The organism is Exiguobacterium sp. SH31 (assembly GCF_001816105.1).
Taxonomy (GTDB): domain Bacteria; phylum Bacillota; class Bacilli; order Exiguobacteriales; family Exiguobacteriaceae; genus Exiguobacterium; species Exiguobacterium aurantiacum_A.
Genome location: NZ_LYTG01000060.1, coordinates 1 through 44,068, shown reverse-complemented (window position 1 = coordinate 44,068; position 44,068 = coordinate 1). Strand labels below are relative to the sequence as shown.

The 44,068-nt window shown below is 51.5% G+C and carries 41 protein-coding genes and 1 pseudogene; 14 read left to right on the top strand and 28 right to left on the bottom strand.

Annotation, left to right across the window (positions count from 1 at the left end):
- The first annotated feature begins 136 nt into the window (after window positions 1-136).
- Both A6395_RS08825 and A6395_RS08820 read left to right on the top strand, forming a co-directional pair.
- Complete coding sequence (locus A6395_RS08825; protein WP_070328004.1) at window positions 137-571, top strand: MarR family winged helix-turn-helix transcriptional regulator; 435 nt, start codon at window positions 137-139, stop codon at window positions 569-571.
- A gap of 104 nt (window positions 572-675) precedes the next feature.
- Window positions 676-1,200 carry a CarD family transcriptional regulator gene (locus tag A6395_RS08820; RefSeq protein WP_016510581.1) on the top strand — a complete coding sequence of 175 codons (525 nt, stop codon included), beginning with the start codon at window positions 676-678 and terminating at the stop codon, window positions 1,198-1,200.
- 89 nt (window positions 1,201-1,289) lie between these two features.
- On the opposite strand, the gene mqo is transcribed toward A6395_RS08820, so the two are convergent.
- Window positions 1,290-2,789 (bottom strand): malate dehydrogenase (quinone), encoded by a 1,500-nt coding sequence (mqo, locus tag A6395_RS08815; RefSeq protein ID WP_071398715.1) that lies wholly within the window; start codon window positions 2,787-2,789, stop codon window positions 1,290-1,292.
- 192 nt (window positions 2,790-2,981) lie between these two features.
- On the opposite strand from mqo, the gene A6395_RS08810 reads away from it, so the two are divergent.
- Entirely contained in the window at window positions 2,982-3,440 is a 459-nt protein-coding gene (locus tag A6395_RS08810; protein WP_071398714.1) for a DUF2691 family protein, read from the top strand.
- Window positions 3,441-3,475: 35 nt separating this feature from the next.
- Entirely contained in the window at window positions 3,476-4,018 is a 543-nt protein-coding gene (locus A6395_RS08805) for a histidine phosphatase family protein (RefSeq protein ID WP_071398713.1), read from the top strand.
- A gap of 47 nt (window positions 4,019-4,065) precedes the next feature.
- Here A6395_RS08805 and A6395_RS08800 read toward each other — a convergent pair whose 3' ends face one another.
- On the bottom strand, window positions 4,066-4,929 hold the full coding sequence (locus A6395_RS08800; RefSeq protein WP_071398712.1) for a DegV family protein: 864 nt from the start codon (window positions 4,927-4,929) through the stop codon (window positions 4,066-4,068).
- A 259-nt stretch (window positions 4,930-5,188) separates the two neighbouring features.
- Between A6395_RS08800 and mprF the strand changes: the two genes are divergently transcribed.
- From mprF to A6395_RS15755, 3 genes and pseudogenes are all read left to right on the top strand, one after another.
- Window positions 5,189-7,687: a bifunctional lysylphosphatidylglycerol flippase/synthetase MprF gene (gene mprF, locus A6395_RS08795; RefSeq protein WP_252100530.1), complete on the top strand. Its 2,499-nt coding sequence runs from the start codon at window positions 5,189-5,191 to the stop codon at window positions 7,685-7,687.
- Window positions 7,688-7,708: 21 nt separating this feature from the next.
- The gene (locus A6395_RS08790; protein ID WP_071398710.1) at window positions 7,709-8,299 is read left to right on the top strand and encodes a DUF4304 domain-containing protein; all 591 of its coding nucleotides are present in this window, start codon (window positions 7,709-7,711) and stop codon (window positions 8,297-8,299) included.
- Window positions 8,300-8,404: 105 nt separating this feature from the next.
- Window positions 8,405-9,974, top strand: a pseudogene (locus tag A6395_RS15755) (IS3 family transposase).
- 65 nt (window positions 9,975-10,039) lie between these two features.
- Here the strand turns inward: A6395_RS15755 and A6395_RS08775 are convergent.
- The 4 genes from A6395_RS08775 to A6395_RS08760 form a co-directional block, all read right to left on the bottom strand.
- Window positions 10,040-12,430 carry a carbohydrate binding domain-containing protein gene (locus A6395_RS08775; protein ID WP_071398709.1) on the bottom strand — a complete coding sequence of 797 codons (2,391 nt, stop codon included), beginning with the start codon at window positions 12,428-12,430 and terminating at the stop codon, window positions 10,040-10,042.
- A 191-nt stretch (window positions 12,431-12,621) separates the two neighbouring features.
- The gene (locus A6395_RS08770; RefSeq protein WP_071398708.1) at window positions 12,622-13,194 is read right to left on the bottom strand and encodes a DUF1349 domain-containing protein; all 573 of its coding nucleotides are present in this window, start codon (window positions 13,192-13,194) and stop codon (window positions 12,622-12,624) included.
- Window positions 13,166-13,708, bottom strand: coding sequence for an NUDIX hydrolase (locus A6395_RS08765; RefSeq protein WP_071398707.1), 543 nt, complete (start codon window positions 13,706-13,708; stop codon window positions 13,166-13,168). The genes A6395_RS08770 and A6395_RS08765 overlap by 29 nt, the downstream gene beginning before the upstream one ends.
- 13 nt (window positions 13,709-13,721) lie before the next feature.
- Window positions 13,722-14,213 (bottom strand): LURP-one-related/scramblase family protein, encoded by a 492-nt coding sequence (locus A6395_RS08760; RefSeq protein ID WP_070327992.1) that lies wholly within the window; start codon window positions 14,211-14,213, stop codon window positions 13,722-13,724.
- 129 nt (window positions 14,214-14,342) lie between these two features.
- On the opposite strand from A6395_RS08760, the gene mntA reads away from it, so the two are divergent.
- From mntA to A6395_RS16195, 3 genes are all read left to right on the top strand, one after another.
- Window positions 14,343-14,750 (top strand): type VII toxin-antitoxin system MntA family adenylyltransferase antitoxin, encoded by a 408-nt coding sequence (gene mntA, locus A6395_RS08755; protein WP_070327991.1) that lies wholly within the window; start codon window positions 14,343-14,345, stop codon window positions 14,748-14,750.
- Complete coding sequence (hepT, locus tag A6395_RS08750) at window positions 14,743-15,150, top strand: type VII toxin-antitoxin system HepT family RNase toxin (RefSeq protein ID WP_071398706.1); 408 nt, start codon at window positions 14,743-14,745, stop codon at window positions 15,148-15,150. The genes mntA and hepT overlap by 8 nt, the downstream gene beginning before the upstream one ends.
- A gap of 215 nt (window positions 15,151-15,365) precedes the next feature.
- Window positions 15,366-15,599 (top strand): hypothetical protein, encoded by a 234-nt coding sequence (locus A6395_RS16195; protein ID WP_233589705.1) that lies wholly within the window; start codon window positions 15,366-15,368, stop codon window positions 15,597-15,599.
- A 36-nt stretch (window positions 15,600-15,635) separates the two neighbouring features.
- Here A6395_RS16195 and A6395_RS08740 read toward each other — a convergent pair whose 3' ends face one another.
- Both A6395_RS08740 and A6395_RS08735 read right to left on the bottom strand, forming a co-directional pair.
- Entirely contained in the window at window positions 15,636-18,413 is a 2,778-nt protein-coding gene (locus A6395_RS08740; protein ID WP_071398705.1) for a glycoside hydrolase family 3 C-terminal domain-containing protein, read from the bottom strand.
- Window positions 18,410-19,492 (bottom strand): alpha/beta hydrolase, encoded by a 1,083-nt coding sequence (locus A6395_RS08735; protein ID WP_071398704.1) that lies wholly within the window; start codon window positions 19,490-19,492, stop codon window positions 18,410-18,412. Before A6395_RS08735 ends, A6395_RS08740 begins: the two co-directional genes overlap by 4 nt.
- A gap of 290 nt (window positions 19,493-19,782) precedes the next feature.
- Between A6395_RS08735 and A6395_RS08730 the strand changes: the two genes are divergently transcribed.
- Complete coding sequence (locus A6395_RS08730) at window positions 19,783-21,228, top strand: DEAD/DEAH box helicase (protein WP_071398703.1); 1,446 nt, start codon at window positions 19,783-19,785, stop codon at window positions 21,226-21,228.
- A gap of 408 nt (window positions 21,229-21,636) precedes the next feature.
- Here A6395_RS08730 and A6395_RS08725 read toward each other — a convergent pair whose 3' ends face one another.
- A complete protein-coding gene (locus tag A6395_RS08725) occupies window positions 21,637-22,830 on the bottom strand; it encodes a DUF4317 domain-containing protein (protein WP_071398702.1) in 1,194 nt (397 codons plus the stop codon).
- 255 nt (window positions 22,831-23,085) lie between these two features.
- Here A6395_RS08725 and A6395_RS08720 point away from each other — a divergent pair, with 255 nt between their 5' ends.
- Window positions 23,086-23,718 carry an HNH endonuclease family protein gene (locus tag A6395_RS08720; RefSeq protein WP_071398701.1) on the top strand — a complete coding sequence of 211 codons (633 nt, stop codon included), beginning with the start codon at window positions 23,086-23,088 and terminating at the stop codon, window positions 23,716-23,718.
- An 18-nt stretch (window positions 23,719-23,736) separates the two neighbouring features.
- Window positions 23,737-23,979, top strand: a complete 243-nt coding sequence (locus tag A6395_RS08715; RefSeq protein WP_071398700.1) for a hypothetical protein — start codon at window positions 23,737-23,739, stop codon at window positions 23,977-23,979.
- Between the two features lie 33 nt (window positions 23,980-24,012).
- Here the strand turns inward: A6395_RS08715 and A6395_RS08710 are convergent, their stop codons facing one another.
- The gene (locus A6395_RS08710; protein ID WP_071398718.1) at window positions 24,013-24,483 is read right to left on the bottom strand and encodes a peptide-methionine (S)-S-oxide reductase; all 471 of its coding nucleotides are present in this window, start codon (window positions 24,481-24,483) and stop codon (window positions 24,013-24,015) included.
- A gap of 56 nt (window positions 24,484-24,539) precedes the next feature.
- Between A6395_RS08710 and A6395_RS08705 the strand changes: the two genes are divergently transcribed.
- Entirely contained in the window at window positions 24,540-24,830 is a 291-nt protein-coding gene (locus tag A6395_RS08705; protein WP_071398699.1) for a hypothetical protein, read from the top strand.
- Window positions 24,831-24,955: 125 nt separating this feature from the next.
- Here A6395_RS08705 and A6395_RS08700 read toward each other — a convergent pair whose 3' ends face one another.
- From A6395_RS08700 to A6395_RS08620, 18 genes are all read right to left on the bottom strand, one after another.
- The gene (locus A6395_RS08700; protein ID WP_252100529.1) at window positions 24,956-25,846 is read right to left on the bottom strand and encodes a hypothetical protein; all 891 of its coding nucleotides are present in this window, start codon (window positions 25,844-25,846) and stop codon (window positions 24,956-24,958) included.
- Window positions 25,847-25,876: 30 nt separating this feature from the next.
- Window positions 25,877-27,328, bottom strand: a complete 1,452-nt coding sequence (locus A6395_RS08695; RefSeq protein ID WP_071398698.1) for an MBOAT family O-acyltransferase — start codon at window positions 27,326-27,328, stop codon at window positions 25,877-25,879.
- A gap of 68 nt (window positions 27,329-27,396) precedes the next feature.
- Window positions 27,397-28,803 carry an AMP-binding protein gene (locus A6395_RS08690; RefSeq protein ID WP_084813014.1) on the bottom strand — a complete coding sequence of 469 codons (1,407 nt, stop codon included), beginning with the start codon at window positions 28,801-28,803 and terminating at the stop codon, window positions 27,397-27,399.
- Window positions 28,800-29,045, bottom strand: a complete 246-nt coding sequence (locus A6395_RS08685) for an acyl carrier protein (RefSeq protein WP_071398697.1) — start codon at window positions 29,043-29,045, stop codon at window positions 28,800-28,802. Before A6395_RS08685 ends, A6395_RS08690 begins: the two co-directional genes overlap by 4 nt.
- 197 nt (window positions 29,046-29,242) lie before the next feature.
- Window positions 29,243-30,196: a hypothetical protein gene (locus A6395_RS08680; RefSeq protein ID WP_071398696.1), complete on the bottom strand. Its 954-nt coding sequence runs from the start codon at window positions 30,194-30,196 to the stop codon at window positions 29,243-29,245.
- Between the two features lie 238 nt (window positions 30,197-30,434).
- Window positions 30,435-30,773, bottom strand: coding sequence for a hypothetical protein (locus A6395_RS15890; protein ID WP_131441345.1), 339 nt, complete (start codon window positions 30,771-30,773; stop codon window positions 30,435-30,437).
- A gap of 167 nt (window positions 30,774-30,940) precedes the next feature.
- Window positions 30,941-31,420, bottom strand: a complete 480-nt coding sequence (rlmH, locus tag A6395_RS08675) for a 23S rRNA (pseudouridine(1915)-N(3))-methyltransferase RlmH (RefSeq protein ID WP_016509065.1) — start codon at window positions 31,418-31,420, stop codon at window positions 30,941-30,943.
- 83 nt (window positions 31,421-31,503) lie between these two features.
- Window positions 31,504-31,665 (bottom strand): CxxH/CxxC protein, encoded by a 162-nt coding sequence (locus A6395_RS08670; RefSeq protein ID WP_071398695.1) that lies wholly within the window; start codon window positions 31,663-31,665, stop codon window positions 31,504-31,506.
- A 37-nt stretch (window positions 31,666-31,702) separates the two neighbouring features.
- A complete protein-coding gene (locus A6395_RS08665) occupies window positions 31,703-32,971 on the bottom strand; it encodes a S1C family serine protease (protein WP_071398694.1) in 1,269 nt (422 codons plus the stop codon).
- Window positions 32,972-33,020: 49 nt separating this feature from the next.
- The gene (locus tag A6395_RS08660; protein WP_071398693.1) at window positions 33,021-33,812 is read right to left on the bottom strand and encodes an MBL fold metallo-hydrolase; all 792 of its coding nucleotides are present in this window, start codon (window positions 33,810-33,812) and stop codon (window positions 33,021-33,023) included.
- A gap of 13 nt (window positions 33,813-33,825) precedes the next feature.
- Window positions 33,826-34,650 (bottom strand): two-component system regulatory protein YycI, encoded by an 825-nt coding sequence (locus A6395_RS08655; RefSeq protein WP_071398692.1) that lies wholly within the window; start codon window positions 34,648-34,650, stop codon window positions 33,826-33,828.
- Complete coding sequence (gene yycH / locus A6395_RS08650) at window positions 34,637-36,022, bottom strand: two-component system activity regulator YycH (protein WP_071398691.1); 1,386 nt, start codon at window positions 36,020-36,022, stop codon at window positions 34,637-34,639. The genes A6395_RS08655 and yycH overlap by 14 nt, the downstream gene beginning before the upstream one ends.
- A complete protein-coding gene (gene walK / locus A6395_RS08645) occupies window positions 36,022-37,863 on the bottom strand; it encodes a cell wall metabolism sensor histidine kinase WalK (protein WP_071398690.1) in 1,842 nt (613 codons plus the stop codon). Before walK ends, yycH begins: the two co-directional genes overlap by 1 nt.
- Window positions 37,864-37,866: 3 nt before the next feature.
- The gene (gene yycF, locus A6395_RS08640; RefSeq protein ID WP_070329347.1) at window positions 37,867-38,577 is read right to left on the bottom strand and encodes a response regulator YycF; all 711 of its coding nucleotides are present in this window, start codon (window positions 38,575-38,577) and stop codon (window positions 37,867-37,869) included.
- 118 nt (window positions 38,578-38,695) lie between these two features.
- Window positions 38,696-39,985: an adenylosuccinate synthase gene (locus tag A6395_RS08635; protein WP_071398689.1), complete on the bottom strand. Its 1,290-nt coding sequence runs from the start codon at window positions 39,983-39,985 to the stop codon at window positions 38,696-38,698.
- 173 nt (window positions 39,986-40,158) lie between these two features.
- Entirely contained in the window at window positions 40,159-41,511 is a 1,353-nt protein-coding gene (gene dnaB / locus A6395_RS08630) for a replicative DNA helicase (RefSeq protein ID WP_070329345.1), read from the bottom strand.
- Between the two features lie 17 nt (window positions 41,512-41,528).
- Complete coding sequence (gene rplI, locus A6395_RS08625; protein WP_070329344.1) at window positions 41,529-41,972, bottom strand: 50S ribosomal protein L9; 444 nt, start codon at window positions 41,970-41,972, stop codon at window positions 41,529-41,531.
- Entirely contained in the window at window positions 41,969-43,960 is a 1,992-nt protein-coding gene (locus A6395_RS08620; RefSeq protein WP_071398688.1) for a DHH family phosphoesterase, read from the bottom strand. Before A6395_RS08620 ends, rplI begins: the two co-directional genes overlap by 4 nt.
- Window positions 43,961-44,068: the final 108 nt, after the last annotated feature.

Sequence of the window (44,068 nt, the reverse complement as noted above, 5' to 3'; positions counted from 1 at the left end):
TTTTTTACTGGCGTCTAAACCGGGTCATCGTATGACATGATCATCTGTTCAGTTGAAATTGAGATACTAGCGCATTGACGCGCCCTATCCGCTTTTGTATAGTTAGGAACGACAAAACAGAATAGGAGTGACCAATTTGACTCCATACGAACAACTTACGCCAACGCACCTTTTGGATTTGCTCGGTGAGCGCCACGATCAAATCCGGCGCATTAGCGAACGGGCATGGAACGAACAACATGATATTTACATCTCCAACTCGGAATGGTACATCCTCGCCCGCATCTACCGAAAGAATCCGACCATCTCCGAAGTGACACGGAACGTCCATGTGTCACGCCAGGCGATCCATAAACTGATCAAGAACTTGAAGACAAAAGAGCTTGTCACGGTGACCGACCACCCGACGAGCCGAAAAGACAAATGCATTCAGCTGACCGACCTCGGTATCCGCTGTTATGAACAAAACGAGGCGCTAAAAGCCGATCTCGAACAAAAAATTGCCACGACACTCGGCGACGATGCGTTTAATCAGTTGCAGACGTTGCTCCAAACCGACTGGAAACTGTGATCTCTTCTCATAATAAGAAGGGGTTTTTTCCGTCTGTGCGGCCTTCAATGTCAACCGGGTTGACAATTTACATCAATTACCTCTATAATGGATATTAGGAAGAGGTGATCGATTTGTTCAAAATTGATGATTTAATCATCTATTCGACCCACGGAGTTTGTCGCATTGACGAAATTTCCGATATGACGGTCGCAGGTGAGACGAAGTCGTACTATACGCTCCATCCAATCAACAACGCGCAGAAGCTACAGATCAGTATTCCGGTCGATAGTGACAAAGTCATGATGTTGACACTCTTGGAAGCTAAAGAAGCAAAAGAGATCCTCGAATCGTTCCGCTCTCCTGGTGTCGAATGGAATCCCCATCCGAATAACCGGAACCGCGAATTCTTGCATGTCGTTCATTCGGGCAACCGTCACGATATCGCTCAAGTCATCAACACGCTTGCTCGGAGACAAACCGAAGCAGTCTCGTTGAACAAAAAGTTATATGAACAGGATCGTAAGATTTTAGAAAATGCTAAAACGATTCTTGTGAAAGAACTTTCACTCGCGCTTCATTTGTCGGAAGAAGTCATCGATCAACAGATTGCCGCTTATTTGAGCGCTGAACCTGTTGCCGCCACTTGATTGGACCCTTCTATATGAAGCGGTCTTTTTTTTATGTCAAAATTTAAAAGAAAAAGCGAGAATATTTTCGCATTCTCGCTTCAACCGATTCAATTGTGCACGACACCCTTTTCTTTCAAGCCGAGCGCCATTGCCGTCGATTCGTGGATCGTCTTGAACAGCTCAGGATGGTCTGAGAGAGAGACGCCGTACGATGGCACCATCGCCTTGATCTTCGGCTCCCATTCCGGCAACTGCTCAGGGAAGCACTGCTCGAGCACTTTCAACATGACGTGGACCGCTGTCGACGCACCGGGTGACGCACCGAGGAGAGCCGCGACCGAACCGTCTTCCGCACTGACGACTTCTGTCCCGAATTGGAGCGTGCCTTTGCCTGCTGGCGTGTCTTTGATGACTTGCACCCGCTGACCGGCGACGACGATTTCCCAATCCTCGTTTTTCGCGGTCGGGATGAACTCACGGAGCTCGTCCATCCGCTTGTCGTGCGACAAGAGCACTTGCTCGATCAAATATTTCGTGAGCGGCATCTCTTTCGCCCCGGCCGCAAGCATCGTCACGACGTTGTACGGTTTGACCGATTGGATGAGGTCGAGGTTCGAGCCTGTCTTCAAGAACTTCGGCGTAAAGCCGGCGAACGGTCCGAACAAGAGCTCTTTCTGTCCATCGATGTAACGTGTATCAAGATGCGGCACCGACATCGGCGGCGCGCCGACTTTCGCCTTACCGTATACTTTGGCGTGGTGCTGCTCGATGACGTCACGGTTTTTACAGACGAGGAACAACCCGCTCACCGGGAATCCGCCGATATGCTTCGACTCCGGGATACCCGTCTTTTGCAACAGCGGCAAGCTGCCGCCACCGCCGCCGATAAAGAGGAACGGCGCCGTATGCGTCTCGATCGTATTCGCCTCGATGTCCTTCACTTTCACTTCCCATAGCCCGTCTGACAACCGTGTCACGTCCTCGACGCTATGCTTGTAGTTGACCTCGACATCATGATTCGTCAAATGGTCAAACAGCACCCGCGTCAGCGCGCCAAAGTTGACGTCCGTCCCTGAGTCAATTTTCGTCGCGGCAATCGGCTCATCGATCGTGCGACCTTCCATGACGATCGGCATCCATTCGCGCAACTGCTCCGGATCGTCCGATAAGACCATACCATCGAACAACGGATTATTTGTTAGCGCTTCCAAACGTTTTTTCAAGAAGCGGATATCTTTCTCCCCTTGGACCATGCTCATATGTGGGATCGAGCGGATAAAGTCTTCCGGTTGTTGGATCAATCCTTTGTTCACCAAATGCGCCCAAAACTGGCGCGAGATTTGGAACTGCTCGTTGACGTTAATCGCTTTTGAGATGTCGAGCGTACCGTCCGGCTTCTCAGTCGTATAGTTCAACTCGCAGAGGGCGGCATGCCCGGTCCCAGCATTATTCCATTCGTTCGAGCTTTCTTCCCCTGCGCTTGCGAGCTTCTCGAACACTTTGACTTCCCACTCCGGTACGAGCTCTTTAAAGAGCGACCCGAGCGTCGCGCTCATAATTCCCGCACCAATCAAAATGACGTCTGTTCTCTTCTGGACACTGCTCATTAAAACCCCATCCTTCTCCCCTGGATTTGTGTATGAAACGATTCAGTAAATCCCCATTCGCCGATCGTTTCTTTGTAATCGTTATACTGATTATAACGCTTTTGTGATGAAAGATAAGGGTTAAGTAGTGAAAATAGAGATGAAACTTTTAAGAAGAATTCGGCTCATTAATCGTGAAGGGAGAAAATTACCATGAGGCGAGGCGTCAGTTTTAAAATACCGAACAACTACGGGACTTATTTATTAGAAATACTGAAACCAATCGAATTGAGCCGTTACAGGTGGTTCATTGGCGGTGAAGAATCTTACACGGTAAGGGATGACGAGTTAAGTGAGCTGTTATTCCATGAACCGACTGTGATGGATGGAGAAGCGTTTGGCGATTTAATCAGCCAAGACCAACACTATCTCATCTTTTTGAATCTAAAAGCTTTTCCAGCCGGACCGGTGACGGATGTCGAAACGTATGAGGCATTCCTCGACAGCCCTTGCGAATTTGCCCTATTGATTGTCGACAGCACGTTCGTCGACATCTATTGTAAAAATCAACGAATCATTGAATCATTTTATGACCATGCGCTCTCATGTGAATTCAAAGAAGTCGCCTACCTGACCGACGCCAACGATATGAGAACAAGTTTGACCGTCTAGTAAGCACCCATCCCTATAACAAAGGAGAATCCATTATGCCAACCATCTACCTCGTCCGTCACTGTTCGGCCACCGGTCAAGAACCTGAGGCTCCGCTCACGGAAGCCGGTCAAATCCAGGCGATCGCCTTGCGCGATTTTTTCGAAGACGTCCCGATCGAGCGCATCATCTCGAGCGATTACACTCGGGCCGTCGCTTCAATCACACCTGTCGCTAACGAGCGGAACTTAACGATCAAACAGGAACCGAAGCTTCGTGAGCGCATCCTCTCGCTCGAACCGCGGGCTGATTGGTTCGACCTACTCCGCCACTCGTTCGACGACCCTTCGTTCAAGTTACCCGAAGCTGAATCGGGCCTAGACGCAACTGCTCGGATTTTGGACGTCGTCACTCAAATAAACGGTTCGACGATTCTCGTGACGCACGGCAATCTGCTCGCGCTTCTGTTACAACATGTGGATAACCGGTTTGATTTCGGGACGTGGCGGAATCTTAGTAATCCGGACGTCTATCAGTTAGAATTTGTGGATAACTTTTTTTCAGTCAAACGCGTCTGGTCGGATCCTGCCTGTGGATAACGTTATCCACAGAAAAAGCCGTCTCATCACGAGACGGCTTCACTGTTTCACTTTTCCACAAAGAACATCGAGATCGCACCTAGGCCGACGTGCGTGCCGACCGAGACACCCATCTGCATCAGATAGATCTCACCTTCGAAGTCCGATTCGGCTTGGATTTTCACTTTCAAGTTCTCAGCGATTTTCTGGTCCGATGTATAACCGATGATGATAAAGTTCGTGATGTCCTTATCGTAGCGTTTAATGAACTCGTCCGTGTAGTGCTTGAGCACTTTCCGAGTTCCGCGTTCTTTGGCGACGATGGCACCTTTCCCGTTCTTCATGCTCATGATCGGCTTGACCATCAACAGCTTGCCGATGATCGCGCTCGCGTTCGAGATACGGCCACTCTTGATCAAATGATCCAAGTCGTCGACCGACAAGAAGTGTTTCACTTTCATCTTATACGCCTCATTGAAGTCGACGAGTTCCTCGAACGTCGCACCCGCTTCACGCATCTGTGCGCTCTTCATAAGTAACCAACCGCTGCCGTGGCTCATCGAACGGGAATCGACGATATGAATCTTCACCGTCGAATCCGGATGCGCCTCTTCAAAATATTCTTTGCCGAGCACGGCCGATTGATACGAACCACTCGTCCCACTCGACATGCAGATACATAAAATTTCGTGATGGCCGGCCGTGACGGCATCTTCCATCAGCTTCAAAAACGTCGCCGGGCTCGGCATCGCCGTCGTCGGAAATTCCGGTAGCGCTTCCAACATTCCGTAAAACTCATCGGGCTGAATATCGACGCGGTCTTCATACGACTTATTGTTCATCGTGATGATGAGCGGAGCTACACCGATATCATATTTTGCTAAAATGTCGTCTGATAAATCGCAAGTTGAGTCGGCTAGTAATTTAATCATAGTATCCTCCAAATTGTCTCCTAAGGTGACGGGAATCGTCCTAGTTCACTACGCCGATTAAGACGTCAAGACAGGACACCTTTAGTGTACCAAATATAGAGGGTTTGATGTTTTTTTACTAGGCTCAATGTGCGACTTATTCATGTTTTTGAATCGATGTGCGAATTCGGGTCGTATACACTACAGGATTCACTATTCCTCACATGCAAAACAGCATATAATGCTAACACTAAGCTTGTAGCCGTAAGGAGAAGACATGATGCAAAAACGACTTTCTTGGAAGCAGCTGAAATGGTTGGTTCCATTCCTATTGATTGGCCTGATTCTTTATCAGAGCGGGCAAGAACTACAAAACTTATCGCTCGCAGCCGCCTTCTCGGCGTTAGAAAAACTGACAGGATTCGAACAATCCAGCTTGATCCTTCTTGGCTTGCTCGCTGTCCTGACGATGACCGGATACGACTACTTTTTACTCCGCTCATTGAACGTTCATATCCCGTTCCACAAGTTGCTTCGTGCGGCTTGGATCACCAACTCGATGAACGGCATGCTCGGGTTCGGCGGCGTCATCGGCATCGCACTCAGGACCTCGCTGTATCGTCCGTACACGGATACATTGCGACTGCTCCGGGCTATCGGTTGGATGACACCGACGCTGATCAGCGGACTGTCTCTACTGTCGATCGGGGTCCTCTCCGGCCTATTTCCGGCCACAACGCTGATATCGACGAAGCAGTGGATTTGGCCCATATTGCTGGCAACGCTAGCCGTCTTGCCACTTTACATCTATATGACCCGCAAACGATCGAACTTGAGCTGGTCGACGTTACTCGGCTACATCGCCACATCATTCGCGGAATGGGTGACAGCAGGACTCGTCGCCTTGTACGCCTTGTATCTCCTCGGCGGGGACGCCCCGGTTGCTAGTATGCTGGGCGTATTCATCGTCGCCACAATCGTCGGGGTCGTTTCACTCGTCCCAGGCGGAGCCGGCTCGTTTGATCTATTGTATTTGGTCGGGATGACGCAGCTCGGCATCGATCAAGAGATTGTCTTGTCATCCTTGATCGTCTATCGGTTCGTCTACTTCATCGTCCCGTTCATGGTTGGTTTGTTTTTAGCAGCGATCGCCTTCGGGGACCAGGTCGTCAAACAAATCGAATACAAACCGATAATCGGCTCATCGTATGAAATCGGGACGGTCGTCTGGCGCACCGTTTTGCGGACACTCGCCAAGACCGGTCGGCTCGCCGGCAGTCTGATCGCTTTGATGACGAGTCTCGTCCTCTGGTTTCAAACGCTGCTCCCGAGTGTGGCCCCGCTTTATGTGACAGCTCCTTGGATGCAATGGGTCGGGACGCTTTGTCTGTTCGTTGCCGGACTCCTGACGTTAGTGAGCACCTACGGCATGTATATCCGCACGAAACGGGTGCTGTGGATCACGGCTGTGTCGTTCTTCTTCGCGACGCTTGGTATATTCGCACGCGGGTTCAATTTGTTCGAAGCGTTGGTCGTGGTCGGATTTGCCTTGTTCGTTTGGCTGACCCGAAACCAGCACACGCGGTATCGCTCGATCCTGACCATCAGCCGCTTCTTCCGAAACGTGTTGTATGTCAGTCTATATGTCGGGACACATGCGATTTTGCTCCAGTCATTCAGTCAAAGCGACACGATTTTCTTTGAACCGGATCAAGCCGCCCTGTTAAGCGTGAGCGCTGTCATGATATCAGGCCTGCTATTGAGTGTCCTGTTTGTCTTGTTTAACCGTCTGAAACGTCCCCGTCTTGGTGAGGCGTTCGAACCGGTGCGCTTTGAACGGTTCCAGACGACGCATGCGACATCACACACGTTTGATTTGGCTTACATGAATGACAAGCGCGTCTATTATGGCCCTGATGACAACGCCTGCCTGCTGTTCGCGTTATCTGGTAATCACGCAATCGTTTTAGGAGACATACAAGGTGAGACGAGTGCCGCCTCCGAGCTGTTGATTCAGTTCATTGAGGCGACCGACCATCTCGGCTATGTCCCGTTGTTCTATCAAGCCACACCGAACTGGATGCCGCGCCTGCATGACGCTGGCTTCACGTTTTTCAAGCTTGGCGAAGAGGCGACGATCAATGTCGATACGTTCTCACTGACAGGTAAAAAGCGCGCGAACATGCGCTCCCTAAACAACCAGTTCATAAAAAAAGGCTTTACCGTGGACGTGATCACGCGACCGAACGAGGCGATCATCACCTCGCTGAAAGATATTTCCGAAGAATGGATCGGCAATCGCAGTGAGAAAGGCTTCTCGCTCGGATTTTTCAACGAGCAGTCCCTATCACATTATCCGACGGCGCTGCTGAAGGACGTCGATGGGCAAATCGTCGCCTTCATCACGCTGCTGCGCGGGCATGGTACCGTATCGATTGACTTGATGCGCTCGTGTTGTAACGCCCCGCCCGGCTCAATCGAAGTACTGATTCTTCACGTAATCGAGTGGGCGCGGGAGAATGAATATGCCGATGTCGGGCTCGGAGTCGCCCCACTCGCATCGGTCGGTGAGCATACGTTCGCTTACTGGCCCGAGCGGATCGCGGCGGACATCTTCGAAAACATCAGCTACATTTATCCGTTCAGTGGGTTAAGGCAATTTAAGAACAAGTTCAAACCGACGTGGGAAGGCCGCTACTTGGCGTTCCGGCAACGACGGACGCTCCTGCCTTCCTTGTTGCGCACGGCCCGGCTGATCAGTCGAAAAAAGATACAATGACAAAAGAAAGGAGCGCTACTGATGTCTCATGAAACTCCACGTATCGGTTCTGCGGAAATCAATAAAGTGATTCGTGAACACTTGTCTCCGGCGTTGCGAGAGCAGGGTTTTCAAAAGGTGAATACACGGCACAATTGGAAATTTAATGAGCACAACATTTGGGTGATTGATGTGACAGCGGTCGGGTCATATTTCTCCGATGTAACCGGTTGGCCGTCAATGTCTGTCTTTGTCGAATGCGGAATTTACTATCCATTTTTAAATACTGGCGACTTTGATGTGAAAATAGGAAAAAAAGGAGAATCGCTACCGAGAGTCCACCATTGTTACTTGCGCCTATCCCTCGACAGTACACTGGACCAATCGGCTTACACACAAACGTTAAAGAATCAAGCTGAGCGAAGTCGAAAAGACCTTTGGTGGATTGAGCCCGATGGTTCAAATGTTGACGATGTAGTCATGAACATACGTGATGTGGTTCTCAATCAAGCCATCCCTTGGTTCGAGAAGTATGTGGACTGGTCACTCGTAATGGAACAGTTCAAAAACAATCACAGCCCTTCATTCTTTCAAGAACTAAAAGGGAAGATCGATCACTATCGACATACTTGAACATCTTTTAATACATGAAAACGCCCCGACATGATGATGATATGCTCCCCAATAGGTAGACAGATGAAATAACAAATCTGTTTATCTATTGGGGAGTGTTTTTTTATGGCGAGAAGTCGGCATTCGATTGAACAAAAACTGAGTGCACTACGTATGCTGGAAGAAGGAACATGCACCTGGAAGGAAATCGAGGAGGCTCATGACGTCTCTATGGATACCCTTCAGTTGTGGAAAGTGAAATTCGATACCGGTGGGATCGATGCGTTGAAGGAGTCGAAGACATGGAAACATTACACCAAGGAACAGAAGATCGCGGCCGTACGTGACTATCTCGATGGGTTCACCAAAATGGAGGTTCTCTCCAAACATCATATTAGTAGTTGGTCGGTTCTATATCGGTGGATCAAGAAGTATACTGGTCATAGCGAGTTAACAGATTCGAGAAAAGGGATGGATCGAGCTATGGCCAAAGGGAGAAAGACAACATTCGAGGAACGCATGGAGATCGTCAGGTATTGCCTGGACAACGGACGGAACTATCAACGGACGGCCGAGATATTCGCCGTGTCGTACCAGCAGGTCTATGGCTGGACGAAAAATATGACGCCGACGGCGTGCACGGGCTCGAGGACCGGCGCGGACGGACAAAGCAAGAAGAGGAACTGACCAACGAGGAGAAGCTTGAACGTCGCATCCAACAGATCGAGCGGGAGAACGAGCGCCTTCGGGCCGAGAACCTGTTCCTAAAAAAGTTAGAGGAGATCGAGAGGAGAGGTTGATCAGCCAGATCCGGCTACAATTGCGTTACACGGCCATCAAGGAAATGTCGATAAGCGACACGTTCCCGGTCGTGCTCTTATGCGAGATCGCGCAGGTCTCACGGGCCGCCTATTATAAATGGTTAAAACGTACCGTCTCGGTACGCGAGGAAGAGAACTTGAGTCTACTGGAGGACATCCGTCTCCTCTACGATCAGGTGAACGGGACCTACGGGTATCGACGGATCACCATGACGGTCAATCGGAGACGACGCCAGCATGGCCTGCCGGCATACAACGAGAAGCGGGTCTATCGTCTCATGCGCATCCACGAGATCCGTTCGGTCATCCGCCAGAAGCGAAAACGGTACAAAAAGTCTTCACCGCAGCATGTGGCCGAGAACCTGATGAACCGAGAATTCAGCGCGTCCCGACCGGACGAGAAATGGTGCACCGACGTCACCGAGTTCAAATATGGCGCCGGGAGGAGGGCGTATCTGAGCGCGATCATCGACCTCTATGACGGCTCGATCGTCGCCTATCGCATCGGGAAATCCAACAACAATGGGCTCGTCTTCCAGACGATGATCCCAGCGATCGCGGGGCTCCGTACAGGAGCGGGTCCGATGATCCATAGCGACCGAGGGTTTCAATATACATCGAGAGGGTTCAAACGCATGGTGGAAGACGCAAAACTGACCCACAGCATGTCTCGCGTCGGACGTTGTCTCGACAACGCCCCGATCGAGGGTTTTTGGGGTACCCTGAAAGTCGAGATGTACTACCTGCGTGAGTTCCAGGCCTATAGCGAACTCACGTCGGCCATCGAGGCCTACATATCGTTCTACAACCATGATCGTCTCCAGAAACGACTAAACGGCTTGAGCCCTGTCGAATACAGGGCTCAAGCCGCCTAGGCTGGTTTTCATTATTTACCCTGTCTACCTGACGGGGAGCAGTTCATGATGTCGAGGCGTTTTCATTATTTTACTTCTACTTCAACGTTATCAATCGTCACATCGTGCGCACCGAGCGGTGAACCGTCCGTGCGTCCGAGCAAGAATTTCAATCCTGTCATATCGGTTTGTCCCATCGTGAGCTCAAACTCATACGTTTTCGTCTCAGGTCCGACTTGAACGATTTGGCTCAAGTAACGCGTATACGCCGCGTTCTCGACCGTCACTTCCATATTGCGTGCGACTGTCGAAGAAGCATCGAAACGGACGACATACGTCTGTCCCTGGTGCAGTTCAAGACCGCCTTGCTCAAGCAAGACGCTCCAAGGTTCCTGTCCTTCTTGCCCGATCGAGATTTGAGCGGCTTCGTTCACCGCTTCAACCGCGGCTTGCGCATCGAAGTGCACGTAAGAGCCCCAATGTGTCAACCCGTCCGTGAACGATCCGTTCTTCAGCGGAGACGGGTCGATCGCGATCGGTGTCACATCGAACAGTTTGACGTCGTCAAGCTCAATTGAGCCTTTCGCCGAACCGAGTACGAACTGGAGCTGGCTCAACAGGTCCGTCGCTTGTCCCATCGTGAACGGGATCTCGATCGTTTCAAACTCGCGCGTCAACGCGACGTCTTGAAGCGGGAGATACGCGTTGCCGTCCGCTCCATTCAAACCGACTTGAAGTGCTTTGATGCGTTCCGCTCTCGCTTTAAAGCGCAACACGTAGTCATGACCTTCCGTCAGTTGAATCCCGTTTTGGACGAGCGTTGCCGGTTCGCCCTTTTTCGGGTTCGTCACGAACTTGAAGTGACGCAACTTCTCGTCAACTGTAGCCGTCCCTTTCGTTGCGCCCGGGTCGAACTGCCAGTATGTCAAGCGGTCCATCGCGCCTTGGTCAAACGTTCCGTTGTAGACCAAGTTCCCGTCGCCGAGCGCTGGTTTCGTCGCGTTCGGGTCAAGTGCTGCACGTTCGGCTTGTTCGACACGGACGTTCCCGATTTGAACGCCTGACGTGCTAAGTCCCATGTTGAACTCGAGACGCGCCGCGAGATCCGTGTCTTCCGTCATATCAAACGTCATCGAATATGTCTGTACGTCTGTCGTCAAATCGAATGAACCTTCATCCGAGTATTTCGCGTAGCCGCGGTCTGGTCCGCCGCCGACTTTCACGGCGATCGAACGGGCCGAATCGGCACTCGCGTCGAACGTCACTTTATAGTGTCCGCCTTTACCGAGTGAGACGTTTTGAATCAATTGGTGCGAATATGGCTGACTGCCGGCTTGAGTGATCGAGATGTCGGCAAAGCGTGAGCCTGCTTGTTCGATGACATCAACCGTCCCGACGCCGCCAAAGTCTGGCAAGGCCACATAGTTCCAGTACGTCGGATCGAGCGCTTGCGAACCGTTCGTCACGGTCGTGATCGGCTCCGTGTAATCTTGGTCGTAGACGAGGTTTCCGTCTTCAGACGGTTGTTTCGCTCCGTCGGGCAATACGATTTCTTCGTCCGTGTACACCGGTTCGACCGCCTTGCGGTAGTCGCGGTTCTGTAAATCGAACACACGAACGTAATCGACTTCCATCTCGGCCGGGAACGGTGTCGTCGCATCGACGTCCCCGTCAAACCAACCGCCGACGGCCAAGTTCATCACGAGGTAGAAGTTTTGGTCAAACGGCGCTGGGTAGCTGTACTTCGTCGCCTGGTTCAACCCTTTCGAGTACCAGTCGTTTTGCGTCTGATAGAGCTCTCCATCAACGTACCAGCGCAACTCGCCAGGCTCCCACTCGACGGCATATGTATGCCATTGATTGATGCCGTCACCTTCTTCAAAGTGATAGTCTTTGCCTGTATATTTGTTGTTCGGCCAGTTCTCGCCATAGTGAATCGTCCCGGCGACTTTGTCAGGCTGGCTGCCCCATGATTCCATGATGTCGATTTCGCCAGACGATGCCCAGGCACCGTAACGATCTTGTTCCGGCAACATCCAAAACGCCGGCCACAAACCTTTCCCGGTCGGTAGTTTTGCCCGCATCTCATAGCGACCGTATGTTTTACTGAACTTGCCTTTCGTCGTCAGCTTCGCCGATGTGAAGTCATACGTCCCGAGTTCGTCCGTCACTTGTTCTTTTTTCGCGCGGATGACGAGCTTGCCGTCTTTTACGAAAGCGTTTTCGTTTTTGTCCGTATAAAATTGCTTCTCATTGTTTCCCCAACCCGGTGTGACCGGAGTTCCATCTTGATCTTTCAGCCAGTTCCCTGTATCGAAATTCCACTTCGTTTGGTCAATCTTTGATTTGTTGAACTCATCTGACCAGACGAGCTTCCATTTCGTGTTGTCTTTTTTCTCCGGTTTTTCGGCAGATGCTCCTTGTGCGGCTGACAAGACAAGACCGGTCCCGAGTGCAAGTGCGACCCATTTCTTCATTACATTTCCTCCTTTGACATGAATGAAGGCAGGGACGACGCAATCGACCTTGCCTTTATTAAGTGACGCACACATTGAAAACGCTTTCCGAAAGCGCTTTCGTTAATCTTATTATAAATTTTTTCCATGCCTCGATTCAACCATTTTCTTGAAGTGAAATGAAAATGACATAAAAAAGCATCGACGATGAATCAAGTCGATGCTTCCGTAACTGTCCAATCTGAAATCGTGACTTTGAATCCAAGCGCCTCCGTATCCGGACTACAGGCGTACGGTCCGACGCGTAACGTCGACACGTCATGGAGATGGGCGATTCTTAGTTGTTCACGCCTGCCGTCCCCATATTCGAAGAACACCTCGACATCACCGTCTGTGTAGACGAGCTCGAACGTCAATGGTCCGTTCACTTCTTCGTTCGAAAAGTCCCGCGTCGACCAATCCGAGTAACCAAAGGACGTGACGACGGCCCCAAGGTGTGACGGTCCATCCGGGATATACTCGACCGACGTCTTGAGCCAATGGTCGTCATTCGCATACAACAAAATGCCGGCCTGGTCGTATGTATGGCTCGGCTTCATCTCAATCGTTGCCTGGCACGTGAAGCGCTTGGCCGATATGTCCTTCACCAAGGCGTGCGCCGTCATCCGGTTGAACCCATAATGGGTGTTCCGCCAAAAGTCGGTGTCGGCTTCTGTTTGGAAGGTGAGTCTCTCCTGTACGTCTGTTGCTCTCGGCTCATTGATCCACGTGTACTGCTGCCACATGATTGATCCCTCCCCATTGGCCTCGCATCGCGAACAGAAGTGGAATCATCGGTTCGTGATACGGAATAAATTCTCCTGACCGAATCATGTCGAGGATGGTCGTCTCGTCCGCCCACTGCACCGCCTGGACTTCTGATTCCTGGAGCGTCAAGCTATCGAGATCGACTTCCGTTTCGACGAGATAGATATCATCAAATCCTTCGTCGAAGTTGACCGTCAAATGCGGGCGCGTGTTTGATAAGTCGAGTTTCAATCCAATCTCTTCTTCGAGTTCGCGCATCGCCGCCTGTTGACTCGTATCGCCAACCGTGGCACTGCCGCCGACCGTGATGTCCCACATGTTCGACCAGCCGTCTTTGAACGGTTGGCGCTGTTGAATCAACATCTGCCCATCCTTGTTAAAGATACAGACGTGGATGACAAGATGGTAATCGCCATTCTCGAGACGATTGCCCCGCTGCCACGTCCGCCCTGTCTTTTCTCGGTCAACGTTATAGACGTCCCAAAACTCCATCGTTCAATCCCCTTTATGTGGCCGCACTCGCTGCCGCTTGATCTGATTTCACACAATCGATGGCGACGACGATCGAGATGAGCATGTGCTCCATCGTCTCATCGATCACTTGAATCTCATACGTGTCGCCCCATGACAACCATTTTTTCTGGACGCTGCCGATGACTTGCCCGTTCTGTGTCACCTCGAAGTCCATATCCCACCAGTCGCCATCGATTTCAATCCCTGCTGCATCAATCGTATAACGCGGTTTGAAGAAGGTGAACTCTTTTGAGATCGTCATCGTCTCCTCACCCTCGACGTCGACGTAAAACTTCGGTAAGAAGCTGAATGTCTTTTTCGTAATGGTCGTGATCTCCCGCCCATCCTTGTCCGAGATGGTGAACGACTTCGGCAGCTTCATAAAGCTCCCTTCGACGAAATACATATCGTTTTCATCCGCGTCCTTGATCGTGAACCGTCCGCGCAAGCTGAAGACTTTCTGTTTCATGTAAAGCGTGTTCATCGTCATCCCTCCAATTTATGTCTGTTGTCCTCTATACGAGTATATACCCGACTATGGTTCATTTTTTCTGATGGAATGAATGTTCACGCCGACACAACAGGGCGTATAATGAGATGAGGAGGTGAGAGATTGATTTCTGAAAAAGTAAAACAAGCTGTCGCTGAAACGATTCAACGTGAGACCGACGCTGATTTCATCTTGTTATTCGGGTCATTCGCCAAAGGAACAGATCGTGAGGATAGTGATGTCGATTTAGCATACTTCGGTCAGAAGCGACTCTCACCATATAATCGCTTTGCCTTGGCGAGCGAATTAGCGCTTCTATGCGGGCGAGACGTCGACTTGATCGATATCCGTGAAGTCGACACCGTCTTTGCCATGCAAATTTTCTCAGAGGGCGTTCCATTATCGATTCAAGATCAGAACGAATTTACGCGACAACAGATGAAAGCCTTTCGGATGTATGCTGAATTGAACGAACAACGAGACATCGTCTTGAAAGAAATCAAAGCTAGAGGAAGTGTATTCGATGAATGATGTTGTGTTGAACAAAGTGACGACAATCGAGCGCTGTCTTCAGCGAATCCATGACGTGTATGACGATAATCCAGATCACCTAAACGATTTCACGAAGCAAGACAGTATCATTCTCAACATCCAACGCGCCTGTGAAGCGAGTATCGATATCGCGATGTACCTAGTCAGTCAAAAAAAGTTGGGCGTTCCTAAGACGAGCCGGGACGGGTTCATCATGCTCGAGGAAGCAGGTATCATTGATAGTGCCTTAGCGAAGACGCTCATGAACATGGTCGGATTCCGTAATATCGCCGTCCACGACTACCAAGCACTCCAACTCGAAATTCTTGAAGCGATTCTCGAAAAGCACATCGATGATTTTAAAACGTTCACAAAAATCATTCTGCAACTGGATGTGTGACAGTCATGGGCGAACAAATCTCAATCGAACTAAATGTCGACTCTTTAACTTATGAAACTCAAATCGTCGGTGATATCTCCTTCATTATTGACTCTTATATATATTTCCCTGGCCAAGGCTGGTCCGATTTTGTCGTCATCGTCTTGAAATGGTGGATTGACAGTTGTCGTGCCCTTTTATCCGCGCCACTACACGAAAAGTATTCATTCTCCTTTATGGACGGACGAGACGATGTGATTGCGAGAAAAGTGAACGCGACAGAGGCCGAACTCCTATACGTAGGCAGTGATACACGTCACGTGCTCATGGGAACTGTATTGATCGAAGAGCTGAAACAGGCCCTCATCAAAACGACATACCAGCTTCTCAACGCGATCGACCGGAACGGATGGGAGAATGAAGAGGCCGAGACGTTACGTCACGCCGTAAAATCACTTGAACGCATATAAAGAACGCCGCCTCGTTTCCGAGACGGCGTTTTTCAATTATCCGTTCTTCATACTGAACGAGTCAGCAAGCGTGAACGTAATGTCTTTCACGTCGAGACCTCCGAGTGTGAAGTAAAGCTGCAAGTAGTTGTGTTGGTTCAAGAAGAACAGTTGCTTCGTCTGCGTCACCCATTCCCCGCCCGTTCCGTTAAACGTGAACGTCGGACCCGGGATGTTGTTCGCAAATAGCGTCACAGGCATTTGAGCGAGCTCTCCTGCTTCCGAACGGGCCGTGATCGTCACGTCGTACGTGCCCGTCTCATCGACCGATACGGCGAAGACGTGCGTGTTTCCCGTCGATGTGTCCGCGTCGATCAAGCTGACGCTCTCTCCGTTCGCAAGATGCTGATACGTCACATCGAAATCGATCGTTTGTCCTGCTTCTTCGTCGAGTCCGATCACTTCGACTGAACCGTCATGAAGCCCGAGCAGACGCTCCATCGCCGGAGACTGCAAGACGAAGCGGCAAATGTTCGCCGCACTCCGCAACAGTTCCGCCCGCGTCAACGTACCGGCAGCGAGTGCCGCTCCCGTATTGTCGTCGAACGAGTTCGTATCCGGACGGTCGACGACCATGTACAAGTCGTTCTGCGACTGGACCATCGCCGCCGTGTTCTGACGGTTCGCCGGCTCATCTTCATGGTGGTTCACTTTCGCCCACCAGTCGGTCATGACGATGCCTTCAAAGCCCCACTCGTCGCGAAGGACACGTGTGTTCTGATCATACAGCCCGGCCGTCCAGACGCCGTTGACGGCACCGTACGTCGTCATGATCGACGTCGCCTTGCCTTCTTTGACGGCCATCTCGAACCCTTTCAAATAAATCTCGCGCAACGCCCGTTCCGAGACGACCGAGTCGATGTCGTGGCGGTGCGCTTCTTGGTTGTTGGCGCTGAAGTGTTTGAGCGTACCGGTCACGCCGACGCGGTGCATCCCGTTCAACTGGGCGATCGCCATCTTGCCCGTCACGTGCGGATCTTCCGAGAAGTACTCGAAGTTCCGTCCGTTGAGCGGATTACGATGGATGTTCATCCCTGGTCCGAGCAACGTGTCGACGCGGTTTTTCCGCATCTCGAGTCCCGTCATCTCGAACAGGTCTTCGATCAACGCCACGTTGAAGCTTGACGCCAACAGCGTCCCGTTCGGCAACGCGAACGCCTTCGTGCCGATGTCCATCCGGATACCAGACGGACCGTCCGCGCAACAAGCGGCCGGAATGTCGAGCTCGTTCAAACGGTCCGACACGCCGCCGAACGCGGCGGCCGTCCCTGGTGTCACGCGAGGCGAATTCATGCCTTGTCCGCGGACGATACAGGCGAGGTCCTCATCCGTCAACTGGTCGAGGAACGTCTCAAGCTCGGCTTTCCCGTGATAGACGTCCGTCAGCTTCAAGCCGTTGTCGCTTGTCTGATGGCGCTGCATCGGACGTTCGGCGAGATAACGTGCCTCGACGTCAACTTGGCGCAGCGGTGTTTCTTCATAGCTGACTTCATATCCTTGACCGCTTGCGACCGGCTTGATGCGGTCAAACGGTGTGACCGGCGCCATGTTCTCGCTGAGCGTCTCGACGACTTGTAGTTCGGCGAGCTCATAGTCAAAGACCGCGACAGCTGAACGGACGTCCGTCCCAGCGTGAATCCGGTACGTCCCTGCTTCTAAGACAAAGCTCGATGCGTGTCCGGTGACGCCACGATCGTCATAGCTCGCAAAGTCCGTGACCGGGACGGAGAATTCGAGCGTTTGCCGCTCTCCTGGTGCAAGCAGACCTGTCTTATCGAACGCGACGAGGGCGCGCGCCGGGTTACCGAGGACGCCTTGCGGCTTCTCGACATACAGTTGCACGACTTCTTTCCCGTCAACTGCCCCGGTGTTCGTCACCGCGACGTTGATCGTAATCAAACCGTTCTGTTCACTCGCTTCAACGACTTCCGTGCTGAAACTTGTGTACGACAACCCGAAACCGAATGGATAGAGCACCTCGTCTTTCGCGAACGTCTCGAAATAGCGATAGCCGACATAAATATCTTCTTGATAAATTCCTTTGTCGGCGTGACCAAAGTTTTTCGTCGACGGATAGTCGTCAATCGACCGGGCGATCGTGTCTGTCAACTTGCCGGACGGACTGACTTTGCCTGTGAGTACATCGACGAGCCCGGTCCCACCTTCTAATCCCCCTTGCCATGCGTAAAGAATCGCGCTCGGCTCATAGTCCGTCGCCCACTTCATATCGATGATGTTGCCGACGTTCAAGACGACGGCCGTCTTCGTAAACGCCTTCGACACTTTCTCGATCAACTCGTTCTCGATCTCGGTCAACAAGTAGCTGCTCGGGTCGGCCGTGTTGTCACGGTCCTCACCCGCCGTACGCCCGATCATGATGAGCGCCATATCCGACTTGGCTGCCGCTTCCGCGACGAGCGCGTCCGTGACGGCCATCTCCGGCTGTGACCACGGTTCGCCGGCCCAGCCGACACCTTTGTCGAACGGGTTTTCTTCGACCCACGCCTCATACGTCTGAAGGAGCGACTCGTTCAGCTGGATACCTTCGCTCGCTTGGAGCGCCTCGAGCGGACTCGTCACGTGGGAGACGTTGACCATCCCGCCTGAGCCGGTCCCGCTCTTATAGTAATTGAATTGGCTGCGACCGAACACGGACACGGTCGTCCCCGCCTGGATCGGTAGCGTCTGTTCGTTCTTTAAGAGGACAGCCCCTTCGGCGACCGCCGTTCGCGCCAGTTGTTTATACGTATCCCAGTTCAATGTGTAATGTTTCATGTTGTCAGCTCCTTCATTTCGTTTGCGATTTCGTTTATACAGTCTTCAGCTTGCGGATAGTCCCCGATTTTATCGAGGAAGGCGTGGTCCATCCCTCGGTATTGGATCAGTCTCGTCTTCACGCCGTCGCGCGCGAGTTTCCGCGCATACGCCTCGCCTTCTAAGCGCAAATAATCGTACTCCGCCGTCACGATGAGCGCGGGCGAAAGGTTCTTCAAGTCATCTGCCAAAAGCGGCGATACGAGCGGATGCGTCACGTCAGTCGCACCTTGTAAATAAATGTTGTTGAACATCGAATCCGCGTCGCTGAGCGCTAGCACCATCCCGCGCATCAAGTCGTGATGATGTCCGATATCATATTGTGCGATGTCCCATGCGTAATCATCTGTCGGGACCGACCCTAAATTGACGACCGGATAGATGAGTGCCTGGAAGCTGATCATGCTCGTCTGTTGCGCACGATCGAGTAAACAGCAGCCGGTCGCCAAATTCCCCCCGGCGCTGTCGCCCGCGACGGCGATAGTGTCTCGCAACACCCCGAGCGCATCGGCCTGGTCGTATACCCATTTGACCGCTTGAAAGCAATCATGCAAGCCAGCCGGGAACGGATGCTCCGGCGCGAGCCGATAGTCGACCGAGACGACGACCGCGTTCGCTTTCTCAGCGAGCGCTTTGCACGGGTTCTCGACCGTATCGAGTGTCCCGCCGAAAAAACCGCCGCCGTGGAAGAACAGGACGGCCGGTAACGGCTCACCTGACTCGGGCCGATAGAGTCGGGCCGGGATGTCGCCTTCAAGGCTTGGAATCGTGATCGGTTCCGTCGTGATAGGACGTGTCGTCACGTCACGGTTCGGCCAGCCCATGCTCGCGCGGACGGCCTCAAGGTCAAACGGTGCCGGTGCCTCATCGCCTGTTACGTGTTGATTGGTGTTCGCTAACACGCGCGGGTCGAGGTCGCCTTGTTTGTTTAAGTCCGGGATCGGTTTGATCGTCGTCTCGATGCCATCAATCGTCTCTCGAATATGTACTGCACTTAACTCGTCAACTAACCGTTCGTATGAGTTACTTTGAGTCGACATGAACTGAATGCTCCTTTCTCAATCACCGCTACCTTGCTGATGACAGCTTTATCCGTTGACTTAAATCTTACTTGTTCAGACACGGCTTCAAATTCGGTCGTGTCATCGGTGAAATGTTGACGCAACTAGCGTTAGACGGTAGACGTCAGGTCGACCTCTCCCCCTTCGCACTCGCTCGATTTCACGGATGAACGACGAACCGCTCCCTTTCGTGTATAATGAGACGTAATCCAAATTGCTAATGAAAATTTCTACAACAGAAGTTTCTTACACGAAAACGAGGTAAACATATGAATCAACCAAACTTTGCGGACTACCGCTTAAGTGAAGACATCCAACGCGCACTCGGTATCATGAAGTACGTGGCACCGACAGAAGTGCAACAGAAAGTCATCCCGCTCGCACTCGAGCACCAAGATCTAGTCGTCAAAGCACAGACCGGGAGCGGCAAGACGGCCGCATTCGGCATTCCTATCACTGAAATGATCGAGTGGGAAGAAAACAAACCACAAGTGTTAATTCTCACACCGACACGCGAGCTCGCCGTCCAAGTCCGGGAAGACATGACGAACATCGGCCGCTTCAAACGAATCAAGGCGACTGCCGTTTACGGGAAAGAACCGTTCTCAAAACAACGTGAAGACTTGAAACAGAAGACGCATATCGTCGTCGGGACACCGGGACGTGTCATGGACCATATCGAACGTGAAACGCTCGTCTTGGACCAAATCAAGTACTTGATCATCGATGAGGCAGACGAGATGTTGAACCGCGGCTTCCTCGCCGACGTCGAAGCCATCATTCAAAAGCTACCGACTGATCGCGTCACGATGGTGTTCTCGGCCACGTTCCCGAATGACATCGAGCGTCTGTGCAAACAACACATGAACGAGCCGACCCGCATCTCGATCGAGTCTGCTGGCGTCACGGCCTCGACGATCGAGCACGGCTTGATCGAAGTCCGCAATGAAGACAAGTTGTCGGTGTTACAAGACATCACTGTCGTCGAAAATCCTGACAGCTGCCTCATCTTCTGCCGGACGAAAGAACATGTCGACACCGTGTACAGCGAGCTCGACAAGGCCGGCTATTCTTGCGAACGGCTCCATGGCGGACTCGAGCAAGAAGACCGGTTCGCCGTCATGGAAGGGTTCAAGACGGGCAACTTCCGTTATCTCGTCGCGACAGACGTCGCAGCACGCGGCATCGATATCGATAACGTCAATCTCGTCATCAACTATGACGTGCCGATGGAAAAAGAGAGCTACGTACACCGGACCGGACGGACAGGCCGTGCCGGTAACAAAGGGAAAGCTCTTACGCTCGCGACTCCTTATGAAGGTAAATTCGTTCGCGCCATCGAAGCGTTCATCAAGTTCGAGATCCCGATGATGGACGCCCCAACCGAAGCACAAGTCGCTCGCGGCAAAGCGGCGTTCGAAGAGAAGTTGAGCGGTCGACGCGTCGTCCGTAACAACAAGACGGCCCGCATCAACCAAGACATCCTGAAGCTTCACTTCAGCGGCGGGAAGAAGAAAAAACTTCGTGCCATCGACTTCGTCGGCACGATCGCCAAAATCCCAGGTGTGACAGTCGAAGACATCGGCATCATCACGATCACCGATCAGATGACGTACGTCGACATCTTGAACGGGAAAGGCTCACTCGTCCTTCAGGCGATGGAGTCGACACCGATCAAAGGCAAAAAGCTAAAAGTGAGTAAAGCACATAAATAACCAATCCAGGTCTCGGAGAGTTTGATCTCTCCGAGCCTTTTTTATGTTTTGACCACGTTATCGAAAGCGCTTTCGAAAAACAGTAAAAAAATAGCGGTTTCGAGAGAACGCTTTCAACAGAATCATACCGATAACACGTCTTGAATTCAACCTTCCTCACCTAATTGTCAAAAAAAGGCTCAGGCAATGTCGCCTGAACCTTCATCTCTCACTCTAAAAATTTCAATTCCGCATTGTTTCGTGCACGATATCCGGTCACTTCTACCTTGCATACAGAGCACAGCCAGCGTACGAATCACCGTTCACCATTTCCCGTGAAATACATAACATCGTAAAGAGAACAATCGCTGCGAGCACATGCTCAATCAGCTCTGTCGGGTGCAACGGATTTCGTCCAGCCGAGATGAATTAGTCGAACAGTTCTTCCGAGATCAACTTGAATCCTTCGATTTCCGTGTCCTCTTCTAATTCGATTAACAGACATCGTTTGCCTTTCACGTTCACTTGCTTCACGTATTTCAAATCTTGCGGGCTGATCGTGATATTCGCGACTTTCGTGTTGATTTTAATCGACTTCGACGTATACTTCGGGACGACGCTGCTCGCCTTCATCTCGTATTTCGTGTCATCGACGACTTGTTTGAACGCCTGCTCGACTTTCTCCGTCGTCACGTCCTCGACGCCACTCGCTTTCAAGACGACCTCGACCGCTCGTGCGTCAAGCATCGGGACCGTCTCGTCCTCGTCCTCACGCTCTTCTTCCGCGACGATCAAATAATTGATCTCTTCATAGACGGTGGCGAGCGTCGCCAAGTTGACTTCCTCCCCGATAACGGCTTTGACGACTTCTTCGAACATCGCTTTCTCTTCGACCGCCGTCACGATCTCGGTGCCATTCAACACGTTCTCGATAAAACCGAAGTCCGGTTGGTGCGCCTTCTGGGCCGCATACAAGACATGGTTGACGTCGGCCGCGTTGTCCGTGAAACACGGGAACAAGAAACCGCCGACGGGTGCGTCGAGTTTGATGATGGGATTAATGAAGACGTTCGATTTGTACTCACGTTCGATAAAGTCGAACACGAGCGACTGTTTCGGCAGTTCGGTCTGGTTGATGCTGCCGAGGATGAACCGCGACGTGTAAACCTCGTCGCGCATATCGATTTCCGTCTCTTCAGAATGACGCCGCGTCGGTTTATTGTATTGGAAGCGAATGAACGTGACGACGACATCTTTTTCGAACGGAGCGTCTTGAACCATCTTCAACGCGACTTTCTGCATCGAAGCGGCCCAGTCCTCTGTGTCATCCGTTTGCAATCCTTTGTACAATAGCGTCTGCGTATGGTCGGTCTGACCCGCTTCCGGGGTCCGGAACTTCACTTCAAACAGCTTCTCGTCGAGCTTACCGCCGAGTACTTTCTTGAAACTCGTCAAAAATAGCTCCTGATGCTCTTGCTCCAAAAACGGGAACGACCGCATCTCTTCGTGGAAGATCTCGTTGCTGTCTTGCCGGATGTAAATATTATAAATTTCAGCGATTTTGACCGCTTCCGCATTCAACTTGAAATGCTTGCGGATTGCCGCGATGTCTTTTTGATTCATCTGTTCCAACTCCTTCGTTCTTGACTACAAACCGACTTCATTATACCAATAGTTGTTGCTCACGCGTATGTCAGTAGTTCTAAAGCCGGGACGTCTGATGTCATGTCTCATGTCCCTGACCTCAACTTTTCTAATCTTTTGATTCATTTTCGTAAATTTCAATCTTTTTGCCGACTTTGCCGTGTATATTCGATGTGCATCCGGAAAATGAGGGTGCGAGTCGTACAGTCGTCATACATAATAGGAGGCACAAACATGTTGAAAAAATGCATCAGTTCTTTGTTCGCCATCGTCTTAGTCGTCACGACGCTTCACTTAACCACTCCGACCGCCTCGGCGCTCCCGCCGGGTATCCCGTCGAAGTCGAGCGCTCTCACGAAGTTGAACGCGTTGACGGTCAAGACTGAAGGTGCGATGACCGGCTATAGCCGCGACTTATTTCCCCATTGGAGCGGTCAAGGCAATGGTTGTGACACCCGTCAAATCGTCTTGAAACGCGACGCGGACTCATACGTCGGCGACTGCCCGGTCACGTCAGGGTCATGGTACAGTTACTACGATGGGCTCACATTCACGTCGCCATCTAGCCTCGACGTCGACCACGTCGTACCTTTGGCTGAAGCATGGCGTTCAGGCGCAAACAGCTGGACGACGACGAAACGCCAAAGTTTCGCCAACGATTTAACTGGCCCGCAACTGATTGCCGTCTCAGCTAGCTCGAACCGCTCAAAAGGTGACCAAGATCCATCAACATGGCAACCGACACGGACCGGGGCTCGTTGTGCTTACGCGAAGATGTGGGTCGAGACGAAGAGCCGTTGGGGACTAAGCCTCCAGTCATCGGAGAAAGCGGCCCTGCAAACTGCCATCAACGCTTGCATTTACTGATTCAGAAAGGAGTCCGCTATGCATCAACATTCCTCTACATTCAAAGCCTCACATGGCGTTATGACTGAAGAAGTCGGCGTTATTAGCGGGGAGCTCGAACTGAAGACGACGTGCCAAGAAGACGGCACGCTCGAACTCGCCATCACGTATGTCGGGGCGTCCGAGTGGTATACATTGCCCGGGAAAGACTATAAGCTACACGACGTACGTGACCATGACGTCGTGCATCAGTTGCTCGTCAACGTGCTCACACGCGATTAACGAAACAGAGCCGACACAACGCTGTGTCGGCTCTTATTTGTATTTATCGAGCAACGTTTGCGGGATATGGCAATAATCGTCCGGACAGCGTTCTAACCGGTCTTGATGCTCGTCCGCACTCCGTACATAGTTCGTGAGCGGCAACACCTCGAGTGCAATCCGGTCGACATCACGCCGTCTGTGGATAAACGCACGGGCCGCATCCACATGCCGAAGATCCTCGCTGTAGACACCGGTCCGATACTTCTCCCCGACGTCCTCGCCTTGACGATTGACGCTATACAGATCGATGATTTCAAACAAGTAATCCATCAATTCATCGATCGTAACGACTTCTGGGTCAAACGTTGTTTTGACGCATTCGGCGTATCCATCATAGTCCTCATCAAGCGTGTTCGTCGTCCCATTGGCACGTCCGGCTTCTGTTTCAATGACACCGGGTAACGTCTTGATGAACGCCTGGACGCCCCACAGGCAGCCACCTGCTAAATAAACGGTTTCGATAAGTCTCACTCCTTGTCTGTCAGGTTTAGGAATTTCTCTCTATACTATCGTTATACATGATTATATCCAAAAAGGAGCACCATTTTGAAAAAATCAGACTCGCTCTTCTTCTATCTGCAGCACTCCATTTGGTTTACGCTGTCGCCACGTTCGGAATCGGCTTCATTCGCACGCTCAATTACGAACCGGATATCATCGCCGAGACGGATAACGTCACCATGCTTCAAAACGAGGTGGCCATCGGGACGACCGGTTCGCCATTTATTTACGTCTTCACATGGATTGGCCTTGCCCTCATCCTGGCGATTGGACTGCTGACGGTTCAACGCATCCGCCAAACGCGTTAAACAGGAACGTGGATGGCCTTCTTCAAAGATTCTGAGGGCAACACGCATGCGTTGATGAGCGAGGTCCACGCTTGATACGTGACCACATAAAAAGGAAATCTACGCTGCGGTAGATTTCCTTTTTTTCATAGATAGCCGAGTCGCTTCAAGTCTCCATAGACGAGAGAGGACAAGAGCGCCCGTCCCTTCCCGTTCAAATGATCGGGGTTATGGAAGTAGTCTCGCTGATTCACGAATCGTTCATCCCTCATATAGTTCAAGAACGGGACGTCCAGCTCGAGCGATTGCAGATGCTGATAGACGAGTCGATCCATGACCGCCTCATCAAAGTACGCGTGATATGAGGCGTGCACCGGCTCCATCGCCAAGACGACGCGAAAACCTTGCGCCTCGCTATACTCGACAATCTCTTGGAGCCGCTTCATATTATGTTCGATGTCACGATTCTCCACGGCTTGCTTATACTGCGCTTCGACCATCTCGTATTTCCGTTCTGAATAGTTCTTACCGTTATTCACCCACGGTTTGTGAGACTCCCAGCGAAAGTCTCGAATTTCTCGCGACAGCGCCGTATAGACGCTCCCGCTGTTCAACGCGGGAATCGACGTATACGTATAGTAGTCGAACGTGCTGACCGGTTCGATGTCTTCCCGGTCCAATACCTGAAAATAGTTTTCTTTCCGACCGATCTCCGCGTTGCTGAACGTGATTTGCGAGAGCGAGACGATGACGACCCCACCCGGACGCAGATGCTCGTCGAACTGCTTCAACATCTTCAAATCGTATTCAATCGTTTGGCTCGGTAGCGCCAAATCGAGATGCGACAGGCCGAGCGGCTTGAACGCATAGCCGAACATCGCGTGCGACGTCCCCAAGTTGATGATATCTAAAGGGGTCGGGTCTTCTTGAAACGCCAATATGCCGCGGTTGTTATTGTATGCCCACGACTCTTTGACAAAGTTGTTGAGCGGAATCAACAACAGGGCAACGATTCCGATGATCACCGCAATTTTCATCCATATACTTCTCATAGCCATTCCTTTCACTTAGAAACCACCGTAAATGAACCCTTCACTCGAAACACCGAACACAATTACCGAGACGATTACGAACAGTTGAATTGCCACGTTCGTAAAAGCCGAACGCCCGGCCAACCAGTCCCATGCCGAACCCTTCGTCCGTTCGATGTACTGAAACACGTGGACGGTCGTAAAGAAGAAGAGGAACACGAGTAAATCGAGCAACGAGAACAGTTCAAGGGCGTTCATCAGTTCCAGCGGCGCCCATGACGACGGCGTCACATACAGCCGGGCATGGTGAAACGCTTGCGCGACCGAGTCGGATACGAAAAAAACGCGCGAGAAACAAACTAACTGGAACGTGACCGCGATCTTCAACCATTTATGAAGCTCAGGCGTCCGGTCGAGTCGAATGAAGGATGCCATCTGTTCCCGCTGATGTTTCGTCGCATCTCCGAACACGCGGTACAGACCATGAATCAGCCCCCATAAGACGAAACTCCAAGCTGCCCCATGCCAGATGCCGCTCACCAAGAACGTGATGATGATGGCGACATAAATCTGATAGCGCTTCTTTTTCCCTTTGCATAAAGGGATAAAGATATAATCGCGGAGCCATGTCGAGAGCGAGATGTGCCATCTGTTCCAAAAGTCGGCGATCGATACCGCGAAGTGAGGCTGTCGGAAGTTCTCCGTCAACTTGATGCCGAATAACCGAGCGCTGCCGATGGCGATGTCGCTGCAGGCTGAAAAATCGGCGTACAATTGAATCGAAAACAACATCGTGCCGAGCACAATCTCTGAACCGGTCGGGTCTGGCTGACTGAACACACTTGCGACCATCGGCGCCAATCGGTCGGCGATGAGCGTCTTTTTAAAGAAGCCCCAAGCGATCCGCTTCATCCCGTAACTGACATGTTCATAATCGAACCGTTGCTCCGCCTTAAATTGAGGGAGTAATTTCTTGGCCCGCTCAATCGGCCCCGCCACTAACTGCGGGAAGAAAGCGAAGTAAATTGAGAAATAGCCGTAATGGCGCTCGGCCTTCAGTTTCCCGCGATACAAATCGACGAAATAACTGATCGCTTGGAATGTATAAAACGAAATCGCGAGCGGCAAGACGACGTCTCGATACGGGATCTCATAGTTCCAACCTAGCGATATGGCCATCGTGCGCAACGATTCGTTCACGAAGTTAAAGTATTTGAACCAGCCGAGGAACAGGACCAACATCGTAACGCCCATAAGCATGAGGCGTTTCTTCTGCCGTTTCTCGTCCTGGCGTTCAATCAGGAGTCCTGTGACATACGTAAAGGCGGTGCTCACAAGCAACAGTGGGATGAACTGGATACTGAGCGTGGCGTAAAACAAGTAGCTCGCCACGAGCAACAGGACCCATCTAAACCGATGCGGTACCATATAATACATCGCCATCAAGATGGCGAGAAAGAGTAAAAACTCGATTGAAATAAACGTCATAGCTTCACCTGATTATTCTAAACTTGTGTTGCGTTCAACAAAGGATTCTCTTGCACCAGCTTGTTGGTTCAGGTGGTGATGAGTTCTCGTTTCGGTAATGCAGAATAGAGCACTTTCCCGGATGCGTTCCGGGGAATCGCATCGATTCGTAAAATCGTGACGCCTCTTGGATGCATCATGCGCTTGATGACTCGTTTCACGGCGGCAATATCGTCATGCAGCGTGTACACGTACAGTTCATCATCTGTTCCCGTACACACACACTCATATCCACGCGCTCGTAGCAGGTCTTCGACTTCATCGAGGCTGATTCGATTGCCGTGCATCTTGATCATCCGCTTGATACGACCGACGATGAAGAAATAGCCGTCTTCATCCATATACGCCAAATCTCCCGTGTGCAGGACGCCCTCGTTCTCATCTTCGGTCGCAAGGTCAGATAACGTTTCGGCATAGCCGAGCGACACGTTGGCCCCTTCATACACCAATTCGCCGACGACGTGCGGTGTGGTGATCACTTCACCCGCTTCATTTCGAAGCGTCAATTCACCGCCAGGGATGGCGATGCCGATGCTGCCAGCCTTCTCACGATTCCGGTCCGGCGGTAGATACGACATGCGCGCCGTCGCTTCCGTTTGACCGTACATCATGAAAAATTGGATGCCTTTTCGTTCGCATATATCGGTAAAGGCACTTGCGAGAGACGGATTCAACTTCCCTCCGGCTTGCGTCAGTTTCGTCAAACTCGGCAGCTCCATCGTTTCGAATTTAAGCCGGTGTAACATCTCATAGACGAACGGGACGCCGCCGAACGTCGTGACGTGCTGGTCGCGGCACAACTGCCAAAATTCCTTCTGCATGATGGATGCATCCGTTACTACGACGGTCGCGCCAGACACAAGGTGGCTGTTAAGAATCGAGAGACCATACGAATAGTTCATCGGGAGCGTCGTGATGGGACGATCGTCTTCATTGATATCAAGATACGACACGATGGATGCCGCATTGCGGAAGACGTTATCGTAACTGAGTCGCACGAGCTTCGGACTGCCCATGCTACCGGACGTCGTCAACAAGAGCCCGAGCTCGTCATGAAGTTTGTGCTCAATCACGTGGGGACACTCGAATAGCGCATAGTCTCCGTATGCGTAAACCGTATCCATCTCCTGCGCTAATAAATCGTGATCCCGATTCGCCCAGATGTGCGTTGGTCGGTAGCGATCCATTAAGTTCTGCAGCTGTTCCGATTGAATCGCTGCATCTAACAGGAGCGGCACGATGTGTCCGCGGAGAAATCCGACATAGCCGAAAATTGACTCTTTATTGTTGGCACATAAACAAAAGACAAGCGTTCGATCACCGACCTCATCCGCGATTGAATCGGCCGCCTCCATCATCTCTGCGTAGGAGTACGCCCGATTCGCATAGATGGCGGTACGCTCTCCATACTGCTCAATCGCGTCGAAGCGCTTCATTGCCCGAAGTCCACACCCAAACGTTTCAATAAATCGATGCCAGATTGATACGTGTTGAACTCCGTGATTACATCGGCATCGAGATCGACGTCAAAGGCGTCCTCGAGCTCCGCGATCAATGTCATGTGGCCGATCGAATCCCACTCTTTTGTGTCACCAAGCTTCATTTCTTCGAGTGACGCGTCTGGCTCGACATCAAGTCCGTCGATGAATGCCGTTTTATATAATTCGATGTTTTTCATTGGATGAATTCTCCCCATTTTCTATAATTGATAATGATAATCATTTGCCATGTGATTCTATCATATTGCCTTTTGGACGGCAATAAGACTTCGGAGCATTGATGTTATTCATTGAAAAAACCGGTACCTAAATTTGGTTTCCGGTCTTCAATGTAAGACTTTTAGATTAGAGTGGATTGCAATCAGCGTCGCTTTTTTTAATCTCCTTGAATCACTTCAGCTAGTCTTATGACTTGAAGTTCTGTTTTCACTTCATTGATGGATGAAATCGTCTTTTTCGAACGCTCGGCCATTTCATCAGGAAGATCTTTAAGGCGTTCTCTTGAATCCGCAAGTTCTTTTTCAATTCGATTAAATTCATCTTGATCAATTTTCTTTTCGTTTTTTTCTTCTTTCCAGAATTGAAGTGTCTCGAAGGCTTTCCCGCTCGCATTTTTGACCTTTTGGTAAATAGAGATGGTATTGTTCGTCGCCATTACGACACCAGCAGATGATTCTAGTACTTCCCTCGCTTCAATCGTTGCCGTTCGAACGTCCTCAATTTGATATACAAGTTCCGTATCCAATTCGTGCTCCATTTCTAATAGTAATGCCGGATCATTCTCGGTTTGATATTTCTCATACAATTCACTAATCTGTTTGCGCGTCTCACCCATCTCTTGTTTGACACTCGACAAGTGCTCTAACCGGAATAGAAAGGCGTCTACTTCATTCAACGTGCTGTTGGCAGAACTTAAAGAGGAACTCATTTTACCTAACACCGGACTACTCACCACACTGTTGACTCCTGAGATTACAAGCGTCGCTGAATTGATATGTTCTAATACGTTACGGACAGGGACCATATTTTGCTCTAACCAATCTGCTTGTTGGACAAGCTGAGCTAAGTCTTTATCGTATTCCTTTAAATCATGAATAATTTTTGGGACTTCTCTTTCAATAGTTGTGACAGACTCTTCTTGCATATCGTCGACGCGTGATTGCATCTCCGCTTGAGCGATAGATCCGTCCGCATTCCTATTCATATTGAATTGACTGACAAAGTACCCGACTGTGCCGGATACAACTACAGATGATGCGATTGTAATTGGGATCAAATAGGTTTGAAAAAATGATGTTCGTCTGCCAGTTCGCTCTCTTTTCGATTCCATTATGAAAAGCTCCTCTACTAATATTTTTATAAAAATTACCATTTTATGATTATTTTTATCTATATTGTAAATCCGAAACTAAATATCAACAATCCTTTTTAAGATTAGACTCACAAAAAAAGCGACTAGAACTATTCTCTCGTCGCTGTCTGCAGGAGACTTAATAAACTAACTCTGCTTGTTTGTAAGTTCCACTAATTAGACGAACCGGCTTATGATGTGGAATAATTTTTCACTTTTAAAAAGACCACCTGTGATCTTCTGGTAAACAGTCATCACACAGCAGTTTTCCTTCGAAAGTTGCTCCATTACACAACTGTAACAACGGATTATCTTTTTCTCTGTCTGTTGTCCAACGTCCACAAGTTGAGCATTGTACACAATTCATTGAAACTGGATTCAAGACAACCGTGGAGCAACTTTCCCATTCTACATTCACTTCCTTCGCTCCGATTTTGATTGTTTGGGCGTGACACAACTCGTTTGTGACTTGATCAATCATCCCAAAATCTTTATGTACTTCTGTTTCTTCTATTTCGACCAAGAAAGATACATTGATTAAAACTGTTTTTTTCAAAGTTAAGTCTCCTTTCAGATATTCAATGCCTCAGAGTTTTAATTAGAAGGTATCTTTTGCTAAAGTTTCTCTTCAACAAGATTACCATTCGGCAATGGCGAAGATTCACCTACAAAAAGCGTCAAAACCGGTGAATGGCTCTGACGCTTCAATCATTTTTTATGTGATTACTTATGATACGGTTCATTCCGGTTAATCCGGTACGCCCGATAAATTTGCTCACACAAGACGAGCTTCATCAATTGATGCGGAAACGTCATCTTCGAAAATGAGATCGTATCATCCGAACGCTTCATGACGTCATCCGATAAGCCGAGTGACCCACCAATGACGAAGGCGATTTTGCTCTTGCCGTACGTTGCCAACTTGTCGAGCTCGCGGGCGAACTCTTCACTCGTCCGTTGCTTGGCATCGATGGCGAGAGCGATAACGTGCGTGTCCGGACTGATTTTCGCCAAAATCCGCTCGCCTTCTTTTTGTTTTACTAGAAACATGTCGGCTTCACTCAAATGTTCGGGCGCTTTCTCGTCCGCAACCTCGATTTCATGCACTTTCGCGTATGCCGACAGGCGCTTCGTGTACTCCGCAATTCCTAGTTTCAAATATTTTTCTTTTAATTTGCCGACCGTGATAATTGAAATATTCATCCAATTCTTCCTTTTTCCACAGTTTTTTCGGAGTTATCCATAGGGTTATCCACAGAGTTATCCACAAATCCACATGTTGACAATCATTTTTTGCTTGACACAACATATGTTGCGTCGGCGTCACAGAACTCACATTTGACTTGTCCACTTGTGGATAGTTCTTCGAGTAACGGGTACTCCCCCGTCTCATCGACAATGATGTCTAAAGCGATTTCAACATGTTCCTTGCATACTTTTTTTTCCACAAATTTTCCTCCTTAAAAAAGAAGCGTCGCCGCTCCTTTACGTTGCTTCTGTTAATGTGGCCTCGGTCGTTTCTGCCTTGCCTCGCCGTGTATATTCGATGACGATGTTATCTCCGACCGAAGCGTCTCGGTACAAAGCGTCACGTAAATCGACGTAGCGTTTAATCTCACGGTCGCCGATCTTCGTGATGACGTCCCCGACGCGAAGCCCTGCTTGTTCGGCCGGACTACCGGGTGTGATCGCTTCGATGAACACACCGTCCTCTTTGTCAAAACTGATGCCGTATTCTTCCCGGACGTTGCCCGGGACGGCGATGACTTCTTGGATCGTGACACCGAGCTGAGCCCGTGTCACCCGTCCGTCACGCTCGAGCATGTCGATGACCGGTAGCGCCACGTTGACCGGGATCGAGAAGCCGACCCCTTCGACGCTCGCTTCGGCGATCTTCATCGAGTTGATGCCGACGAGCTCACCGCGGATGTTGATGAGTGCCCCGCCCGAGTTGCCGGGATTGATGGCGGCGTCGGTCTGGATGACTTCGGCATTATAGTCCATGAGACCGTCCGCGTTCGTATCGACCGGCACGGTCCGTTCGACACCACTGACGATACCACGCGTGACCGAGTTTGAAAAGACGCCGAGCGGGTTGCCAATCGCCATCACGGTCTCGCCGGCCTGTAGCACCGTCGAATCGCCGAGCACGATCGGATTGACGTCGATATTCTCCGGAAGTTTCACGGAGGCGACCGCCAAGTCGTTGAGCGGGTCTTCTCCTAAAATCGTGGCCGGGGCGACTTGCCCATCGGCGAAAGCGACGTTGATCTCGTCCGCTTCCTCGATGACGTGGAAGTTCGTGACGATGTACGCCGTATCCCCGTCGACTTTATACACGACGCCAGAACCCGCACCAGCCTCCCATTGCGAGTCCGAGGTGAAGGCGCGCTGGATGTTCGTGATGCTGACGACGGACGTCTTCGCGCCTGTGACGGCGGCCGTGATGTCCGATTCCGTGACGGTGACGGCTTGCTCGGTACGGACCAGCTCGTTTGTAACAAAACGAGAGGTCGGCGAATCCCAGAGCATCATCGCGAAAAAGAATAACGCCGCTCCTAAGAATCCGCCAACCCCTCCGAGTAATAACGGTTTTACATTCAGCCGTGGCTTATGGCGCACGTGTTCCTCTTGCTTCGGACGCCACTCGCTTCGGGATGGAAAAGTCGATGGTGAATCGTTCATTGATGTTGCTTCGTGCTCTAAAGGTTCGACGTCTTGAGGTTCATACTCATGGTGTCTCTCTTCGTTCACGACGCGCCCCCCCTTCAGGACAGTGTTACCTGTCTTTTCCCAAGTTCGCTTATAAAGAAACGAGCGGACATGGGATTAATGGGTCGGTGTCATGCAATTTGATGCGTCCGAGATCGACGTCACGCATGCCGAGCGTCTGTGCGACGCTCATCTGCGCGAGTTCTTTCATATTGTTGTCTTTACTGAGGTGGGCCAAAAAGATCCGTTTCGTCCGCTCACCGATGACCTCGCTCATCGCGATGGCGGCGTCTTCGTTCGAGACGTGGCCATAGTCCCCGAGGATACGCCGTTTGACGCTCCACGGGTACCGTCCCATCTGCAGCATCGAGACATCATGGTTCGACTCAAAGATGAAGTCGTCCGCGCCGCGGATGAGCCCTTTCATCCGGTCCGAGACGTACCCGGTGTCTGTGATGTGGGCCAATCGCTTGCCGTCATGGGCGAACTGATAAAACATCGGGTCGGCCGCATCGTGGCTGACGTTGAACGACTCGATCTCGATGTCACCGAACTGTTTGATGTCACCGACCTCGAAATGGAACTTCAAGGCCGGATCGATCTTCCCGATTTTATCTTCCATCGCTGCCCACGTCTTCGCATTCGCATAGATCGGCAAGTTGTACTTCCGGGCGAGAATCCCGACTCCTTTAATATGGTCGGAGTGCTCATGTGTGACGAGCAGTGCGTCGATACCCTCGAACGACTGGCCGATGTCTGTGATGCGTTGCTGCATCGCCTTACCGGTCAATCCGGCGTCGACGAGCAATTTCGCACGGTCCGTCTCAATATAGAGCGCGTTACCGGTCGAACCGCTCGCGAGCACACTGTAGCGTAAAGTCACTCGATCACTCCTTTCAGTCTTCTAAATTAAATTCAACCCGTTCGACCGTCCCATCGATGGCATTGACGAAATACACGTTGTCGTCGATGGCGATCGACCAGAGCGGCGGCATGATGATCAAACTGCCGGAACTGTCGAGCGGTAAGCTATAAAACCCGGTGTTGATGGCGCGCATCTCTTGGTTCGGCTGGAAGTACTTCCGGGCCGCGAGTTGCGAGATCGCCTCGCTCGCCGTCAAGACGAGGTCGTCTTGCGATTTCGACGACAAGTTCGTCAAATGGCGCTGCTTGTAGTCCGTCACTTCGTAGTTTTCGTTCAATTGGAGCAATAACAGGGACGGACCGATATATGTCTCTGTGTCCGCCTCGATTTCCGGGTTCGAGAAAATCTTATTGTTTTCATACGTCTGAACGAACGCGAGTTGGCGCGTCTCTTGGTCAAACCGCCAGTAGGCGTACTCAGATCCGAACGGCACGTACTCGGTGACGAACGTCGACGACGTCGTCCGCAAGTCGTTCTCGTCGAGCGGGACGGCTTGTTTGAGCTCGACTTCAAGCTGCATGTTGTCGAGCGTCGTCGCTAGTTGTACTTCACGATTTTTCGTGATCATCGACGCCGACATCTGCTCAGACGAGCCGGTCAAATAACCGATATCCCGTCCCATCCGTGGCAATTTCGATGCGTCGACGTCACGTTGGTCCAAGATTTGGGCGATTGACGTGTTGTCGCTCGTCACAACCTCGGTCGCCCACGTTTCCGTCAAGAGCTGGAACAACAGGTAGATGTTCAGCGCGAGGAAGGCGAATATTAAAATCGTTTTCGCTTTACTCCAATCCACGGTACATCATCCTCTCTGTCCAATCTTCCGGCTTGTCGTAAGGGATCCATCTCCCGGCTTCACGGACGAACCAATTCGGAGAGAACGTGACGTAACGACTCGCGTCTTCATTGTATTCAATCTCATAACCGAGACGAATCTCGGTCACGTTTTCGAACCGATCTGCGTTGACGAGCGTATCGATGACGTCTTGCCCGTCCGCAAGCTGTGTCGTCCCGACCGAGATCAACCGGTCGATTTCGAGATGGTGACGCGTGATGGACCGGACTTGCGCCCCGTCGTTTTCAACGCGCAGTGTGGATAAGTCGATCGCATCGTTGTTGATAAACGCATCACGCTGGCTAAAGACAGGGTGCCCTTTCACGTGAAACCGAAACACGGTCGTCTCAAAGCCTTTGTTCGCTGGTGTGATCGCATCGAAACGAAGGGACAGACCTTGACTCTCTGACGTCTCATCGACCCAGCCGCCATGAAAGTTGACGAAGTCGACGATCGTATCAAGCCCGATTGCCGACTCGCGCTCGGTGCTATTACGTGACAAGTTGCGATAGCGGCTCGCGTTCAACGTCGCGTCATACTCGGCGACGCTGATCCCGTTCGTGAGTGCGCCGACCGAACTCGCCGGATCGACTTCTTGAACGTTCGGGTCCCCGGGGAAGAACGTATCGCGCATCCAATCAAGGCGTGCCGAGATTTGGATTTGTGAGACGTCATACGCGAACAGCTCGTTCATCTCAGGCCCGACGACCGGGATATAGTTGACCCGCTCGTCCGTGTACGTGACCCGTTGCATCGCGCGGTTCGAATCTTTTAAGAACACACTATTGACGTCCCCTTGTCCGGCTTTAGAGAGCCGACCTTCCCACAGCGACTGATCGCTCATGATCGCCCGGACTTTCCAGACGTTGTCGTCCATGAAGATGAGCGCCCGTTGCGGTACTTTCCCTGACAGGCTGTAAGACCCGGGCAGAATGTAACTGAGCGTGTCCGCATAGTATGGTTCCGGTAAAATCAGTTCAACTGCCTCGTTGACACCTGCATACAAGCTCGGTACGTTTTTGGCGGCGAGCGGTTTAAACTCGTTCGCCTCGAACGCGTCGCGGATGACCCGAGCGATTTGCTTCGGCGTGTTCTTCGTCGCAAAGACAGCGTTGTTCTCGTGGACGACCGTCTGGGTTGGCACGATAATTTGCCTCGCCTGACGTTGCAGCGACTCGTCCACCGTCGCCACTTGGGTCTCGGATTGGACCGATTGATACTTCGGATGGTAATCCCAAAGGATGACCGTTTGGACGATGGACGTGACGATCAAGGTAAGCAAGACGAGCGATTTCACCAGCTCTGGCTTCGCCCAGAAACGTTTTCGTCCCATCAGTCATTCACCTCCACGATCGTATCGAACGGGATGGTGAAGTAAATCGTCGTCCCACGTCCAAACTCGCTCTCCGCCCAAATGTCGCCACCGTGGGCTGAAACGACTTCCTTGGCAATCGACAGACCGAGTCCGGTCCCGCCGATATTTCGCGCTCGGGCCTTGTCGACCCGATAGAACCGTTCAAAGATTTTCTTCAAGTTCGACTTCGGAATCCCGACACCTTCATCTTTGATGCCGATGACGAGACGTTTCGCCCTTAGCATCGTCCGGAACGTGATCGTCCCGCCTTCTGGCGAGAACTTGACCGCATTCGTGATGATGTTGTCAATCACTTGGGTCATCTTATCTTGATCGGCGTGCACGTAGACGCGACGCTTCATGAGCTTCCGGCGGAACTGGATCGTTTCGCCTTTCGTCATCTCATGGCGCTCGATGATATCGTTGAAGAACTGGATGAAGTCGAACTTCACTTTTTGCATCGTATACTCTTTACTGTCCATCTTCGAGAGCTGGAGTAAGTCGTTGACGAGACGAATCATCCGTTCGGTCTCGTTTTGGGTCGTCTCTAGGAACCGTGGTGCGAGTTCATCGTCTTTGTACGCGCCTTCGGCGAGCACTTCGAGATAGCTCCGCATCGTCGTGAGCGGCGTCCGCAGCTCGTGGCTGACGTTGGCGACGAACTCACGGCGGTCTTGTTCGACTTGCTCTTGCTCGGTCACGTCGTGCAAGACGACGATGAGACCAGTGATCGGACCGCTATGTTTTTGAATTGGTGAGAAGTAGGCGCGGACGAGGAACAGTTCTTCGTCCGTACTGAGATCGATCAATTTCGCCGGCATCGTCCCGTCTTCCGGGATGACGATCTCATCGTCAAACTCGAGCAGGCTCTGCAGATTCGATCCCATCGCCTCTTCTTCGGCGACACCAATCATATCGCGAGCCTGATCGTTCATCAGGATGACCCGGAGCGAACGGTCGGTCGCGACGACACCGTCCGACATGTTCTCTAATACACTTGTCAACCGGCGTCGTTCCGCCTCGGTCGTCGCGTTCGCTTCCATCAGTTCATCGGTCAGTTCGTTAAAGGCGTAAGCGAGTTGCCCGACCTCATCGTCGGAATAGACTTTAACTTTCCGCGAGAAGTTTCCTTTTCGCATCTCGACGGCTTGACGACGCATGTCCGCAATCGGCCGCGTGATCGTCCGTGACAGCAAAATTCCGAGGATGGACGTGATGATCAAGGCGATGAGCGTACCGGTCGCAAGGATCCTTGTCACTTGCTCCATCTGGTTGTAAATCGATTGCATCGACGCCTCGATATAGATCATCCCGGTCGTCGTCCCATCGACCTCGGATTTGATCGGGACGGCGACGACGCGCATCCGCTCGTTCGAGTCTTCATAGACGAGCGTCTCTTGCGCACCGCTTGTCGCGAACGATTTTTGAATGAATGAACTCGCCGTCCGTTGTCCGACGAGGCTTTGGTTATTTTGGTTCGAAGTCGCCCGGACGACACTGTTCGTGTCGATAATTTGGACTTCGCGAATATCGTCAGCTAGCGTCGTGCTCTCCGTAAACTCAGACAGCAGTTGATCCAGTACCTGGTTCAACTGCTGATCAGTAGTCGAGTCACCGCCGTTCGATGCGATCCCTTCACTGACGTTGTAGCTCAGAAGGTTGGCCCGATCGACGAGCGACTGCGAGAAGTTGTTGATGTATTGTCGTTCGAGGGAGCGTACGAAGTACACTCCGATGACTTGCATCGCAACAAGGATGAGCAGCGCATAGATGACGACGAGCTTCCACTGGATAGATTTAAAGAAGTTCGTCCGTTTCATCGTTTAGTCTTCTTCTCCCGCTTTTAAATAGTACCCGACACCGCGGCGCGTAATAATATACGTCGGCGTGCTCGGGCTGTCTTCGACCTTCTCCCGCAAACGACGAACCGTCACGTCGACCGTACGCACGTCTCCGAAGTAGTCGTAACCCCATACCGTCTGGAGCAAATGCTCGCGCGTCATCACTTGGCCGATGTTTTGGGCCAGGTAATGGATGAGCTCGAATTCACGGTGCGTCAGTTCGATTTTCTCTTCGCGTTTCGTGACCATGTATGAATCCGGATGAATCGTCAAGTCACCGATCACGATATCGTTCGCGTTGGCGCCTTTCGCTTCGACAGCCGGTGCCGTCGCGTGACGACGCATGTTCGCTTTGACGCGGGCTAAGAGCTCGCGTGAGCTGAACGGCTTCGTGACGTAGTCGTCGGCGCCGAGTTCGAGGCCGAGTACTTTGTCGATTTCTGAGTCTTTCGCCGTCAACATGATGATCGGCATATCATACTTCTTACGCACTTCACGACACACTTCCATGCCGTCTTTGAGCGGGAGCATGATGTCGAGCAAGATCAAATCAGGTTTGACCTCTTCGACTTTCACGAGTGCCTCTTCCCCGTCATAAGCGACGTGGACGACATAGCCCTCTTTTTCAAGTTTAAACTTCAATATATCAGCGATTGGTTGTTCGTCATCTACCACTAAAATCGTACGATCCATTCAGTGAGTCCTCCTCTATCGTTAAACGTACACGTCCTATTGTAACTCTTTTTCAATGGGTTAGAAAGCGTGGTCCATTTCCACGGAAATGAAAAAAGAGCCGCGAGGGCTCTTAGTCTTATGCTTCGTAGATGTCACGCAAGATGACTGTCTGTTCACGCGCCGGTCCGACCGAGAACGTCAACAGTTCGATGCCCGTCAACGCTTCGATCCGTTTGACGTAGCGCTGTGCGTTCACCGGCAAGTCTTCGAACCTGCGGACCCCTGTGATGTCTTCCGTCCAGCCCGGGAGCTCTTCAAACACCGGCTCACACTTCTCGAGGACGCGGAAGTTCGGCGGGTACTCATCGAGGAGCTTGCCTTCGTACTCGTACGCCGTACAAATTTTAAGCGTCTCAAGACCTGTCAACACGTCGATCGAGTTGAGGCACAGGTCGGTGATGCCGCTGACACGACGCGAGTGGCGGACGACGACCGAGTCGAACCAACCGACACGGCGCGGACGTCCTGTCGTCGTACCATACTCCTTACCGACTTCACGGATCGTGTGACCAATTTCGTCATCGAGCTGAGTCGGGAATGGGCCGTCTCCGACGCGTGACGTGTACGCTTTACAGACGCCGACGACGTGGTCGATCTTCGAAGGTCCGATTCCGGCACCGCTCGATACCCCGCCTGACGCCGCGTTCGACGATGTGACGAACGGGTACGTCCCGTGATCGATGTCTAACAGCACACCTTGTGCGCCTTCGAATAGGATTTTCTGTTCTTCGTCGAGCGCATCGTTCAACACGACCGATGTATCACACACGTACTTGGCAAACTGTTGGCCGTACGCATAGTATTCTTCAAAGATATCATCGAACTCGACCGCGTCGACTTCGTACATCTTGACGAACATCCGGTTTTTGATTGCGAGGACCGTCTTCAGTTTCTCGGCGAACACTTCCTTGTCGAGCAGGTCAGCAATCCGGATCCCGATCCGTGCCGCTTTGTCCATGTAACAAGGGCCGATTCCTTTGAGTGTCGTCCCGACTTTCGCGTCCCCTTTCGCATCTTCTTCAAGCTTGTCTTGAAGCTGGTGATACGGCAAGATGACGTGGGCCCGGTTTGAGATGCGGAGGTTGTCCGTGCTCACGCCGCGCTCATGTAAGTATGCAAGCTCTGTAATGAGTGACTTCGGGTTGACGACCATCCCGTTCCCGATGACACATGTCTTGTCCGAATAGAAGATCCCCGATGGAATCAAGTGAAGTTTATACTTCGTATCATTGAAGACGATCGTATGACCAGCGTTGTCTCCCCCTTGATAACGCGCGACGACGTCGGCTTGTTTAGACAAGAAATCGGTGATCTTCCCTTTTCCTTCATCGCCCCACTGCGTTCCCACTACGACTACTGATGACATAATGAATCCTCCTTGTAGATAAACGTTCTGTTCAAACCATTGGTAAGTGTACACTTGCCACTTCAGAAAGTCAACCTAATACCGAACGATAATTTTATGTATTACCCTTTCGTTCGTTATTGACTCGCATTCAATTACTATTTCCCCGATTCCACAAAAAAACACCACCGATCTCACATCGGTGGTGCGAAAGCTTGCGTCTCCATGTTGACGAACTTGTTGTACTCTTTCCGGAACGAGAGTTTGACCGTCCCGGTCGGACCGTTACGCTGTTTGGCGATGATGATCTCGATCGTGTTGGCATCTTCACTCTCTTTATCGTAATAGTCGTCCCGGTACAAGAAGGCGACGATATCGGCATCTTGCTCGATCGCTCCGGATTCCCGGATATCCGACATCATCGGCCGTTTGTCTTGACGGCTCTCTACGCCACGCGAGAGCTGCGACAAGGCGATGACCGGTACTTGGAGTTCCCGGGCGATCGCTTTGAGCGTACGCGAGATCTCAGAGACTTCTTGTTGCCGGTTCTCGCCCGGCTTGCCGGTCCCGACAATGAGCTGCAAGTAGTCGATCATGATCATGCCGAGACCGTACTCTTGCTTCAAGCGGCGGCATTTGGCCCGAATCTCGTTGACGCGAAGACCTGGTGTATCGTCGATAAAGATACCGGCCTGTGATAACGACGACATCGCGAGCGATAGCCGTCCCCAGTCCTCAGACTCGAGTCGTCCGGTCCGCAGACGCTGCGCGTCGATATTGCCTTCCGCACAGAGCATCCGCATGACGAGTTGTTCGGCACCCATCTCAAGACTAAAGATGGCGACGTTCTCGCCCGTACGAACCGCGACGTTTTGCGAGATGTTGAGGGCGAAGGCCGTCTTCCCGACAGAAGGACGGGCAGCCACGATGATGAGGTCGTTACGCTGGAACCCGGCCGTCATCTTGTCGAGGTCACTAAAGCCGGTCGCGATCCCCGTGATCTCACCGCTCGATTGATGCAGCTTCTCGATCGTCGAATAGGCATCCGACAAAACCGAACCGATCGAATGGAAACTCGATTGGCCTTTCCGTTGCGAAACTTTTAAAATGTTTCGCTCGGCATCAGATAGGACCGCATCGACTTCGTCTTGACGCTCGTATCCGTCCGAGACGATATTCGTCGCCGTCCGGATGAGACGCCGGAGCGCCGCCTTTTGATCGACGACGTTCAAATAGTACCCGATGTTCCCGATGGCAGGAACCGCCTCGGCGATTTCGGCCAAGTAGTTCAATCCACCGATCTCATCGAGGATTCCTTGTGATTGGAGCTCCGAACTGAGCGTGACCAAGTCGACGAGTTCCCCGCGGTCGTTGATCTTCAGCATCGCTTCGAAGATCCGTTGATGGCTGACACGATAAAAGTCGTCCGGGTCGACTCGTTCCGAGGCCGTTATCAGCCGGTCAGAATCGAGAATAACTGCCCCAAGGACGGCTTGTTCCGCCTCAACGCTATGTGGCGGAGTATTGACTTGAATCGCATCACTCATTCGTTTCTACCTCGCCTTCAAGCTTCTTGAACATGTACGTTTAACAGTGCCGTGACGTCATGGTGCAACTTCACGGGCACTTTTGTGAAACCGAGCGCTTTGATCGGATGTTCAAGTTCGATTTTACGCTTATCGATCTTGTAGCCCATCCCTTTGAGCGCTTCACCGATCTGTTTGCTTGTTACCGAGCCGAAGACACGGCCGCCTTCGCCTGATTTCGTCTTGACGACGATTGTCTCTTTTTCAAGCTTGTCTTTCAACTGTTGCGCGGCTTTCAGCTCTTCTTCGGCTGCTTCCTCGGCACGGCGTTCTTTCGCTTGAAACGCCTTCAAGTTGCCTGGTGTCGCCTCGACTGCCAAGTTTTGCTTGAAGAGCACGTTTTTTGCGTAAGCATCGGCGACGTTTTTCACGTCCCCTGCCTGTCCTTGACCTTTAACATCTACTTTTAAAATGACTTTCATTCCGATTCCTCTCCCTCGTTTTCATCTGTCGTGTAATGATCGATCGCTTCTTTTAACAGCTGCTTCGCCTCGTCGCGACCCACGTTCAACTGCGTGGCCGCGTTCGTCAAGTGGCCGCCTCCGTCGAGCATCTCCATGATGACTTGAACGTTGACGTCACCGAGCGAACGGGCACTGATCCCGGTCCGACCGTCTGGCAAGATGGCGATGACGAACGACGCCTTGACGCCTTCCATGTTCAGGAGTTGGTCCGCCGATTGGGCGATCAACACTTGATGATGGGCTTCGTCGTCTGAAGCGACCGCGATTGCCATACCGCCTGCATAAATGTCGGTATTCTCTAGAATATGCGACTGTTCGATATAAGAATCGAGGTCTTGCCGCATGAAATGTTGGACGAGCACGGTGTCCGCTCCTTGAATCCGGAGGAAGGAAGCGGCATCAAACGTCCGCGACCCGGTCCGGAGCGTGAACCCTTTCGTATCGACCATGATTCCGGCAAGGAGCGACGTCGCCTCTAAAATCGACAGTTTGCGGGTACCCGCTTGATATTCGATCAACTCTGTCACGAGTTCACACGTCGACGACGCGTAAGGTTCCATGTAGACGAGCACCGGGTCCTCGATAAACTCTTCGCCGCGACGATGATGGTCGATGACAACGACTCGTTCGGCCCGGTCTAAAAGATCCCGTGAAATGACGAGTGAGGGACGATGCGTGTCGACGATGACGAGAAGTGTCTGGTCATCGATGAGCGGTTGCGCCTCAAACTCCGTCAAAAAGCGGCTGTACAAGTCTTCATCATTCTCGACTTCATGGACGAGCCGTTGAATCCCGACACTCGTCTCGCCGGCCGGGATGACGACGTACGCCTCACGACCGACAAACTCAGCGAGCTTCATGATTCCAATCGATGCGCCGAGCGAATCCATGTCCGGGTTTTTATGTCCCATGATGAGGACACGGCTCGACTCTCGAATCAAATCACGCATCGAGTTCGAGATGACGCGGGCACGTACCCGCGTCCGTTTCTCGGTCGGATTCGTCTTGCCGCCGAAGAAGCGGACTTTTCCGTTATGACGTTTGACGACGACTTGGTCACCACCGCGTCCGAGCCCTAAATCGAGGCTCGATTGGGACAAGTTTCCGAGTTCGGTCAGCGTCGTCTCGCCGCAGCCGATACCGATCGAGAGCGTGAGCGGAATTTTATGTTCCTTCGTCGCTTCCCGTACCTCATCAAGAATCGAGAAGCGATTGTTCTCGAGTTCCGAGAGCGTTCGTTCGTTCATGACGAGGAAAAACCGGTCGGCAGCCGTCCGCCGCATATAAATGTGATATTTTTGCGCCCACTGGTTCAAGAGAACGGTCACACGGCGATTGATTTCGCTGCGGACCTGTTCATCGACGGCAGTCGACATCTCATCGTAGTTGTCTAAGTAGAGGACGCCGATCACTGTCTGCGTTTCAGAGTACTTCTGTTCAATCTCCGCCTCGTCCGTCATATCGAACAAGTACAGCGTTTGATATTCCTTATTGTACAGGACACGGTATACACGGTCCCCGACTTCAATCGTCGCCTCGTCCTCTTCCTCCTCGATCAACTCCGTAAAGGCCGAATGAATCGAGTCGATCGAGATGCCCAGTTCCATCTCAAGTTCAAAGATGAGTCGGGACTGTTCATTGAACCAACTGATGCGCCGGGTCTCATCGAATATGAGAATCCCGATCGGCATACTCGTGAGCGCTTCTTTGCCGACATCCTCAATCCGATGTGAGAGCGAGTGGACATAACGTTCCCACGCTCTGCGTTCTCGCCGGATCGTCACTTGCTGATACGTGAAGAAGATCAGCGTGCCCACGAACAGGGTGATTGCCGCCACAATGCTGTAGAACGCCAATCCTAACGAAACGAGCATTCCAATCACATACGGAATCGCGTAACGTGCGTATTGGTTCTTCACTGATGTTATTGCTTCACCACTGTGCATGTGTGCCTCCTAAAATGAGTGCCAAGCACTCATGATGTCTAAATGGTTTCTGCTCTATCATACCATATCTGCCGGTTTCACTTACACTCCTACGTGGAGACAGAAAAC

Bases quoted from the DNA above. Each gene is read 5' to 3' on its own strand.
- mprF (WP_252100530.1), top strand. From the start codon at position 5,189: ATGCAAAAACGACTTTCTTGGAAGCAGCTGAAATGGTTGGTTCCATTC.
- A6395_RS08635 (WP_071398689.1), bottom strand. From the start codon at position 39,985: ATGTCATCAGTAGTCGTAGTGGGAACGCAGTGGGGCGATGAAGGAAAA.
- A6395_RS08810 (WP_071398714.1), top strand. From the start codon at position 2,982: ATGAGGCGAGGCGTCAGTTTTAAAATACCGAACAACTACGGGACTTAT.
- A6395_RS08760 (WP_070327992.1), bottom strand. From the start codon at position 14,213: ATGAACACGCTTTACATGAAACAGAAAGTCTTCAGCTTGCGCGGACGG.
- A6395_RS08765 (WP_071398707.1), bottom strand. From the start codon at position 13,708: ATGGAGTTTTGGGACGTCTATAACGTTGACCGAGAAAAGACAGGGCGG.
- dnaB (WP_070329345.1), bottom strand. From the start codon at position 41,511: ATGAGTGATGCGATTCAAGTCAATACTCCGCCACATAGCGTTGAGGCG.
- rplI (WP_070329344.1), bottom strand. From the start codon at position 41,972: ATGAAAGTCATTTTAAAAGTAGATGTTAAAGGTCAAGGACAGGCAGGG.
- A6395_RS08805 (WP_071398713.1), top strand. From the start codon at position 3,476: ATGCCAACCATCTACCTCGTCCGTCACTGTTCGGCCACCGGTCAAGAA.
- A6395_RS08725 (WP_071398702.1), bottom strand. From the start codon at position 22,830: ATGAATCAAAAAGACATCGCGGCAATCCGCAAGCATTTCAAGTTGAAT.
- A6395_RS08730 (WP_071398703.1), top strand. From the start codon at position 19,783: ATGAATCAACCAAACTTTGCGGACTACCGCTTAAGTGAAGACATCCAA.
- walK (WP_071398690.1), bottom strand. From the start codon at position 37,863: ATGAAACGGACGAACTTCTTTAAATCTATCCAGTGGAAGCTCGTCGTC.
- A6395_RS08715 (WP_071398700.1), top strand. From the start codon at position 23,737: ATGCATCAACATTCCTCTACATTCAAAGCCTCACATGGCGTTATGACT.
- A6395_RS08800 (WP_071398712.1), bottom strand. From the start codon at position 4,929: ATGATTAAATTACTAGCCGACTCAACTTGCGATTTATCAGACGACATT.
- A6395_RS08705 (WP_071398699.1), top strand. From the start codon at position 24,540: ATGATTATATCCAAAAAGGAGCACCATTTTGAAAAAATCAGACTCGCT.
- A6395_RS08720 (WP_071398701.1), top strand. From the start codon at position 23,086: ATGTTGAAAAAATGCATCAGTTCTTTGTTCGCCATCGTCTTAGTCGTC.
- hepT (WP_071398706.1), top strand. From the start codon at position 14,743: ATGAATGATGTTGTGTTGAACAAAGTGACGACAATCGAGCGCTGTCTT.
- rlmH (WP_016509065.1), bottom strand. From the start codon at position 31,420: ATGAATATTTCAATTATCACGGTCGGCAAATTAAAAGAAAAATATTTG.
- mqo (WP_071398715.1), bottom strand. From the start codon at position 2,789: ATGAGCAGTGTCCAGAAGAGAACAGACGTCATTTTGATTGGTGCGGGA.
- A6395_RS08775 (WP_071398709.1), bottom strand. From the start codon at position 12,430: ATGAAGAAATGGGTCGCACTTGCACTCGGGACCGGTCTTGTCTTGTCA.
- A6395_RS08690 (WP_084813014.1), bottom strand. From the start codon at position 28,803: ATGAAGCGCTTCGACGCGATTGAGCAGTATGGAGAGCGTACCGCCATC.
- A6395_RS16195 (WP_233589705.1), top strand. From the start codon at position 15,366: ATGGACGGACGAGACGATGTGATTGCGAGAAAAGTGAACGCGACAGAG.
- A6395_RS08735 (WP_071398704.1), bottom strand. From the start codon at position 19,492: ATGTCGACTCAAAGTAACTCATACGAACGGTTAGTTGACGAGTTAAGT.
- yycF (WP_070329347.1), bottom strand. From the start codon at position 38,577: ATGGATCGTACGATTTTAGTGGTAGATGACGAACAACCAATCGCTGAT.
- A6395_RS08770 (WP_071398708.1), bottom strand. From the start codon at position 13,194: ATGTGGCAGCAGTACACGTGGATCAATGAGCCGAGAGCAACAGACGTA.
- A6395_RS08685 (WP_071398697.1), bottom strand. From the start codon at position 29,045: ATGAAAAACATCGAATTATATAAAACGGCATTCATCGACGGACTTGAT.
- A6395_RS08695 (WP_071398698.1), bottom strand. From the start codon at position 27,328: ATGACGTTTATTTCAATCGAGTTTTTACTCTTTCTCGCCATCTTGATG.
- A6395_RS08620 (WP_071398688.1), bottom strand. From the start codon at position 43,960: ATGCACAGTGGTGAAGCAATAACATCAGTGAAGAACCAATACGCACGT.
- A6395_RS08740 (WP_071398705.1), bottom strand. From the start codon at position 18,413: ATGAAACATTACACATTGAACTGGGATACGTATAAACAACTGGCGCGA.
- A6395_RS08680 (WP_071398696.1), bottom strand. From the start codon at position 30,196: ATGGAATCGAAAAGAGAGCGAACTGGCAGACGAACATCATTTTTTCAA.
- A6395_RS08700 (WP_252100529.1), bottom strand. From the start codon at position 25,846: ATGAAAATTGCGGTGATCATCGGAATCGTTGCCCTGTTGTTGATTCCG.
- yycH (WP_071398691.1), bottom strand. From the start codon at position 36,022: ATGGGACGAAAACGTTTCTGGGCGAAGCCAGAGCTGGTGAAATCGCTC.
- A6395_RS08790 (WP_071398710.1), top strand. From the start codon at position 7,709: ATGTCTCATGAAACTCCACGTATCGGTTCTGCGGAAATCAATAAAGTG.